Annotated in this window: 57 protein-coding genes (1 of these 57 only partly in view); 39 read left to right on the top strand and 18 right to left on the bottom strand. The window is 70.6% G+C overall.

Annotation, left to right across the window (positions count from 1 at the left end):
* Both AC31A1_RS04525 and AC31A1_RS04520 read right to left on the bottom strand, forming a co-directional pair.
* Positions 1-333: the start of a hypothetical protein gene (locus AC31A1_RS04525; RefSeq protein ID WP_489651949.1), read on the bottom strand. Its footprint begins 918 nt before the window's first position; the window shows 333 of its 1,251 coding nt (coding positions 1-333); its start codon is at positions 331-333; its stop codon lies off the left edge, out of view.
* Positions 333-1,721 (bottom strand): hypothetical protein, encoded by a 1,389-nt coding sequence (locus tag AC31A1_RS04520; protein WP_489651948.1) that lies wholly within the window; start codon positions 1,719-1,721, stop codon positions 333-335. Before AC31A1_RS04520 ends, AC31A1_RS04525 begins: the two co-directional genes overlap by 1 nt.
* A 127-nt stretch (positions 1,722-1,848) precedes the next feature.
* Between AC31A1_RS04520 and AC31A1_RS04515 the strand changes: the two genes are divergently transcribed.
* The 3 genes from AC31A1_RS04515 to mftR all read left to right on the top strand — a co-directional run bounded on the left by AC31A1_RS04515 (position 1,849) and on the right by mftR (position 4,329).
* Positions 1,849-2,271 carry a hypothetical protein gene (locus AC31A1_RS04515; RefSeq protein WP_489651947.1) on the top strand — a complete coding sequence of 141 codons (423 nt, stop codon included), beginning with the start codon at positions 1,849-1,851 and terminating at the stop codon, positions 2,269-2,271.
* 73 nt (positions 2,272-2,344) lie between these two features.
* A complete protein-coding gene (locus AC31A1_RS04510; RefSeq protein ID WP_489651946.1) occupies positions 2,345-3,700 on the top strand; it encodes a hypothetical protein in 1,356 nt (451 codons plus the stop codon).
* An 8-nt stretch (positions 3,701-3,708) separates the two neighbouring features.
* The gene (mftR, locus tag AC31A1_RS04505; protein WP_489651945.1) at positions 3,709-4,329 is read left to right on the top strand and encodes a mycofactocin system transcriptional regulator MftR; all 621 of its coding nucleotides are present in this window, start codon (positions 3,709-3,711) and stop codon (positions 4,327-4,329) included.
* A 6-nt stretch (positions 4,330-4,335) separates the two neighbouring features.
* Here the strand turns inward: mftR and mftG are convergent, their stop codons facing one another.
* Positions 4,336-5,880, bottom strand: a complete 1,545-nt coding sequence (gene mftG / locus AC31A1_RS04500) for a mycofactocin dehydrogenase MftG (protein WP_489651944.1) — start codon at positions 5,878-5,880, stop codon at positions 4,336-4,338.
* A 135-nt stretch (positions 5,881-6,015) separates the two neighbouring features.
* On the opposite strand from mftG, the gene mftA reads away from it, so the two are divergent.
* The 9 genes from mftA (at position 6,016) to AC31A1_RS04455 (ending at position 13,670) form a co-directional block, all read left to right on the top strand.
* Positions 6,016-6,153 (top strand): mycofactocin precursor MftA, encoded by a 138-nt coding sequence (mftA, locus tag AC31A1_RS04495; protein ID WP_365302456.1) that lies wholly within the window; start codon positions 6,016-6,018, stop codon positions 6,151-6,153.
* 9 nt (positions 6,154-6,162) lie between these two features.
* The gene (gene mftB, locus AC31A1_RS04490) at positions 6,163-6,438 is read left to right on the top strand and encodes a mycofactocin biosynthesis chaperone MftB (RefSeq protein ID WP_406118755.1); all 276 of its coding nucleotides are present in this window, start codon (positions 6,163-6,165) and stop codon (positions 6,436-6,438) included.
* Positions 6,435-7,649: a mycofactocin radical SAM maturase gene (gene mftC, locus AC31A1_RS04485; RefSeq protein WP_489651943.1), complete on the top strand. Its 1,215-nt coding sequence runs from the start codon at positions 6,435-6,437 to the stop codon at positions 7,647-7,649. The genes mftB and mftC overlap by 4 nt, the downstream gene beginning before the upstream one ends.
* A 30-nt stretch (positions 7,650-7,679) precedes the next feature.
* Entirely contained in the window at positions 7,680-8,870 is a 1,191-nt protein-coding gene (gene mftD, locus AC31A1_RS04480) for a pre-mycofactocin synthase MftD (protein ID WP_489651942.1), read from the top strand.
* Positions 8,871-8,875: 5 nt separating this feature from the next.
* The gene (gene mftE / locus AC31A1_RS04475) at positions 8,876-9,637 is read left to right on the top strand and encodes a mycofactocin biosynthesis peptidyl-dipeptidase MftE (RefSeq protein ID WP_489651941.1); all 762 of its coding nucleotides are present in this window, start codon (positions 8,876-8,878) and stop codon (positions 9,635-9,637) included.
* Positions 9,634-11,019: a mycofactocin biosynthesis glycosyltransferase MftF gene (gene mftF / locus AC31A1_RS04470; protein WP_489651940.1), complete on the top strand. Its 1,386-nt coding sequence runs from the start codon at positions 9,634-9,636 to the stop codon at positions 11,017-11,019. The genes mftE and mftF overlap by 4 nt, the downstream gene beginning before the upstream one ends.
* 120 nt (positions 11,020-11,139) lie before the next feature.
* Entirely contained in the window at positions 11,140-12,321 is a 1,182-nt protein-coding gene (locus tag AC31A1_RS04465; RefSeq protein WP_489651939.1) for an acyl-CoA dehydrogenase family protein, read from the top strand.
* Positions 12,322-12,361: 40 nt separating this feature from the next.
* The gene (locus AC31A1_RS04460) at positions 12,362-12,880 is read left to right on the top strand and encodes a flavin reductase family protein (RefSeq protein WP_489651938.1); all 519 of its coding nucleotides are present in this window, start codon (positions 12,362-12,364) and stop codon (positions 12,878-12,880) included.
* A gap of 49 nt (positions 12,881-12,929) precedes the next feature.
* Complete coding sequence (locus AC31A1_RS04455; protein ID WP_489651937.1) at positions 12,930-13,670, top strand: hypothetical protein; 741 nt, start codon at positions 12,930-12,932, stop codon at positions 13,668-13,670.
* Positions 13,671-13,867: 197 nt separating this feature from the next.
* Here the strand turns inward: AC31A1_RS04455 and AC31A1_RS04450 are convergent, their stop codons facing one another.
* Positions 13,868-14,296, bottom strand: a complete 429-nt coding sequence (locus tag AC31A1_RS04450; RefSeq protein ID WP_489651936.1) for a nitroreductase family deazaflavin-dependent oxidoreductase — start codon at positions 14,294-14,296, stop codon at positions 13,868-13,870.
* A 121-nt stretch (positions 14,297-14,417) separates the two neighbouring features.
* Here AC31A1_RS04450 and AC31A1_RS04445 point away from each other — a divergent pair, with 121 nt between their 5' ends.
* The gene (locus tag AC31A1_RS04445) at positions 14,418-15,083 is read left to right on the top strand and encodes a TetR/AcrR family transcriptional regulator (protein WP_489651950.1); all 666 of its coding nucleotides are present in this window, start codon (positions 14,418-14,420) and stop codon (positions 15,081-15,083) included.
* A 63-nt stretch (positions 15,084-15,146) separates the two neighbouring features.
* Here the strand turns inward: AC31A1_RS04445 and AC31A1_RS04440 are convergent, their stop codons facing one another.
* Positions 15,147-15,836, bottom strand: a complete 690-nt coding sequence (locus tag AC31A1_RS04440; protein WP_489651935.1) for a hypothetical protein — start codon at positions 15,834-15,836, stop codon at positions 15,147-15,149.
* 119 nt (positions 15,837-15,955) lie between these two features.
* Between AC31A1_RS04440 and AC31A1_RS04435 the strand changes: the two genes are divergently transcribed.
* Entirely contained in the window at positions 15,956-16,474 is a 519-nt protein-coding gene (locus AC31A1_RS04435; RefSeq protein ID WP_489651934.1) for a proline dehydrogenase, read from the top strand.
* A gap of 53 nt (positions 16,475-16,527) precedes the next feature.
* On the opposite strand, the gene AC31A1_RS04430 is transcribed toward AC31A1_RS04435, so the two are convergent.
* Genes AC31A1_RS04430 through AC31A1_RS04420 form a run of 3 tightly spaced genes read right to left on the bottom strand, consistent with a single transcriptional unit; the run spans position 16,528 to position 19,248 of the window.
* Positions 16,528-17,286, bottom strand: a complete 759-nt coding sequence (locus tag AC31A1_RS04430; RefSeq protein WP_489651933.1) for an SDR family NAD(P)-dependent oxidoreductase — start codon at positions 17,284-17,286, stop codon at positions 16,528-16,530.
* Between the two features lie 49 nt (positions 17,287-17,335).
* Positions 17,336-18,100: an SDR family NAD(P)-dependent oxidoreductase gene (locus AC31A1_RS04425; protein ID WP_489651932.1), complete on the bottom strand. Its 765-nt coding sequence runs from the start codon at positions 18,098-18,100 to the stop codon at positions 17,336-17,338.
* Between the two features lie 23 nt (positions 18,101-18,123).
* A complete protein-coding gene (locus AC31A1_RS04420; protein ID WP_489651931.1) occupies positions 18,124-19,248 on the bottom strand; it encodes an acyl-CoA dehydrogenase family protein in 1,125 nt (374 codons plus the stop codon).
* Positions 19,249-19,377: 129 nt separating this feature from the next.
* On the opposite strand from AC31A1_RS04420, the gene AC31A1_RS04415 reads away from it, so the two are divergent.
* On the top strand, positions 19,378-20,550 hold the full coding sequence (locus AC31A1_RS04415) for a thiolase family protein (RefSeq protein ID WP_489651930.1): 1,173 nt from the start codon (positions 19,378-19,380) through the stop codon (positions 20,548-20,550).
* Between the two features lie 15 nt (positions 20,551-20,565).
* Here AC31A1_RS04415 and AC31A1_RS04410 read toward each other — a convergent pair whose 3' ends face one another.
* Complete coding sequence (locus AC31A1_RS04410; RefSeq protein WP_489651929.1) at positions 20,566-22,044, bottom strand: aldehyde dehydrogenase family protein; 1,479 nt, start codon at positions 22,042-22,044, stop codon at positions 20,566-20,568.
* A gap of 187 nt (positions 22,045-22,231) precedes the next feature.
* Between AC31A1_RS04410 and AC31A1_RS04405 the strand changes: the two genes are divergently transcribed.
* Positions 22,232-23,491: an amidohydrolase family protein gene (locus tag AC31A1_RS04405; protein WP_489651928.1), complete on the top strand. Its 1,260-nt coding sequence runs from the start codon at positions 22,232-22,234 to the stop codon at positions 23,489-23,491.
* Positions 23,492-23,568: 77 nt separating this feature from the next.
* Here the strand turns inward: AC31A1_RS04405 and AC31A1_RS04400 are convergent, their stop codons facing one another.
* Positions 23,569-24,573 carry an LLM class flavin-dependent oxidoreductase gene (locus AC31A1_RS04400; RefSeq protein ID WP_489651927.1) on the bottom strand — a complete coding sequence of 335 codons (1,005 nt, stop codon included), beginning with the start codon at positions 24,571-24,573 and terminating at the stop codon, positions 23,569-23,571.
* A gap of 64 nt (positions 24,574-24,637) precedes the next feature.
* Entirely contained in the window at positions 24,638-25,411 is a 774-nt protein-coding gene (locus tag AC31A1_RS04395) for an enoyl-CoA hydratase/isomerase family protein (RefSeq protein WP_489651926.1), read from the bottom strand.
* A gap of 129 nt (positions 25,412-25,540) precedes the next feature.
* Here AC31A1_RS04395 and AC31A1_RS04390 point away from each other — a divergent pair, with 129 nt between their 5' ends.
* Genes AC31A1_RS04390 through AC31A1_RS04380 form a run of 3 tightly spaced genes read left to right on the top strand, consistent with a single transcriptional unit; the run spans position 25,541 to position 28,424 of the window.
* The gene (locus AC31A1_RS04390) at positions 25,541-25,849 is read left to right on the top strand and encodes a hypothetical protein (protein WP_366496467.1); all 309 of its coding nucleotides are present in this window, start codon (positions 25,541-25,543) and stop codon (positions 25,847-25,849) included.
* 41 nt (positions 25,850-25,890) lie between these two features.
* A complete protein-coding gene (locus AC31A1_RS04385; RefSeq protein WP_489651925.1) occupies positions 25,891-27,402 on the top strand; it encodes a class I adenylate-forming enzyme family protein in 1,512 nt (503 codons plus the stop codon).
* Positions 27,399-28,424 (top strand): phosphotransferase family protein, encoded by a 1,026-nt coding sequence (locus tag AC31A1_RS04380; protein ID WP_489651924.1) that lies wholly within the window; start codon positions 27,399-27,401, stop codon positions 28,422-28,424. Before AC31A1_RS04385 ends, AC31A1_RS04380 begins: the two co-directional genes overlap by 4 nt.
* Here the strand turns inward: AC31A1_RS04380 and AC31A1_RS04375 are convergent.
* Positions 28,421-29,197, bottom strand: a complete 777-nt coding sequence (locus AC31A1_RS04375; RefSeq protein ID WP_489651923.1) for an SDR family NAD(P)-dependent oxidoreductase — start codon at positions 29,195-29,197, stop codon at positions 28,421-28,423. The two genes, AC31A1_RS04380 and AC31A1_RS04375, sit on opposite strands and share 4 nt — an antisense overlap.
* Entirely contained in the window at positions 29,194-30,513 is a 1,320-nt protein-coding gene (locus AC31A1_RS04370) for an acyl-CoA dehydrogenase family protein (RefSeq protein WP_489651922.1), read from the bottom strand. The genes AC31A1_RS04375 and AC31A1_RS04370 overlap by 4 nt, the downstream gene beginning before the upstream one ends.
* A 113-nt stretch (positions 30,514-30,626) precedes the next feature.
* Here AC31A1_RS04370 and AC31A1_RS04365 point away from each other — a divergent pair, with 113 nt between their 5' ends.
* The 9 genes from AC31A1_RS04365 (at position 30,627) to AC31A1_RS04325 (ending at position 40,714) form a co-directional block, all read left to right on the top strand.
* Complete coding sequence (locus AC31A1_RS04365) at positions 30,627-31,859, top strand: CaiB/BaiF CoA transferase family protein (protein ID WP_489651921.1); 1,233 nt, start codon at positions 30,627-30,629, stop codon at positions 31,857-31,859.
* A 76-nt stretch (positions 31,860-31,935) separates the two neighbouring features.
* On the top strand, positions 31,936-33,135 hold the full coding sequence (locus tag AC31A1_RS04360) for a cytochrome P450 (RefSeq protein WP_489651920.1): 1,200 nt from the start codon (positions 31,936-31,938) through the stop codon (positions 33,133-33,135).
* A gap of 8 nt (positions 33,136-33,143) precedes the next feature.
* On the top strand, positions 33,144-33,617 hold the full coding sequence (locus AC31A1_RS04355; RefSeq protein WP_489651919.1) for a VOC family protein: 474 nt from the start codon (positions 33,144-33,146) through the stop codon (positions 33,615-33,617).
* Positions 33,608-34,711 (top strand): acyl-CoA dehydrogenase family protein, encoded by a 1,104-nt coding sequence (locus tag AC31A1_RS04350; protein ID WP_489651918.1) that lies wholly within the window; start codon positions 33,608-33,610, stop codon positions 34,709-34,711. Before AC31A1_RS04355 ends, AC31A1_RS04350 begins: the two co-directional genes overlap by 10 nt.
* A gap of 29 nt (positions 34,712-34,740) precedes the next feature.
* On the top strand, positions 34,741-36,237 hold the full coding sequence (locus tag AC31A1_RS04345) for a class I adenylate-forming enzyme family protein (RefSeq protein WP_489651917.1): 1,497 nt from the start codon (positions 34,741-34,743) through the stop codon (positions 36,235-36,237).
* A 44-nt stretch (positions 36,238-36,281) separates the two neighbouring features.
* Positions 36,282-37,532 carry an FAS1-like dehydratase domain-containing protein gene (locus tag AC31A1_RS04340; protein ID WP_489651916.1) on the top strand — a complete coding sequence of 417 codons (1,251 nt, stop codon included), beginning with the start codon at positions 36,282-36,284 and terminating at the stop codon, positions 37,530-37,532.
* Positions 37,533-37,564: 32 nt separating this feature from the next.
* Complete coding sequence (locus AC31A1_RS04335; RefSeq protein ID WP_489651915.1) at positions 37,565-38,329, top strand: crotonase/enoyl-CoA hydratase family protein; 765 nt, start codon at positions 37,565-37,567, stop codon at positions 38,327-38,329.
* Between the two features lie 53 nt (positions 38,330-38,382).
* Entirely contained in the window at positions 38,383-39,531 is a 1,149-nt protein-coding gene (locus AC31A1_RS04330) for a CaiB/BaiF CoA transferase family protein (protein ID WP_489651914.1), read from the top strand.
* A 37-nt stretch (positions 39,532-39,568) separates the two neighbouring features.
* On the top strand, positions 39,569-40,714 hold the full coding sequence (locus tag AC31A1_RS04325; RefSeq protein WP_489651913.1) for a thiolase family protein: 1,146 nt from the start codon (positions 39,569-39,571) through the stop codon (positions 40,712-40,714).
* 4 nt (positions 40,715-40,718) lie between these two features.
* Here AC31A1_RS04325 and AC31A1_RS04320 read toward each other — a convergent pair whose 3' ends face one another.
* Positions 40,719-41,960: a cytochrome P450 gene (locus AC31A1_RS04320; protein ID WP_489651912.1), complete on the bottom strand. Its 1,242-nt coding sequence runs from the start codon at positions 41,958-41,960 to the stop codon at positions 40,719-40,721.
* 136 nt (positions 41,961-42,096) lie between these two features.
* Complete coding sequence (locus tag AC31A1_RS04315) at positions 42,097-43,296, bottom strand: acyl-CoA dehydrogenase family protein (RefSeq protein WP_489651911.1); 1,200 nt, start codon at positions 43,294-43,296, stop codon at positions 42,097-42,099.
* 191 nt (positions 43,297-43,487) lie between these two features.
* Here AC31A1_RS04315 and AC31A1_RS04310 point away from each other — a divergent pair, with 191 nt between their 5' ends.
* From AC31A1_RS04310 to AC31A1_RS04290, 5 genes are all read left to right on the top strand, one after another.
* The gene (locus AC31A1_RS04310; RefSeq protein ID WP_489651910.1) at positions 43,488-44,960 is read left to right on the top strand and encodes a FadR/GntR family transcriptional regulator; all 1,473 of its coding nucleotides are present in this window, start codon (positions 43,488-43,490) and stop codon (positions 44,958-44,960) included.
* A 145-nt stretch (positions 44,961-45,105) separates the two neighbouring features.
* Positions 45,106-46,254 carry an acyl-CoA dehydrogenase family protein gene (locus tag AC31A1_RS04305; protein WP_489651909.1) on the top strand — a complete coding sequence of 383 codons (1,149 nt, stop codon included), beginning with the start codon at positions 45,106-45,108 and terminating at the stop codon, positions 46,252-46,254.
* A gap of 50 nt (positions 46,255-46,304) precedes the next feature.
* Entirely contained in the window at positions 46,305-47,072 is a 768-nt protein-coding gene (locus tag AC31A1_RS04300; protein ID WP_489651908.1) for an SDR family NAD(P)-dependent oxidoreductase, read from the top strand.
* A complete protein-coding gene (locus AC31A1_RS04295) occupies positions 47,069-48,259 on the top strand; it encodes an acyl-CoA dehydrogenase family protein (RefSeq protein WP_489651907.1) in 1,191 nt (396 codons plus the stop codon). The genes AC31A1_RS04300 and AC31A1_RS04295 overlap by 4 nt, the downstream gene beginning before the upstream one ends.
* Positions 48,256-49,233 carry an NADPH:quinone oxidoreductase family protein gene (locus AC31A1_RS04290; protein ID WP_489651906.1) on the top strand — a complete coding sequence of 326 codons (978 nt, stop codon included), beginning with the start codon at positions 48,256-48,258 and terminating at the stop codon, positions 49,231-49,233. The genes AC31A1_RS04295 and AC31A1_RS04290 overlap by 4 nt, the downstream gene beginning before the upstream one ends.
* A 9-nt stretch (positions 49,234-49,242) precedes the next feature.
* Here AC31A1_RS04290 and AC31A1_RS04285 read toward each other — a convergent pair whose 3' ends face one another.
* Entirely contained in the window at positions 49,243-50,106 is an 864-nt protein-coding gene (locus AC31A1_RS04285; protein WP_489651905.1) for a mycofactocin-coupled SDR family oxidoreductase, read from the bottom strand.
* A 180-nt stretch (positions 50,107-50,286) separates the two neighbouring features.
* Here AC31A1_RS04285 and AC31A1_RS04280 point away from each other — a divergent pair, with 180 nt between their 5' ends.
* Genes AC31A1_RS04280 through AC31A1_RS04265 form a run of 4 tightly spaced genes read left to right on the top strand, consistent with a single transcriptional unit; the run spans position 50,287 to position 52,676 of the window.
* A complete protein-coding gene (locus tag AC31A1_RS04280; RefSeq protein WP_489651904.1) occupies positions 50,287-51,432 on the top strand; it encodes an amidohydrolase family protein in 1,146 nt (381 codons plus the stop codon).
* Positions 51,429-51,638, top strand: a complete 210-nt coding sequence (locus AC31A1_RS04275) for a hypothetical protein (RefSeq protein WP_489651903.1) — start codon at positions 51,429-51,431, stop codon at positions 51,636-51,638. Before AC31A1_RS04280 ends, AC31A1_RS04275 begins: the two co-directional genes overlap by 4 nt.
* 16 nt (positions 51,639-51,654) lie before the next feature.
* Positions 51,655-52,467, top strand: coding sequence for a mycofactocin-coupled SDR family oxidoreductase (locus AC31A1_RS04270; RefSeq protein WP_489651902.1), 813 nt, complete (start codon positions 51,655-51,657; stop codon positions 52,465-52,467).
* A 17-nt stretch (positions 52,468-52,484) separates the two neighbouring features.
* A complete protein-coding gene (locus tag AC31A1_RS04265) occupies positions 52,485-52,676 on the top strand; it encodes a ferredoxin (protein ID WP_365302527.1) in 192 nt (63 codons plus the stop codon).
* 53 nt (positions 52,677-52,729) lie between these two features.
* Here AC31A1_RS04265 and AC31A1_RS04260 read toward each other — a convergent pair whose 3' ends face one another.
* Positions 52,730-53,602: a VOC family protein gene (locus AC31A1_RS04260; RefSeq protein WP_489651901.1), complete on the bottom strand. Its 873-nt coding sequence runs from the start codon at positions 53,600-53,602 to the stop codon at positions 52,730-52,732.
* 168 nt (positions 53,603-53,770) lie between these two features.
* Here AC31A1_RS04260 and AC31A1_RS04255 point away from each other — a divergent pair, with 168 nt between their 5' ends.
* Both AC31A1_RS04255 and AC31A1_RS04250 read left to right on the top strand, forming a co-directional pair.
* Complete coding sequence (locus AC31A1_RS04255; protein WP_489651900.1) at positions 53,771-54,631, top strand: alpha/beta fold hydrolase; 861 nt, start codon at positions 53,771-53,773, stop codon at positions 54,629-54,631.
* Positions 54,632-54,655: 24 nt separating this feature from the next.
* Positions 54,656-55,288 (top strand): TetR/AcrR family transcriptional regulator, encoded by a 633-nt coding sequence (locus AC31A1_RS04250; RefSeq protein ID WP_489651899.1) that lies wholly within the window; start codon positions 54,656-54,658, stop codon positions 55,286-55,288.
* A gap of 400 nt (positions 55,289-55,688) precedes the next feature.
* Here AC31A1_RS04250 and AC31A1_RS04245 read toward each other — a convergent pair.
* The coding region (locus AC31A1_RS04245; protein WP_489651898.1) for an FAD-binding protein at positions 55,689-55,959 on the bottom strand (271 nt) is incomplete at its 5' end.

The raw sequence follows: 55,959 nt of genomic DNA, 5'->3' as shown, positions 1-55,959 counted from the left end.
GTGCCCGAAGCCGAGCCGGGCGGCGCGGCCCGCGAGCGGAGTCACGTCCGCGGGTACCCGCACGTCGGCCAACTCGCCTGCCGCACAGGCGTGTACGGCACCGGCGACGTGCTCGCCGTAGACCGCCCACAGCCATTGCTGGGCACGCGCCGTGTCATGTATCTCCGCTAGGGGCAGACCCGGGCTCCCGAGGACAGACGAGGTCAGTACCGCTCCGGCGACGTCGAGAACCGCACGGGTGAAGTCGGGAGCATGAACAGGACTGACGGTGCCTATTCGGATCGTGTCGTCATCGCCGCGCACGACGTGGACGTCGACAGAGCCCCGCGCCATCACGCACTCCTCGACTCGGCCGCCTCGGCCACGGCAGCAGATGGTGCCGTCGATACCGTCAACGTCCGTAGCGCGGACCGGACTCGGGCGCGGTGGTCCATCATCACCGAGCGGGCGACCCCGTCGAGGACCGCCCAGGCCGACGCGGCATCCGCGAGCGGCGCTTCGCGGACGTCCCGCCCGTGCAGCCGCACCCAGAGCCGCCGCATGTAGGCGGTCCAGGGCGTACGGAGATCCTGGGCGAGGGCGTCCAGTACCCCGCCGTCCGGATCAGGGCGGGGCGAGACGGTCATCCGACGGGCGCGTAGGACCGAAGCCTCCCTGCGCCAACGGCTGTTGACGGCTCGGTGCGCGGCTGTTCGGCCCGGCGCGGGCTCCCTGATGCCCAACGGGTCGAGTCCGACCGCGAGGTGACCGCCGAGGAGGACAGCGACGCGCAGGGTCTCGTCGTACAGGCCGAGGGGAGCGCAACTGCGGCCGACCTCCTGCCCGACGAGTTCCGGCACCGTGAGCAACTCCTCGCGCCGAGCCGACGACTGGAGCACGACGAAGAGCCGCTCGAAGAGCGTGCGGTCCAGCGGGGCGGGCAACGTGGCCGTCGAGGCACCCCGGCCGACCCGCGGCCGCGGCGGCAACTCCCGTTCCGTCAGGCCGAGATGGGCCGGAAGGTCGTCCCGCCCCCAGACCCCGCTCGCGTGCGCCCACAGTGCCCGGCCGAGCAGCTCACCGAGTCCCGCCTCGACCATGGACATGTACGCCGGTGAGTTCCTCGGCCCCTCCACCCCACCGCAGGCCTCCAGAACCTCACCCGCCAGCGCGACCGCAGTGGCCGTGTCGGCGGCCGGGGCCGGCTGGCGACCCTCCCATGCGACGCCCAACTCCACGTCCAGCCGGGCGTGTTGAGCGGCATCCGCCAGATATCGCTTCAACGCGTCGACCGTACGGCCGCCGTCCGCAGCCGCGACGTCCTCGACGACGGACCTGGCCACCGCGCCCGCGTCGGCGCCGGGTTCGCCATGTTCGGCGGCCAGTTCGAAGCAGCGCTGGAAGTACAGATCCTGGGGATTGCCCGCCACGACGCCCAGCGTCCGGCGGGTCCGTTTGAGCAGGGTGAACCACTGTGCGGTAGCGACGAGGCGGCTACCGGACTCCCGTATCAGCGCGTCGAGGCGCGCGGCCGGCTCCGGTGCGAGGAAGTCCGCCGCGAGTTCGGGGTGCAGGGCCGGCCTGACGATCAACGGCAGGACGATCAGCTTGACCGTGCGGGTCAGCGGGGCGCCACCGGGGCCGCTCAGCGATTCCAGCCCCGGCCCGAGGGCGCGCCACGCGCCGTCGATGACCATGGCGCGCGGTCGGCGCGCGCCGGTCGGCTGGCTGGGAAGCGGCATGTCAGGAGGGTACGTCGTCCGAGATCGGGCGGGCGAACCTGGGATCGGTAGGCGACCGGGGCCGCCTAGCGTCCACAGGGACAGCGGGAACCACGGGAATCCACCCCGACCAGAAGGAGCAGCCGTCATGGGAATCTTCGGGCGCCGCAAGAGCCGCGAGGAACGGGCCGCCGAGATCGCGGGCCAGGTGGCCAGCGGCAAGGGCTTCTACGGACGTACGACTCGCGCGTTCCTCGGTAACGAGGACTACGCCAGGGTCCAGCAGTCGATCGGCGCGTACAACTCGGGCCTCGGAGTACAGCAGTTGCTCGCAGCGGGAGCGCCGACCACGACCGCAGTCGTCGTGTCGATCGCCGACACCGGCCAACTCGTCAACCACGACCCGGTGGTCGACCTGGTCGTCCAGCCGACCGGGAGCACCGGCCGGATCACCCTGCGGACCATCGTCTCCAAGCTGCGGATACCCCGCGCCGACGATCAGGTGCTGCTGGTGGCCGACCCGGCCAACCCCGGCGGCTACCTCTACGCGGGCGACGGCGTGACCCCGTGAGCAGGGGCACCGTGAGCAGGGACACCGTGCCTGGAGGAGGTAAGGGGAATTGCGCAGTCATACGAGTGTGTTCGTGGGCAATCTGGTGTTCATCGCGGTCTGCCTTTCCGCGGCGCCGTTCTTCCTCCTCGTCGGGTGCTCCGCCTGGAGCGACCATCCCGGCTGGGACTGGCCGGCGTTCATGTTCGCGCTCGGGCTGGCCGGCACGGTCATGATCCCCGTCCTGGCGATCACCGTAACGCGCCAGGAATATCCCCGGATCACGCGCAGGCATCGCGTGCGGGGCGGGAACCTCCGGTGTCCTGACGACACCTTCGTGATGTGGGCGCCCCGAGCCGAACAGGGCTCGGCGCAGGCGCAGTTGGTGCAGGCGGACGTACTGGAGGCGTCACTGGCCCGGTACCACCCCGACGGCGAGTCGACCTTCACGACCCACTACGGCAACTACACGCCCGACGAGTTCACGCCGCTGATCAGGCTCAGGCTGAGGGTGCACGACGCCGAGGAGACCGACGGGACCGGCGGGTTCGAAGTGACGGGGGAGTGGCGAGTGCCGTCCCTGTGCCTCTCGGCGATCACAGCGGGACGCCTGGTAGTCCTCGTCGACGCCCCGGCCGCTCCGGGGGCGCGGCGGACGGTCACGCCCCACTGGCCGCGCAGCAACCTGCTCTCGGGCACGAGGACCTACCGGGTGATCGACCTCGAAGGCCGAACGTCCGAGGTGACACGGCGAGTCGGCCGCCAGCTCCAGCAGATGCGGATCTCGCGGGAGGCGGGAGGCGTCGTCATGACCGGCGACACGGTCGACCTCCGGCGCCTGGACCCGCACACGGCCGCACGCTACGCCGCCCTGGCCGACCGGGACCGCGCCGTCCCCGAGGAACAGGCCCCGGTGAGCGAACCGGGCGAGGAAGCGCGCCGGCTCGCCGACCAACTCCCCGGCGAGAAGGCCGCGTTCGGCTCGGTCGGCCGACGCTGGTCGCGCCGGGGCGGTGTGCTGGTGCGCGGCCGCTTCCTGGAGATGCGCGCGCGGACCACCTTCCAGGACCACGGCCCCGTCCTCGACACGGTCCTGCGCATCCAACCGGCCGACGGCACACCCCCGTTCGACGCCGCCCGGCGACTGACGGTACCGATGGACTACCTCACGGTCCTCCACCGCACCAAGGAGGTCGTCCTCATCGCCGGCCCCAACGGCGTCTCCTACGACGTCGACTGGGCCCGAAGCAGCCTCCTCGCGGGTATCACCCCGGCCACGGTCATCGCCCCCGACGGCCAGGAACTCCCGCTGACGGGACGCCCCGACACGGTCTGGGCCCTGATGAACCTGCTGGCCTCCCACGGCCTCTCGAACCCGAGCCCCGTCCTCGATCTGCGCAAGCCCCGGATGAGAGCGGCGGCGGGCATCCTGATGGACGCTTGTGCATGATGTGCGCTGTGGACGGTGAGAACGGACAGCGACAGACCAGAACGGGCCGACCGCCCGCGACCTCGCGGGCCGCCCTGGAGCAGGTGGGCTTCGAGCTGTTCGCACGGCAGGGGTTCGACCGGACGACCGTCGATGACATCGCCGCCGCGGCAGGCATCGGCCGCCGTACCTTCTTCCGCTACTTCGCCTCCAAGAACGACCTGGTGTGGGGCGACTTCGAGGCCGAACTGGTCAAGCTCGACGGCCTGTTGGCGGCGACCGACGCGGCCGTCCCGATGATGGACGCGCTGCGTGGCGCGGTCGTCGAGTTCAATCGCTTCGACCCGGCGGCGGTGCCCTGGCACCGGCAGCGCATGGCGCTCATCCTGCGGGTCCCGACGCTCCAGGCCGACTCGACCGTGCGCTACGCCTCGTGGCGGACACTGGTCACCGAGTTCGCCGCACGGCGCACGGGCAGGGTGTCCTCGGACCTGCTGCCCCGGTTGATCGGCCACACCGTCCTCGCCGCGTGCATCGCCGCGTACGAACACTGGCTGGCGGACGAACAGGCGGTCCTGGGCGACCTGTTGGACCAGAGCTTGCGCCGGCTCGCGGCCGGCTTCGACGGGCCGGCCCCGGCCCTTCCCTGAACAGGGTCACGGCAGGTCACGTCGCATGGCGTCGGCGACGAGCTCGCCGACGAGGACGGCGGTGGCCGCCGGGCCGCGCAACGGCGGAGTCGGCAGGATCGACGTGTCCGCGACGCGCAGCCCGACGACGCCGTGCACGCGCCCGTAGTGGTCGACGGCCGCCCCCGGATCGCCGGCGGGGCCCATAGGTGCCGTGCCGCAGGTGTGGTGCGAGGTGCCGAGGTGCGCCTCGACCCACCGGTCGAGCAACCGGTCGTCCGCCAGCACCTCCGGTCCCGGCTCAACGAGCCCGCGGGACACCTCCTCGAACGGGTCGGTGGCGGTCAACGCGGCCGTGGCGCGGGCGACTTCGCGCAGGCGTCGCCGGTCCTCGGCGGTCTCCAGATAGCCGTAGTCGATCCTCGGGGGAGTGGCCGGGTCCACGGAACACGTGCGCAGCCGGCCGCTGAGCCGGGGCGACTGGACGGACGCCAGAAACGCGAGCGGTGCGTCGGGCACGGTCACCGTTCCGCCGATCAGGCCCGCCATGGGGACGAGCGACTGGAGGATCTCCAGATCGCCGGGGTGGTCGCCGTCCGACGAGGACAGGTGGAGGCAGCCGCCCAGCCAGGAGTCCGCGGGCTCGGGCATCGGCCGCCGGGGCCGCCACTCCAGCACCAGCTGCGGATGGTCGCCGAACCGGGCTCCGACGGCGGGGGAATTGGCGGCCACCGGAATGCCCAGGCGCCTCAACTCGTCGCCCGGTCCGATGCCCGACAGATGCAGCAGCTGGGGGGAGCGGAACGCCCCGGCGCACAGCACGACTTCACCGCACTCCAGAGTCGTACGACACCCGTCACGCTCGACGACCACGCCGGTCGCCCGGCCTCGCTCGATGACGACTCCGATCACCGAACTGCCGCCCTCCACAATGAGGTTGGGGCGATCGAGTGCGTCCAGCAGATAGCTGACGCCGGTGTTGACGCGTATCCCGTCCACGGAGTTGGACGGCACGGGCCCGAACCCGGGGGCGCCCTGGGCGTTCTTGTCGGGCTCCTCGGGATATCCCAACTCCCTTGCGGCCGAACGGAATGCCACGGCGACAGGGTGCCGTAGACCCGTCCGACGGATCCGCACCGGGCCCTCGTCCCCGTGCACCTCGTCGGCGCCGTGGTCGAGATCGGACTCCAGCGAGCGCAGCAGAGGAAGCACCCGGTCGTACGACCAGGCGGCGCCCCCTACGGCCGACCAGCGCTCGAAGTCCTCGCGCCGGGCGCGCACGAAGTAGCCACCGTTGACGGTGGTCGACCCACCGAGAAAGCGCCCCCGCACGACCGTGTACGGCCGACGCGGCGTGAGGCGGACCGCGTACGGCTGGACGGCGGGATGCCCGGGACGCGCGCCCGGGACCATCCGCGCGTCCAGCAACTCCCTTGTGAAATCCTCCTGTTGACGCGGCGCGGGACCTGCCTCCAGTACCAGTACGGTGCGGTCGGAGTCCTCGCTGAGCCGTGCGGCAAGCGGCGCGCCACTGCCTCCCGCCCCCACGACGACGACATCCGGGCGGCTCAACCGGAGCCCGGAACCGGCGTGGACCGATCGGTCGAAAGAATCATGGTTTCCCCCTCTTCACTTTCGGCACCGAGTGCCATTACTGTCGACCGCGCAGTCGCCCGGATGCCCAGCCGGATGCCCAGGGAGAGTCGCATGAACGAGCTCCAGTCCCCACCGACCGTCCCGGCCAACGAGAACCAGGCCGAAGAACCCGTCACGGAACAGCAGTTGATCGAGGCCGACGACCTCATCGAGGAGATCTCCATCGACGGTATGTGCGGTGTCTACTAGGCCGCCCGCGTGACCGCGCCGGCCCTCGACCGCGCCCTCGGTCTGCACCCCCAGGTCTCGGTGCGGCCGGAACCGTTCGGTGCGCTCCTCTACCACTTCGGGACCCGCAGACTGACGTTCCTCAAGGACCGCAGGCTGCTGGCCGTCGTCGAGTCCCTCGCGGACGCTCCCACGGCCCGGGACGCCTGCCTGGCGGCCGGCGTCGAGGAGGCCGAACTGCCGCGCTACGGCAAGGCGTTGGCCGCACTCGCCGAGTCGTCGATGCTCGTCGGAAGGACCTCATGACCGCCACAGCCGGCACCACACGGCTGGTCGACCTCTTCGAGTCCGGACTCGACGCGCCGATCTGCCTCACCTGGGAACTGACCTACGCCTGCAACCTGGCCTGCACCCACTGCCTCTCCAGCTCCGGCCGCCGCGACCCGCGCGAGCTGACCACCGCCGAAGCCAAGGCGGTCATCGACGAGTTGGAGGCCATGCAGGTCTTCTACGTCAACATCGGCGGCGGAGAGCCCACTGTCCGCGCCGACTTCTGGGAACTCCTCGACTACGCCACCGCCCACCACGTCGGCGTGAAGTTCTCCACCAACGGGGTCCGCATCACGCCCGAGGCGGCTCGCCGGCTCGCGGCCAACGACTACGTGGACGTCCAGATCTCCCTCGACGGCGCGACCGCCGACGTCAACGACGCGGTACGCGGCGCCGGTTCGTACGCGACGGCGCTGAGGGCGATGGAGAACCTCGCCGCCGCCGGCATGCGCACCTTCAAGCTCTCCGTGGTCTGCACCCGCCACAACATCCCCCAACTGGACGAGTTCAAGGACCTCGCCGACCGCTACGGCGCTCAACTCCGTCTGACCCGGCTGCGCCCGTCGGGCCGCGGAGCCGACGTCTGGGACGACCTCCACCCGACCGCGGCACAGCAACGCGAGCTGTACGACTGGCTGTTGGCCCACGGCGACAACGTCCTGACCGGAGACTCCTTCTTCCACCTCTCCGCCTACGGCGAACCGCTCCCCGGCCTCAACCTGTGCGGTGCCGGACGTGTCGTCTGCCTGATCGACCCGGTCGGCGACGTCTACGCCTGCCCCTTCGCCATCCACGACGAGTTCCTCGCCGGCACCGTCCGCGCACCCGGCGGCTTCACCGAGGTGTGGCGCGGCTCGGAGCTGTTCGCTCGACTGCGCACCCCGCAGCACGGCGGAGCCTGCGCGTCCTGCGCGTTCTACGACACCTGCAAGGGCGGCTGCATGGCCGCCAAGTTCTTCACCGGACTGCCCCTGGACGGCCCCGACCCCGAGTGCGTGCGGGGGTACGGCGAACAGCAACTCGCCCGGCGCGCCAAGGACGGTGCGGACCTTCCCAAACCGTCCGCCGACCACTCCCGGCGACGCCCGGTGGACCTCGTCCTCACCCGGCGCCGGGACCTGGAACGGCCCCCGGTCGGCGACTGCGCCGAGGACCCTTTGGCCGGACTGCGCCTCGGCCGGCCGTAGCGGAAGAGTTCAGACGAAGGGACGCGGCACATGGGCAGGAACCCCTGGTTCGAGACGGTCGCCGAAGCACAGCGCCGGGCGAGGAAACGCCTGCCGAGCACGGTGTACGGAGCGCTCGTCGCGGGCTCGGAGCGCGGCCGTACGATCGACGACAACACGGCGGCGTTCGCCCAACTGGGCTTCGCGCCCAGGGTCGTCGGCCATCACGCGGAACGCGATCTGTCCACGACCGTGCTCGGAGTACCCACATCCCTCCCCGTGCTCATCTCGCCGACCGGTGTGCAGGCCGTGGACCCCGAGGGCGAGGTCGCCGTCGCCCGGGCGGCGGCGAGCAGGGGTGTCGTCATGGGCCTGAGTTCCTTTGCGAGCAAGCCGGTTGAGGAAGTCGCCGCCGCTCAGCCGGACTTCTTCTACCAGCTGTACTGGAGCGGCACGCGGGCGACGATGACGCAGCGCATGGACCGGGCCAGAGAGGCCGGTGCCAAGGCGCTCATCGTCACCCTCGACTGGTCCTTCTCCCACGGCCGGGACTGGGGGAGCCCGGCCATCCCGGACAAGCTCGACCTGAGGACCATGCTGAGATTCGCGCCCGACGTGCTGCCCCACCCCGGCTGGCTGCTCCGGTTCGCCAAGTCCCGCCGCATGCCCGACCTTTCGGTCCCCAACCTGCGGCCCCCGGGCGGCGAGGCACCCACCTTCTTCGGCGCGTACGGCGAGTGGATGCAGACCACACCCCCGACCTGGGAGGACGTGGCGTGGCTGCGCAAGGAGTGGGGAGGGCCCTTCCTGCTCAAGGGAGTCACCCGTGTCGACGACGCCAAGCGGGCCGTCGACGCCGGAGTGTCCGCCCTGTCCGTCTCCAACCACGGCGGCAACAACCTCGACACCACCCCCGCCACCATCCGGGTACTCCCGGCGATAGCGGACGCGGTCGGCGCCCAGATCGAAGTGCTCCTCGACGGCGGTGTGCGGCGGGGCGGAGACGTGGCCAAGGCCCTCGCGCTGGGCGCCCGCGCCGTCCTGATCGGGCGCGCCTACCTCTGGGGCCTGGCGGCGAACGGGCAGGCCGGCGTCGAGAACGTCCTGGACATCCTCCGCGGCGGTCTCGACTCGGCGGTGCTGGGCCTCGGGCACTCCTCCGTCCACGAGTTGACGCCCGACGACCTGGTCATCCCCCCGGGCTTCCCCCTCGTCCTGGGCCGCGACGCCCCGGCTGCCTGAGTACGGTGCGAAACGACCCGGCGACCGAACTCGCCCACACCGCCTGGCCGGACGTTCCGTCCGACGCGCTGGTCCTGCTGCCCATCGGGTCCACCGAACAGCACGGCCCGCACCTGCCGCTCGACACGGACAGCGTCATCGCCGGCGCCGTCGCGCGGCGAGCGGCAACCGCCCTCCCCGGGACGCTCGTCGCACCGACCCTTCCCTACGGCGCCAGCGGCGAGCACGCGGGTTTCCCCGGCACCGTCTCGATCGGCCACGAAGCGCTGTGCGCCGTGCTGGTGGAGGCCGTGCGCTCGCTGTCGCTGTGGGCCGGACGGATCGTCCTGGTCAACGGCCACGGCGGCAACACCGCCACCCTCGACACCGCCGTACGCCTGCTGCGCACCGAAGGCCACGACGTGGCCTGGACCGGCTGCGCCGTCCCCGGAGGTGACGCGCACGCCGGGCGTACCGAGACCTCGGTGATGCTCCATCTCGCCCCGGACCAGGTGCGGTTGGACGCGGCGGTCGCCGGTGACACCCGGCCGCTGGCAGCCCTCCTCCAGGAACTGATGGCCCACGGGGTCCGCGCCGTCTCCTCCTCCGGCGTCCTCGGCGACCCGACCGGCGCCTCGACGGCGGAGGGACGCAGGGCGACGGACGCGATGGTGTCGGCCGCGGTCCGCCGGATCACCGCCTGGACCGTGGACGGCCGGGGCCGGCTCGCCGAGCCCGAACACCCGCTCACGTCACGGCAGTTGGATCAGCAGGTGATACGGCGATGACGCTGCCCGCCGGCTTCCTGGTCGAACTCGACCGGCACACCCGGATCGTCGACAGCGGCCGGGCCCTCGTCGGCGGCTTCCCGACCCGACTGATCCGGCTGACCCCGCGGGCCCAACGGCTCCTCACCGGGCGGACGTTGCGGGTGCGGGACGCGGCGAGCTCGCTTCTCGCGGACCGGCTGCTGGACCTCGGCATCGCCAATCCGGTCGTCGCCGCGCTGCCCCCGCCCACCGACCCCCGCTGCACGGTCGTCGTGCCGGTCCGTGACCGGCCACGCCAACTCGCCCGCCTGCTCGACAGCGTTGGCGGCAGCCACCCCGTGATCGTGGTCGACGACGCGTCACGGCGCCCGAAGGCAGTCGCCGCCGTCGCGGCGGAACACGGAGCCACGCTGGTCGCCCTGACCACGAACATCGGACCGGCCGGCGCCCGCAACGCCGGACTCCGGCTCGTCACGACCCCCTTCGTGGTGTTCGCCGACTCCGACATCGTGCTCTCCCCCGACACCGTGCCCACCCTCCTCCGGCACTTCGCCGACCCGGCCGTCGCCATGGCCGTACCCCGCATCACCGGACTGCCCTCACCCGCTCCGACCTGGGTCGAACGGTACGAGAACGCCCGCTCCTCCCTCGACCTGGGTACGCATCCGGCCGGAGTGCGACCCGGCAGCCCCGTCTCGTGGGCGTCCTCGGCCTGCGTCGTCGCACGGGTGGACGCCCTGAAGGAGGGCTTCGACGAGCGGATGCGGGTCGGCGAGGACGTCGACCTGTGCTGGCGGCTGATCGGACAGGGCCGGCGGCTGCGCTACGAGCCGACCGCCGAGGCGGCACACGAACACCGCGCGCGGCTCGGCGACTGGCTGCTGCGCAAGGCCGTCTACGGCACCGGCGCGCAGCCCCTCGCCGAACGCCACCCGCGGTTCATCGCCCCGGTCGTGTTCGCCCCCTGGAGCGTGGCACTCCTCACCGCGCTGCTCGCGCAGCGCAGGTGGTCGGTGCCCGTCGCGGGGGCTGTCCTCGTGGGCGTCACCCTGAGGATCGGCCGGAAAATGGACGGCATCCAGCACCCGCACCGGCTGGCCGTGCGGCTCACGGCCCATGGGGCGCTGTCCACTCTGGCCCAGGCCTCGGCCCTGTTCAACCGGCACTGGTGGCCGCTCACAGTCCTGGGCTGCGTGGCGTCCCGCCGCGTGCGCAGGGCGGCGACGGTGGCCGCGCTGGCCGACATCGCCCTTGAGTACCGGCGCGACCGGGTCCCTCTCGACCCGGTCCGCTACGGCGTCGCGCGCCGCCTCGACGACCTCGCCTACGGGGCCGGCGTATGGCTGTCCGCCCTCAAGGGCCGTTCCATCGCGGCCCTGCTGCCTCGTATCACCCGCTGATTCCCGGGTCCCGGTCAGCGGAAAGCGCCCAGCGGGTGGTCGGCCCGGAAATGACACTGGGATCATTCCGCCGCGCGTGTGCGGCACTTGCTCGGTAGCACTCAGCAGGAGGTGTCCGGCGTGACGCATGAAGTGGTCAACCGTGTCGAGGATCTCGGGTCCGAACTGGCCGCACTCGCCGAAGAGAACGAGAAACTGGGCAAGTTGAGCGACCGGACCGTCGAACTGCTCCGCGCGGCAGGCGTGATCCGACTCCTGCAGCCCAAGGAGTTCGGCGGCCACAGCGCCCACCCCCGGGACTTCGCGGAAGCGGTGATGGCCGTCGCACGGCACGACGGGGCCGCCGGCTGGGTGTGCGGTGTCGTCGGCGTACACCCTTGGGAACTGGCCCAGTTGGACCCCCGGCTCGCGCACGAGGTGTGGGACGAGAACCCGGACACCTGGATCGCCTCGCCGTACATGCCGAACGGCATCGCCGACCCCGTGGACGGCGGATACGTCCTCAGCGGACGCTGGCCCTTCTCCTCCGGAAGCGACCACTGCGACTGGGACTTCCTCGGCGCGCTCGTCGGCGACGGCAAGGGCAGGCCGGCCGGCCCGATCTCCGTGCTCCATGTCGTACTGCCGCGCTCGGACTACGAGATCATCGACGGCACCTGGGACGTGATCGGCCTGGCGGGCACCGGCAGCAAGGACGTCGTCGTCGACAAGGCGTTCATCCCCGCCTACCGCACGATCAGGCAGGAGGCGGTCCAGGAGGGCAGCGCCGCCGAGGCGGTCGGACTCACCGACACCCTCTACAAGTTGCCCTTCAGTTCCATGTTCCCCCTCGGGATCACCGCCGCGGTCATCGGCATCTGCGAGGGCGCGCTGGCCCTCCATCTGTCCCAGCAGCGCGATCGGGTCGCTGTGACGGGGGTCCAGGTACGCGACGACCCCTATGTGCTGTACGCCGCCGGAGAGGCCGCCGCGGAGATCGCCGCCTCACGGGTCCAACTGATCGACGGCATCAGCCGGTTGTACGACCAGGTCGAGGCCGGAAAGCCCGTGTCCATCGAGGACCGGTCGAACGTCCGCCGGAACCAGGTCCGTTGCGCGTGGCGTGCCGTCAGCGCCCTGGACGAGATCTTCGCGCGGTCCGGCGGCAACGCGATCCGACGCGACAACCCGATGCAGCGGTTCTGGCGGGACGCACACGTGGGACTCCAGCACATGATCCACGTCCCCGGATCCGCGTACCACGCCAACGCGCTGGCCCAGATGGGACTTGAGCTGCCCGAGGCGATGCGCGTCCTGATCTGACGGCTCGTCAAGAACGAACGTGGGAGAACAAGGAGGGGCCGTGACGGACGCGGTCGAAGGACGCGCTTTCCGCGAGGTGCTGGGGCACTTCCCCACGAGCGTGGTCGCCATCACCACGACGGACGCCGACCGGCGACCCCGGGGGATGATCGTCGGAACCTTCATGTCCGTCTCCCTGGAACCGCCGCTGGTGTCCTTCCTGGTGGACGGTTCCTCCAACACCCTGCGGACGATCCGGACGGCCGGGCGATTCTGCGCCAACGCGCTCGCGGGCAATCAGGAACGCCTTTCCCGGCAGATGGCCGGCGGCCCGAATCGCTTCGAGGGCGCCGACTGGCAGGAATCCCCGCTCGGCAATCCCGTCCTGGACGGAATTGTCGCGTGGGTCGACTGCACGGTCGAGAAAATCGTCGAACTCGGCGACCACCAACTCGTCGTCGGCCGCGTCCGCACACTCCGCGTCGAGTCGATGAAGACCCCACTGCTCTTCTTCCGCGGTGGTTACGGCGACTATCTGTCGAGCGCGACACTGCTGCTGGACAGGCTCGTCGGCTGGTAGCAGGGAACCAAGTGAGCCGCGCGATCGCGAGATCAAAGGAGATCCGTTGATGCGACAAGACCTGCACTTCAGATTGGAACGCATCTCCGCGTGGTGCGGATTTGTGCTGTTGCTGGGGTTCGCCGTGGCTTTCTCCGTCGGCCATCTCATCACGCCGATGGACCCGACGGAGAATGCCCAAGGCGTTGTCGAATTCCTCACCGACCATCGGACCGGGATCCTCGCCTGCGCCGCGATCATGGTCCTCGTGGTCCCGTTCGAGTACCCGTTCGTCGTCGTGACCAGCATGCAGATGCGCCGTATCGAGGGCGGGTGGGGTCTGCTGTCCATGGTCCAGCTCCTCACCGGCGTCGTCGCACCGATCGGCTTCTTCTTTCCCATCGCGATACTCGCGGCAGCGGCCTATCGACCGGAGAGCCACTCGCCCGACGTGCTCTATGCGATGTCGGACATCTACTGGCTGATGCTGGTGGGCAACGCCTGCATATTCGTCCTCCAGGTCTGGTCGATCGGGTACGCGGCACTCGTCGACAACCGTGCAAAACCGGTGTTCCCCCGCTGGTTCGGCTATCTCAATCTGGTGCTCGGAGTTCTGCTCATCCCGGGCGCCTTCGTCTTCCTCACGAAGACCGGCCCGTTCGCCTGGAACGGACTGCTCGCGAACATGCTTCCCACGGCGGTGTACTTCATCTGGAAGATCGCCACGCCGATCGTGCTGTTGCGCGCCGTGAAATCCGAAGAGGAGGAGGCGGCGGAGAAAGCGGCACCTTCCGAATTCGCGAGCACCTAGGGCCTGTCCGGCGGATCAGGTCGCAGGAGATCAACGGTATCTGATCAGCGCCGGTGAGCGGGGCGTGGTGCGTGCAGCTGCAAGGCGGAGGAGGGCGTCAACGCGGAGCGTTGGCAACCGACGACAACGCGGCAGATGGGCGTGCCAGGCCCCGCGTCTGCGGCATGATCCGCCGGACAGGCCCTAGCGGTCCGCCGTCAGTGGAGCCCGCGGGAGGCGACGATGCGGAACGTGGGATGGTCGGCGGGGTCGGGGAGTTGGCGGAAGGTCTCGGCCACCGTGGGGAAGCGGCCGAACCGTTCGAGGTAGACGGCGATCAGCGGCGGACGCTCGTCGGCCGGCACCTCGACCGCCTCGAACTCCTCGGCCCTGCCCCCGCGTTGCAGTCGTCCGCTCTTCGCGGCGCGCAGGTTGCGGGACCACTCGGTGTTGCCGCGGGGCGCGATGAGGTAACGCTCCCCGTCGTGATCGAGGACGGCCACCGGCACACTCCGCCAGCGCCCGCTGGTACGACCGCGGACGCTCAGCGTGCTCAGTACCGACCGCGCGAAGAGCTTGGCCATGCGGTTGCCGATGACCCGTGCTCCCCAGGGCGGGCGGAGGTAAGGACCGCTCGACGTTGTCATGGAACCTCCTCGGGAAGGTGCTGATACGGAACGTGCTGATACGATTTCTAGGGTGACCCTAAATATAGGGTCACCCTAGACGCTTTGTCTCCCCGAGACGGAGGTTCGGACAGAGGTGACGATGGGGCTTCGCGAGTCGAAGAAGGAGCAGACGCGGACACTGATCGCGGACACCGCCTGGCGGCTGTTCGCCGACCGGGGGTTCGACGCCGTGCGGGTCGCCGAGATCGCCCACGAGGCGTGCGTCTCCGAGGCCACCGTCTTCAACTACTTCCCGCGCAAGGAGGACCTGCTCTACTTCCGGCTCGAAGACTTCGGGGAACGCCTGGTCGCGGCCGTCGACTCCCGACTCCCGGGCGAGCCGGTCCTGGACGCCGTACGGAACTTCCTCACCGAACCGGCCGGGCTCCTCGCCCAGGTCGAGGCCGGGGAGGACGAGGCCGTCGTGCGACTGCGGACGGTCAATCGCATGGTCGCGGACAGTCCCGCGCTCCGCGCCCGCGAACAGCAGGCGATCGCCGACGCGACAGCCGCACTGGCCGCACGGCTCACCGCCGAGGAGAGCACGGGTCCCCGAGGGGCCCTCACCGCGTACGTGGCCGCGAACGCCCTGATGGGTGTCCATCGCGCTCTCATCGACCTCGTACGGCGACGTGTCCTGGCCGACGAGGCGATCGACCGACTCGCCGCCGACGTCCGTGCGTGCGGAGCGGAGGGCTTCGCTCTGCTCGCGCACGGCTTCGCCGACTACGGTGTACGGCCTGCCAGTTACGGCGATGATTCCTGAACCGGGCATGTGAGCAGGGGAGTTGCGGCAAGCCGGCGACCCGTTCCGGTAACTGCCGGCCGCTTATGGACAGGACTCCCCGAACTTCACCGCAGAGAACTCCACCGGCTGCCCACTCAGCTTCGTCCCGGCGGGCGGCTTCTCCGAGCACACCTGCCAGTTCGACTCCAGGAGGATGTAACGCCCTTTGCCGGAGGCGTCCTTGACCGTGATCGACGTGCCGGAGCGGAGCGTGTCGCGGGCGGTGTTCACCGACTTCCCCTTGAAGTCCGGCATCGTTCCGCCGGCCGCAGTGGGCGCGGACTGGTCCTTCGCCGGGCAGGTCTCGTCCGACTTCACCGCACCGAAGTCGAGTCGGGTGTCCGTGGACGCGCTCGTGCCGGCCTTCACGTTCTGGGAGCAGACCTTCCAGTCCCGGTCGAGGATCTGATGACGGTCACGGCCGAGCGAGTCGTGGGACTTGAGGCTGTAGAAGCCCTGCTTCTGGGCTGCGTCCTGCGCGGACTGAAGCCCCATGCCGATGAAGTCGGGGACGGTCTTGGTCTTGCCACCGGTCTTGGCGTTGCTGCCCGTGGCGGTGGCGGTTGAACTGCCGCCTGCGCCCGTGGTGTTGTGGCAGGCGGTGCCGAGACCGCCGATGACGAGTATGCCTGCGGTGACTCCACCGACGAGCTTCCGGTCGCGCTTCTTCTTCGGACGTGATCCGGCGGCCCATGACGGCTGACCTGGTGGCGTAAATACGGAGTTGGACACGGTACGCCCCTGATGTGTGGATGAAGGGACACTGTGTCAGACACGGAGGCCCGGCCGCACGCTGCGTGACGAACCGTGACAGGTTTCCGGACGGTGTCCGGCAACGGCAGACTGGGCGGATGGACGCAGGACTCGCCGCGCTGCTGGGGGCCGCCGTCGGCTCTGTCGCCACTCTCGGTGCCGCGATCGTGAGCGGCCGGACACAGACGCGGGCGCAGAATGAGCAGTGGCGGCGTCAGCATCGTCGCGATGCCTACGCCCGTTACCTCGGCGCGCTCCATGACCGCGACATCGCCATGGACGCCGTACTCGACGCACTGCGTTCGGACGAACCCGAACTGCCCGATGTCGATGAGAAGATACGTCGCTTCATCGCCCTTGCCCGCGAGGTCCATCGCGCCGCCGAGGTCGTGATCCTCGAAGGGCCGGCCTCCCTCGTGAAAGTCACCGAACGGGTCGCCGACGCCTCCAGTGGCCTCTCGGAGGTCATGCGGCGGATGGCCGACGACGCTCGCGCCCGGGATGTCACCCGCAAAGCCGAGGACATGGCGCTTGCCGTCGAGCGGGAGCGCATCCTCTATCAGGAAGTGAGGGCCTTCCGGGTCGCGGCCCGTGGCGTCATCGGCAACACCGCCTGATTCCCGGCTACTTGAGGTGCTGACGCCGGTCGGCGCGAACGCGTCCTGAGGCGCTAGACCGAGAGCGCGAACCCGCCCGTCACCCGCAACGTCTCACCCGTGATGAACGAGGCCTTCGACGAGACCAGATACAGCAGCGCCTCGACGATGTCCCGTTCCTCGCCCTCCCGTTGGAGGATCTGCTCGCCCAGCACCCGCTTCGCCTCGGCCTCGGACAGTTCGGCCCGGACCGTGTCGGTGAAGATCAGGCCGGGGGCGATCGCGTTGACGCGGATGCCGTCGGCGGCGAACTCGCGCGCGAAGGACACGGTCAGTCCGCGTACGGCGAGTTTGGAGACGCCGTAGATGCTGCGGTTCGCGTAGGCCGCCGACGAGGAGATGTTGACGATGGCGGCACCGGCACGGCCTTGCATGGCTTTCTGTGCCGCGAGGGAGCAGATGACGACGCCCATCACGTTCACGTCGAGGACGCGCCGCACGTTGGCGAGGCCGAGTTCGGTGAACGGCCGGTTGTAAGCGGCGTGCAGGCCCGCGTTGTTGACCAGGATGTCCAGGCCGCCGTGCCGTTCGGCGACCTCGCCGACGACCGCCTCGACCGCGGTCTCGTCGGCGACGTCACAGGCCACCCCCGTCACCCTGCCGCCCGCGGTGGTGAGTTCGGCGGCGGCGGACTCCGCCGCGGCTCCGTCGATGTCCGCGAGCACGACGTGCGCACCCCGCGCCGACAGAGCCGCGCCGAACGCCTTGCCGAACCCGCGCCCGCCCCCGGTGATGAACGCGACCTTGCCGTGGTGCTCGTCCTGTTCCGGCATTACGGATGCTCCCGTCGTCGTCCTGGTGCCAACCGGCGCCCCGCACCGGTCACTTGGGGCCGAACCGCTGTCCCGCGTCGAGCCGCAGGCACTGGCCGTTCAGCATCGGGTTGTCGACGATGGCGAGCGCGAGCTTCGCGTACTCCTCGGGGCGGCCCAGGCGTTTGGGGAACGCCGCGTCCTTGACCAGGACCGCCCGCGCCTCGTCCGGGATCTTCTCGACGGCGCCCGTGTCGAACAGACTGGGCGCGATGGCCAGGACGCGGATGCCGAGCGAGCCGAGATCGCGCGCCATGGTGAGACACATCCCGGCGATGGCGGCCTTGGCGGCCCCGTACGCGACCTGCCCGACCTGCGCCTCGAAGGCGGCGATCGACGACGTGTTGATGATGACGCCACGCTCGCCGTCCGGGTCCTCGGGCGCGTTGCGGCTCATGTGCGCGGCGGCGAGCCGGCTGACGTTGAAGGTCGCGACGGTGTTGAGGTCGAGGACCCGGCGGAAGGTGTCGAGGTCGTGCGGCCCGCTCCTGCCGAGCGTCCGCTTCGCCGTACCGCCGCCCGCCGTCGTGATCGAGACGTGCAGTCCGCCGAGCGATTCGACGGCGCCGGCCAGCGCGCTTTCCGTCGCCTCGAAGTCGGTGACGTCGACCGGCTGGAAACGCCCGCCCAACGCCGCCGCGACCTCGGCACCGGCCGACGCGGGACGGTCGAGTACGACGACGTCGGCGCCGCGCGCCGCGAGCAACTCGGCGCTCGCCCGGCCCATTCCGGAGGCACCGCCGAACACCACGGCCTTCTTGCCCTTGATCTCCATCGGTCGATTCCCTTTCGCTCGGCTCAGGCGGACGCGGAAGACCGCAGGAGGAGGGTGCAGAGCCGGTCGCGGTGGACGGCCGTGTCCCCGTGGAGCACCCGGTCGGCCCTGGCCCGGCGCAGATAGAGGTGGAGGTCGTGCTCCCAGGTGAAACCGATGCCGCCGTGCAACTGCAGTGCCCCGGCGGCGACTTCACCGGTACCGGCGGTGGCGTAGGAGGCGGCGGCACAGGCCGCGCGGGCGGCGTCGTCGGTGCCGGCATCGGCGGCCATCGCCGCGTAGTACGTCGCGGCACGGGTGCCGTGCACGAGCAGTGCCATGTCGGCGCAGGCGTGCTTGACGGCCTGGAAACCGCCGATCGGCCGCCCGAACTGCACCCGGCTCGTGGTGTGTTCCACGGTCAGTCCCAGCATCCGCTCCATCACGCCGAGCGCGTCGGCGCACCGCAGGACGGACGCCTCGTCGAGCAGGGCCTGGATGTCGGCCGGCCCGCCGTCGAGACGGGCGTCGAGCGGAACGCGTACGGCGTCCAGGCGGACCTCGTGGAACGCGCGGGTCGGATCCAGGACGCGCTGACGCCGGACGGTGACTCCGGGGGCCGCGCGGTCGACGAGGAAGGACGCCGGTTCGCCCTCGTGGCGTGCGGTGACCAGCAGCCAGCGAGCGCCGCCGGCATCCTGCACCACGGTCTTGACGCCGTCCAGGACGGCCTCGTCCCCGTCCGTACGGGCGGTCGCGTGGATCCCGTCGAGGGTCCAGGGTGCGTGCGGTTCGGCGAAGGCCCAGGTGGCCCAGCCGTCTCCGGCGGCGAGCGCGGGCAGCACCTCGCCGCGCAGCCGCGCGGAACCGCCGTAGGCGATCGCCCGGCCGACGACCGCCGTCGGCAGGAACGGGCCCCGGCCGAGCGCGCGGCCGATTTCCTCGGCGACCAGGGCGAGTTCGACCAGTCCCTGGCCGGACCCGCCGTACTCCTCGGGCAGGGCGAGACCGGGCCAGCCGAGGTCGGAGGTCAGCCGCCAGAGTTCGGGGTCGACGTCCTGGGTGCCGTCCATCGAGGCTCGTACGAGGGCGATCGGGGCCCGGTCGGACAGCAGGTCGCGCGAGGCCTCGCGCAGCATGGCCTGCTCCTCGCTGAGCTCGAAGTTCACCAGCCACCACCCGGTCGCAGCGGATCAGTACCTCGAAGAAGGTATCCTCTTTTGCGTCACAGGTCGAGATCCAGTACTGATTCAAGGCGTTCTTAGGTCCGTATCGCCAAGTTGAGTATCATCAATTGCATGACTGATGCCGTTCTGCTCGCCGCCTGCCGCACTGCGATCGGTACCGCCCGCAGGGGAACGCTGCGTGACACCAGCGCCTTCGACCTCGCCACCGTCGTCGTACGCGAGGCGGTGCGACGCTCCGGGGTGCCGCTCGGCCTGATCGACGACGTCGTCCTCGGCGAGACCCTGGCCGGCGGCGGGGACATCGCCCGGTACGCGGCACTCGAAGCGGGGCTGCCCCATGTGCCGGGCCTGGCGCACAACCGGCACTGCGCCTCGGGACTGTCGAGCGTGGCGACCGCCGCCGCGGGCGTACGCGCCGGAATGGACCGCGTGGTCGTCGCGGGCGGAACGCAGTCCTCGTCGACCGCGCCGCGGGCCCGGCGCCGGATTCCGGGCACCGACGACTGGCAGGACCCCTGGATGTCGCCCTCGCACGTTCCGACCCGTGAGGCGCCCAACGACGACATGGCCACCCTCGTCGGCTGGAACGCGGCCCGGCTGACCGGCATCTCCCGTCAGGAGATGGACAGTTGGGCGCTGCGCTCGCACCAGCGGGCCGTGCGGGCGATCGACGGGGGACGGTTCGCCGACGAGATCGTCCCGGTCGAGGTCATCGACCGGGACGGGACGAAATCCGTGTTCGACACCGACGAACACCCTCGGCGCGACACCAGCATCGAGAAGCTCGCGGCACTGAAGGTGCTGCACCCCGAGATCGACGGCTACTCCATCACGGCGGGCAACTCCAGCGGGGTGAACGACGGTTCGGCCGCGGTCGTCGTCGCCTCCGCCGAGGTCGCCGCCGAGCACGGGCTCGCCCCGCTCGCCACCGTACGGTCGTGGGCCAGCGTCGGCGTCGACCCCGTCGAGACGGGACTGGCCCCGATCGCCGCCATCCGCAAGGCACTTGACCGCGCCGGGCTGCGGATCGAGGACGTCGACCTGTTCGAGGTCAACGAGGCGTTCGCCGCCGTGGCCGTCGCCACCACCCGCGAACTGGACCTCGACCCCGAGCGGGTCAACCCCTTCGGCAGCGGCTGCAGCCTCGGCCACCCGATCGCCGCCACCGGCGCGCGCATGATCGTCACGCTCGCGCACGAGCTGCGGCGGCGCGGGGGAGGGACGGCGGTCGCGGCCATGTGCGCGGGTGGCGGCATGGGATCGGCGATGGTGCTCACCGTGTGACACGCGGGACTTGCCTCAGCGCGCGGCCCAACTGACCGTCTTCGTCTGCAGATACTCGTCGAGCCCGAACTCGCCCCACTCCCGGCCGAGTCCGCTCTGCTTGTAACCCCCGAAGGCGGCCCGGGGGTTGACTCCGGCGCTGCCGCCGTTGATCGTGACCCCGCCGGTGCGGAGCCGGGACGCCATCTCGTACGCGGCCGCGGTGTCGGCGCTCCACACGGCGCCACCCAGGCCGTAGGGACTGTCGTTGGCGATGAGCACCGCCTCCTCGTCGGTGCGGAACGGGATGACGACGCCGACCGGCCCGAAGAACTCCGTGCGGGCGACGGTCATCGCGTTGTCCACGGCGGCGAGGAGCGTGGGTTCCAGGAAGTAGCCCTTGTCGAGACCGGCCGGGCGCCTGCCGCCGCGGACGATACGGGCGCCCTCCTCCTCGCCGACCCGGATCAGCTTCTCGACCTTGTCGCGTTGGGCCGCGCTGATCAGCGGTCCCATCGTGGTGGCCGGGTCGGCGGGGTCGCCGACCCTGACCCCGGCGAGGGCCGCGCCCAGCTGGTCGACCAGCTCGTCGTGGAGGGACTCGTGCACGAGCGTGCGGGTCAGCAGTGAACAGCCCTGCCCCGCATGGGTGGTCATCCCCGCCAGCGCGGAACGGACCGCGCCGTCGAGATCGCCGTCGGCACGGACGATGTTGGCCGACTTGCCGCCGAGTTCCAGGACGACCTTCTTCATGGAGGCCGCGGCCTGGGCGTACACCATGCGGCCCACCGTGTCCGACCCGGTGAAGCTGACGAGGTCCACCATCGGGTGGGTGGTCAGCTCCCGGCCGGCCTCGACATCGCCGGTGACGATGTTCAGCACGCCCGGCGGCAATCCGGCGGCGTCGGCGAAGTCGCCGAGCAGCAGCGAGTCGAGAGGGGTCTGCGGCGCCGCCTTGAGTACGGCGGTGCAGCCCGCGGCGAGCGCGGGGATCACCTTCATCATGCTGAGGAAGAAGGGGAAGTTGTACGCCGAGATCAGCGCGCACACCCCGAACGCCTCGCGGCGCAGCACCCCTTGGGAGATACCGATGCCCGGCGCGATCGTCGGATCCATCGGGCGCTCCCACGCGAAGGCCGGGATCACCCGCTCGGCCATGTCCCGCAGATGCGCCACCGGCACCCGGGTCTGGAGCGTCTCCGCCAGCGCCCGCACCGAACCCGCCTCGGCCATGTTGACGGCGATCAGCTCCGGTAGTCGCCGCTCCAACTCCTCGGCCAGGCGCAGCAGAACGGCGCCTCGCTCGGCGGGCCTCATCCGCGGCCACGGCCCCTCGTCGAAGGCCCGCCGCGCAGCCTCGACGGCACGCCGCACATCCGCGGGCGAGGAGTCGGGAACCTCGGCGAGGATCTCCTCCGTCGCCGGATTGCGTACGACGATCCGCGCGTCCGAGGTGCCGTCGGTGTGCCGCCCGTCGATGTAGAGCCGCGAAGAGAACGAGTACGTCGTCGTCATGTGCCGTCTCCTCATCCGTGTGTCCCGTGTTGAGTGTACTGAATTAAGGAGGCCGGGTCAGGAGTGCGCGTCTTTTATTGACTCGACCGGTCGGTACAGCTAACTTCGCAGATATCTGGGGGTCGGCCTTCTGGCTACGGACGACGGAGTTCGAAGAGAGGTACCGCCTGTGTTCAAGGAATTTGTCGTGTCCGGCGATTCGCACATCATCGAGCCGGTCGATCTGTTCAAGACCCGCCTGCCCAAGCAGCTGCGTGAACGCGCCCTCTGGGAAGAGGAGTTCACCCTCGACGAGCCGATCGTGCCGGGCGGGCACACGGAGTTCAAGAAGCTCCACACCATCGGGTTCGACGGCTGGACCATCTCCAAGTACCGCCAGACCGGCGGGGAGACCCCGGACGGCGATCCCGACCACATCATCCGGGATATGGACTTCGACGGCGTCGACGCCTCGGTCATGTTCCCCAACCTCTCGCTGTTCGTCCTGTTCACCGACGACCACGAGCTGTCGATGGCCCACGCGCGCGTGTGGAACGACTACCTCGTCGAGCGCTATCTCCCCTACAAGGACCGGCTGCGCCCCACGGCCGCGATCCCGATCACGGACGTTCCCGCGGCCGTGGCAGAGATCGAGCGGATCGCGAGGCTGGGCCTCGGCGCGATCCTGCTGCCGGAGATCCCGCCCCTGCCGTACTACGCGCGCGAGTACGACCCCATCTGGGCCGCCGCCCAGGCGCACGACCTGCCGGTCTTCATCCACGTGGCCACCGGCGGGGTGAAGGTCAAGGAGGAGATCTCCGGGACGGCGCAGACCGTCCGGGGGCTGATGACGTCCATGAACATGGGCAAGGGCAACCTGACCGACGACATGGTGGCGGGCCGGACCATGGGCTTCGCGGCCGGCGCCGGTGTGGCGGGTCCGCAGGGCATCATCGCCAGCCTGGTCGGCGGCGGGGTGTGCGAGCGCTTCCCCGACCTGCACTTCAACCTGATCGAGTACACGGCCGGCTGGCTGGTCTCCTTCATGGGCTACATGGACAAGGCGTGGAAGACGGGCACCGGCCAGGACCCCGACTGGTGGCTGGGCTTCTGGGACGACAACCGTCCGGCGACCGAACAGCCCTCCATGGGGCGGTTGTTCGCGATCAACGACAAGTGGCCCTACCCGCTCAAGCCCACCGAGTACGTGCGGCGCCAGATCCACGTGCAGTTCGCGGATGACCCCACGGCGGTCAAGGCCCGTCACATCACCGGTCTGTCGACGGTGATGTGGGGCAACGACTATCCGCACGCGGAGGGGACCTTCCGCAGCAGTGCGGAGTGCATCGCGGAGAACTTCGAGGGCGTCAACGACGAGGACCGTGCGGCCATCCTGGGCGGCACCCTGGCCGACGTCGTGCACTTCGACAAGAGCCGGAAGCTCGCCCCGGTCACCGAGAACGCCTGACCCGCAAAGCGGCGTTTCAGGGTACTGAAACGCGATGGCAGCGGCGGGCGGCCCGAGGGTGCCGCCCGCCGCTTCTCTCACGGCGTGGGCAGTTCGCCGATGAGGGCGAGGGAGGCACGGGCGTACGCGGCCCGGCGCCTGTGGCTCACCAGGAAGCTGGGCGGTGCGAAATAGCCGACGTCACGAGGCAGCGAACCGGCCCGACGGGCGAGCATGGCCTTCGCGTCGGCCGTCGTCCCGCACACGGCGATCCCCGTCAGCATCTCGTCGGTGACGGCGGCGGCCATCGCGTCGGTGTCCCCGGCCCGGAACGCCTTGCGCAGCTGCTCCACCGGGCCCTCCCAGCCGTGGTGGGCCACGAACGGGTCGTACGTCTTCACCGTGAGGTAGAAGGCGATCATGCGCCGGGCGTCGGCCACGGCACGCTCGGGGGCGGTGTCGTCGACCGCCGTGATGACCCAGCCGTGCTCCAGGGGCGGCTCGCTCCGGTCGGCGTCCGCCGCGCCGCGCTCGACGGAGGGGCGTACGACGTCGTTCCACCAGGAGTCGGTGAACAGCCCGTGTCCGATGACGCCGTCGGCGACCCGGCCCGCCGTGGCGGCCATGCGGGTGTTGAACGCGGCGAGCAGGACGGGGATGTCGAGCCGGCCGAGCACGGGGGCGCGGACGTCGGCGTCGATCGAGTGGAACTCGCCCGAGTAGTGGACCTTCTCGCCGTTCTCCGCGTGCAGCCAGGCGCGGACGGCGCCGACGGTCTCCGCGATCCGGGCCACGGGCCGGTCGGCGGGCACGTCGAGCCAGTCGCGGTTGATGCGGAACGCGGCGCTGCCAAGACCGAGGAAGAGCCGCCCCGGTGCCTGGGCGTGCAGCTGGCGCAGCGCGGTGGCGTGGGCGTACGGGGTGCGGGCGAAGGCGTAGGCGATGGCGGGCCCCGCCAGGGCGTGCTCGGAGTTCGCGACGATCTCGGCGACGGTGAGGTAGGCGTCGTGGTCGACGAACTCGCCGGCGCAGAAGGCGCCCGCACCGGCTTCCTCCGCCTCACGTGCCACCTCGCGGCCCGGCCAGGGCATGCCAAAGCGCATCGGAGCCAGCCCTCCATGGGAACGTCATAAAAAAGGATACTGTTTTATGGAGCGTAGGGGAGTGTCAGCGCAGTGTCCACCGCCCGCGGGGCACCGCCGCGCGGTCCACCTCCGCCTTTCCGATCGGATTGCCGATCTGGGTGTACGACAGTCCGGTGCGCAGCGCCTGGGTGCGGGTCGCGTCCAGGGACTCCCAGATCGCGCGGACCGTGCCCTGGATCGCGGCCGGCGGTCTGGCGGCGATGACGCGCGCGATCTCGTCCGCGCGGTCCCAGAGCTGTTCGCCCGGCAACACCTCGCTGACCAGGCCGATCTGGAGAGCGCGTGCGGCCGACAGGCGTTCGTCCAGACCGAGCAGCGCGATGCGCAGGGCCTCGCCGAGCGGGATGCGGCGGGCCAGCCCGATCGGTTCGAGGGCAGCGGTGAGTCCATAGCTGACGTGCGGATCGAAGAAGGTCGCATCCTCCGAACAGATCAGGATGTCGGCCTCGTTGAGCCAGTAGAACGCGCCGCCGGCGGCCATCCCGTGCACCGCGCAGACCAGCGGTTTCCACACCTGGTTCAGCTTCGGCGACAGGAACTCCCCGGGGTCGGTCTGCGACCACACATTGGGATGCCGGTCGATCCCCTCCTTCACGTCCATGCCGGTGCTGAACGCGCGCTCGCCCGATCCGCGCAACACGACGACGTGCACGTCGTCGTCGGCCTTCACCCTGTCCCAGAGCGCGGAGAAGTCGTCGAGCATCTGCTGGTTGAAGCTGTTCATGGCCTGCGGCCGGTTCAGCGTGACCGTGGCGACATGGTCGGTCACCTCGAACAGGACGGTCTTGAGATCCATCCGGCGACTCCGTTCGTCAGCTCGGTAGGTCGGCTCGGTTCGTCATCTCGACGCGATCGAGGTAAGTAGTATACTTTTTTCTGGTCTTCGGGCGCCCGGAACGGAACAAGATCCGCGGAGGAAGCTGCGATGAGGCCACGAGTGGGACAGATGCTCGCCAGTACGGTTGACACGACGGCGGTGATCGTCGTGCGCTGCCCCGACAGCGAGCTGGACGTCACCTGCGGCGGTGCCGCGATGATCGAGGGAACAGCGCCGGGGGCCGTCACCGGCACGGCCGACCCGGACCTGATGGGCGGCTCACTGCTCGGCAAGCGCTACGCCGACGAGGACCTCGGCCTCGAACTGCTCTGCACGAAACAGGGACAGGGCACGCTCGCGGTGAACGGCGTTCCCCTGCCGGTGAAGAGCGCCAAGCCGCTCCCGGCCTCGGACTGAGAAACGGGAAGACTGAGAAACGGGAAGCGGGAAGTGCGCCGATGAACGTCTCGATGATCCTGGACATGGCCGCCGAGGGCTTCGGCGACCGGGTCGTGATCGGCCGCGCACAGGACGGGCTCACCCCCGTCCGGCTGCGTGAACTGGCCGCCGGCGGGGCCCGGTCGGTCCGCGCCGCCGATGCCGACGCGATCGTGTACCTGGCGACGAACGGCCCGGCCTTCGCCGTCGCCCAGTTCGCCGCGGCCCACGCCGGGGTGCCACTGGTCCCGGTCAACTACCGCCTGGGCGAAGAGCAGTTGGATGCCCTCCTCGCGAACCACCCGCGCGCGCTGGCCATCGCCGCTCCCGGCCAGGACGCGGCACCGCGCCGGGCCGGACTGACGGTCCGCAGCCCGGCCGAATGGCTCACGGAGGCAGCCGCGAACACCGACGGCGACATCGAGCCGCGACAGCCCGACGCTCCCGCCGTACTGATCTACACCAGCGGGACCACCTCGGCCCCGAAGGGCGTGGTCCTGCGTCACCACAACCTCGTGTCGTACGTGCTCGGCACGGTGGAGTTCGCCGCGGCGGACCCGGCCGAGGCGGCGCTGATGAGTGTGCCGCCGTACCACATAGCCGCCGTCTCCCATGTGCTGACGAACCTCTACGCCGGCCGGCGCACCCTCACCCTCGACCAGTTCACCCCGGAGGGCTGGCTCGCCCTCGTCCGGGAGCAGCGGATCACCCACGCGATGGTCGTGCCGACCATGCTCGCCCGGATCATGGACACGGCGGGGCTGGACCGTTCGGTGCCCTCCATGCGTTCGCTGGCCTACGGTGGCGCCAGGATGCCGGTGCGGGTGATCGAGACGGCACTGCGCACCTGGCCGCAGGTGGACTTCGTCAACGCCTATGGCCTGACGGAGACTTCGTCCACCGTCTCGGTGCTGGGCCCGGCCGAACACCGGGCGGCGGTCGCGAGCGACGACCCCGCGGTGCGGGCCCGGCTCGGTTCGGCGGGACTGCCGGTGCCGGGGATCGAGATCGAAGTCCGCGACGTGGCCGGGGAGTCGCTGGGCGCGGGGGAGACCGGGCAGATCTGGGTGCGCGGCGAGCAGGTCTCGGGGGAGTACGCCGGGCAGGGCTCCGCGGTCGACGAGCGGGGCTTCTTCCACACCCGCGACCGGGGCCGCCTCGACGCGGACGGCTACCTCCACATCGAGGGCAGAACCGACGACACGATCATCCGCGGCGCGGAGAACATCGCGCCCGCCGAGATCGAGGATGTTCTTCTGCGGCACCCGGACGTGCTCGACGCCGTCGTCGTCGGCGTCCCCGATGAGGAGTGGGGCCAGCGCATCGAGGCCGTCGTGGTCCCGCGTGACGGCGCGACGGCCGACGCGGGGGCTCTGCGCGCGGCCGTACGCGGCACGCTGCGTGGTTCGAAGACCCCGGACCGCATCACGTACTGGACCGAACTCCCGCGCACGGTGACCGGCAAGCTGGTGCGCCGCGACATCGTGGCGGCACTGACCGCACCCGGGAACGGGACGAAGGGGCAGCCATGAGCGTCGCCACCAACAGCCCTGCCCTGATAAGGGAGTTGACGGATCGCACGGCCGCCGTGGTCGGCGGCTGGATACCCGGTGCCACGGTGGACGGCGTCGAACCGCTCACCGGCGGCACGTCGAGCCTGACGTACGTCGCGGCCCTGGTGGGTGTCCCGGCGGGCTACGAACGCGTCGTCCTCAAGGTGGCCCCGCCCGGCCTGGCCCCGGTCCGCAACCGGGACGTGCTGCGGCAGGCGCGGCTCATGGCGGCCCTGGCCGGACAGCCCGGCGTCCGGGTGCCGAAGGTGCTGTTCTGCGACGCGGGCGCACCCCCGGAGATCCAGCCCTTCGTGGCCATGGAACTGGTGCCGGGGGAGTGCGTCGAGCCGGTGCTGGTGCCGCGCGGCACGCTGACCCCGGGGGAAGTGCGGGGGCGTGCCCTGGACGCGGCGCGCATGCTGGCCGCTCTGCACCGGGTGGATCCGGCGCGTACGGCGCTCGCGGCGGAGCCGGTGGTGACGCTCGCCGGAGAGATCGACCGCTGGACGCGGGCGTTCGGCACCGTCTCCGACGACCTGCGCACCGGCCACGAGGTGGTCGCGGAACGGTTGCGCGCGACCGTGCCCGCCGCGATGACGCCGGTGTTCACCCATGGCGACTACCGGCTCGGAAACACGTTGTGCGCGGACAGCTCGGTCACGTCGGTCATCGACTGGGAGATCTGGTCGCGCGGCGACCCTCGGGTCGACATGACCTGGCTGACCTTCTTCACCGACGAGGCCCGTCACCCCGCCTCTCTGTCGGACGAGCCCACCGGCATGCCCGGCGGGGCCGAACTGGTCGACGCCTACGAGGAGTCGCGGGGCGAACCGCTTCGGGACCTGCCGTGGTTCGAGGCACTCACCAAGTACAAGGAGTCGGCCGCGACAGCGCTGTTGATCAAGCGGGGCAGAAGGACCGGGCAGGTGAACGCCATGCACCGGCGGATGCTGCCCGCGCTGCCCGAACTGCTGGACCAGGCACTGGAGTTGCTCGGCTAGTACAGCCCGCCGTCGACCCGTATCAGCGCCCCCGTCGTGTAACTGGACGCGTCGCTCGCCAGGTACAGCGCGGTACCGACGACCTCCTCCGGCTGCCCGGGACGCCCGATCGCGCTGCGCGTCGTCTGCCGTTTCTCCTCCGCCCAGGCCTTGGAGATGTCCGTGAGGAACGGCCCGGCCGAGATCGTGTTGACCCGTACGGCCGGGCCGTACTCCAGGGCGAAGACCGTGGTGAGGGCGTTGAGGGCGGCCTTGGCTCCGGCGTACGGGCCGAAGCGTGGCTGGGGCATCAGGGCGCCGGAGGAGGAGACGTTGATGATCGAGCCGCCGCCCGCGTCGGCCATCCGCTGCCCGATCAGCGACGCGAGCCGGAACGGCCCCTTGAAGTTGACGCCGATCACCTTGTCGAAGAGCTCCTCGCTCGTGTCGGCGGAGGAAGGGGCGAGCGGCGACATGCCGGCGTTGTTGACCAGGACGTCGACCCTGCCGAACTCCGTGTAGGCCGCGTCGGCGAGGCGTGCCAGGTCGTCCCAGTGGCCGACGTGGGCGGCGACCGGCAGGGCACGCCGGCCCAGGTCGCGGACCTCGGCCGCCGCGGTCTCGCACGCGTCGAGCTTGCGGCTGGCGATCACGACGTCGGCGCCCGCGCCGGCGAAGGCGCGCACCATCGCGAGACCCAGGCCGCGGCTGCCGCCCGTGACGAGCGCGACCTTTCCGGAGAGGTCGAACAGGTCGGCCGGGGCAAGGGACTTGGTGTCGCGCCCGTCGCTCATGCGTCCGCCCGGCCGGAGAGGCTCTCGTCGTCGAGGATGTGCGCGTACCGCTTGCGGGCGGCCTCCAGCCTGGGCGGGATGTGCTCGCTGGGGAACAGTCCCTCGGCCGGCCGGCGGTTCTTCAGCAACTGCTTGGCGATCGTGGTGCGGTGGACCTCGGTGGGGCCGTCGGCGAGGGCCAGGTTCGGTGCGGCCATCCACCATTTCGCCAGCGGGAGTTCGTTGGTGGTGCCGAGGGAGCCGTGCAGGTGCAGGGCGCGCTGGATGATGTCGTGCAGCACCTTCGCCGTCTGGACCTTGCACATCGCGATCTGGGTGCGGGCCGCGCCGTGCGGCTGGGTGTCGATGATCCAGGCCGTGTGCAGCACCAGCAGCCGGAACTGCTGCAACTCCACCCAGGAGTCCGCGATGAACTGCTGCACGGCCTGCTTCTCGGCGAGAAGAGTGCCCTGAGTCCGGCGGGACAGCGCACGCTCGCACATCATGTCGAAGGCGCGGGTGCACTTGCCGACGGTGCGCATCGCGTGGTGCACACGGCCCCCGCCCAGCCGGGCCTGCGCGACCTTGAAGCCCTCGCCGGGGCCGCCGAGCATGGCGTCGAGCGGGACCCGCACCCGGTCGTAACGGATGTAGGCGTGGATTCCCTCGTCGAGGGAGTCGCGTTCGTCCATCGTGCCGACGTTGCGCTTGATCTCGATGCCGGGTGTCTCGGCCGGGACGACGAACATCGACATCCGGGCGTGCGGCGCGGCCTCCGGGTCGGTGACGGCCATGACGATGAGGAAGGCCGCGTACCGGGCGTTGGAGGAGAACCACTTCTCCCCGTCGATCACCCACTCGTCCCCCTCGCGCCGGGCCTGGCACGCGAACTCCTTGGGATCGGCCCCCGCCTGCGGTTCCGTCATCGAGAAGGTGGAGACGATGTCCCCGTCGAGCAGGGGTTGCAGATAGCGCGCCTTCTGCTCGTCGGTGCCGAACATGGCCAGGATCTCGGCGTTGCCGGTGTCCGGGGCGGCGGTGCCGAAGACCGTCGGGGCCCAGTAGGAGCGGCCGAGGATCTCGTTGAGGTACGCGAGCTTCACCTGGCCGTAGCCCGCGCCGCCGAGTCCGGCGCCGAGATGGCAGGCCCACAGACCCTGCGCGCGGACCTGGTCCTGGAGCGGGCGCAGGATCGCGCGCGCCTTCTCGTTGCGCGTGTCGTAGGGGTCACCGCCGTGCGGGAAGAGGAGGTCGAGCGGCTCGACCTCCTCCCGCACGAAGGCCGCCGCCCAGTCCAGCTTGGCCTGGAACTCGGGTTCGATCGAGAAGTCCAGCATCGGCCCTCCGGAAGGTGCGGGTCGGTCGGTGACGGCAAAACAGTATACTTTTTAGCGAGGTTCGGTCCATACTCGGAGCGCGTGACGGCAGATTGAGTATGAGGAGTTGGTCGATGCGCAGGCCGATGGAGGGCGTTCGCGTTCTCGAAGTAGCCCAGTTCACCTTCGTCCCGGCGGCGGGCGCCGTGCTCGCGGACTGGGGCGCCGATGTGATCAAGATCGAGCACGCCGAACGCGGCGACGGACAGAGGGGGTTGGTCCGGGTCCTCGGCTACGACGCCACCAGCGAGGGGTCGTCGTTCTTCCCGATCGTGGAGGGACCCAACCGGGGCAAACGCAGCGTCGGCCTCGCCCTGGAGAAGCCGTCGGCCCGCAAGGCGTTCGAGGAACTGGTCCGCCGCAGCGATGTGTTCCTGACCAACTTCCTGCCCGAGGCGCGCACGAAACTGCGCATCGACGTCGAGGACATCCGGGCGATCAACCCGGACATCATCTACGTACGGGGCAGCGGCTTCGGCCCGCGAGGCGACGAGGCCACCAAGGGCGGCTACGACAGCACCGCCTTCTGGGCGCGCGGCGGCAGCGCCGCCGGTGTCACACCGGCGGGCGCGGACCGGATGACCCGGATGCCCGCCGGCGCCTACGGCGACTCGATGGGCGGCATGACGATCGCCGGCGGCATCGCCGCCGCCCTCTACTCCCGGGCGACGACCGGCGAACCGTCCGTGGTCGACGTGTCGTTGCTCGGCGTCGGCGCGTGGGCGACCCAGTTCACGGTCAACATGGCACTGATGAACGGCGGACCGCTGCCGGTGAACATCCAGCCCCGGCACGGATCGCGTACCAACCCGCTCATCGGCGCCTACCTCACCTCCGACGGACGCTGGATCGAACTGTCGATGCTCCAACCCGGCCGCTACTGGGCCGAGTTCTGCGAACTCGCCGGCCGCGGAGAACTCGGCACCGACGAACGCTTCGACAGCACCGAGAAGTTGATGGCCAACGCGGCACAGGCGGCTGACATCGTCGCCGAACTCATCGCCTCCCGCACCTTTTCGGAGTGGGTCCGGATCCTCTCCCGCGGGGAGGGCCAGTGGTCGGCCGTGCAGAACGCCTGGGAGGTCGGCCAGGACCCCTCGCTGCGCGCCAACGGACTCATCGCCCCGGTCGTGGACGCCGACGGTGTGGGCCGTGAACTCGTCGCGAGCCCCGTCCAGTTCGACGAGGCCCCGGCCGACATCACGCGGGCACCGCAGTTCGCGGAGCACACCGACGAGGTGCTGCGCTCGCTCGGTCTCTCCGACGAGGAGCTGATCGCGCTGAAGATCGACGGCGCGGCGACATGACCGCGGCAGGAGACCTGGCCGCCGTAAGAGATCCGGCCGCCGTGCGCAGCCCGAACACCGTACGAGAGGAGCCGTGATGAGCGCGACACTCGAACCCGACGGGACCCACCAGGGCATCCCGGCGTACCACTTCGACAACCGGCTCGGCGGCCCGGTCCTGAGCCATCAGGAACGCTGGGACGAGATCGCCCGCACCCACTCCGGATTCCGGAGCACCACCGCGCGCGGGTACTGGGTCGTCACCGAAGGCGCGGCCGTGCAGCAGGCGTTGCAGGACTGGCGGACCTTCTCCAACCAGTCCGTGACGGCGCTCGACCCCGACCCCAGGTTCCTGTGGATCCCGGAAATGCTCGACCCGCCCCAGCACACCGCGTGGCGGCGCCTGTTGGGCAGCGCCTTCTCGCCCAAGACCGTCGCCGCCGGCGAACAGGAGATCCGGGAGGTCGCCTCCGGACTGATCGACGGACTGAAGGACAGCGGCTCCGCCGACGTCCTCGACTCGTTCGCCCGCCGCTTCCCGACCCTGATCTTCATGCGTCTGATGGGACTGCCCGAGGAGGACCTCCCGCAGTTCCTCGACTGGATCCACGACCTGCTGCACCTGTCCCACGGTGAGGACCCGCACGGCGAGCGGCAGTTGAGCGCGATGAACGCCGTGTCGGACTACTTCGAGCAGCAGATCGCGCTGCGCCGCGAGGCACCCCGCGACGACCTGCTGTCCCGCGCCATGGCCTGGACGATCGACGACGAGCCGATCAGCGACCGGGACATGCACGCGTTCTGCGTCCTGCTGTTCCAGGCCGGCTTCGACACGGTGCCGATCTCCATCGGCTGGGCCCTGTACCACTTCGCCACGCATCCGGAACAGCGCAGGGCGATCGTCGACGATCCGTCGCTGATCCCGACGGCGGTCGAGGAGATCCTCCGCGTCTACTCGTTCGTCGTCCCCGCCCGCAAGGCGACACAGGACGTCGAGATCGGCGGCTGCCCGGTCAGGGCGGGGGAGATGGTGATGCTGCCGCTCGCGGTCAGCAACCGCGACCCCGAGCGCTTCGACCGGCCTCTCGAAGTGGACCTGCGGCGCAAGTCCACCAACCACATCGCGTTCGGTTCCGGCCCGCACCGCTGCCTCGGCTCCCACCTCGCCCGCCTCGAACTCAACGTGGCCGTCGAGGAATGGCACCGGCGCATCCCCGACTACGGGATCACCCCCGGCCAGGACCTCGAACAGCACGGCAACATGTACGGCATCAAGCAGCTCCGGCTGGAGTGGTGAGCGACGCCATGCCCTCACCTCTCAACGCAACAGACCTGTACCACACGGGAATCGTGGTCCCGGACGTCGAGGCGGGGAAGGCCTGGTTCACCGGGATCGCGGGTCACCGCTGGACCGAGACCCAGGCCTACGACCTCACCGTGCGCCTGGCCGACGGCGAGCGCGTGCTCCCGCTGCGCTTCGCGTACTCGCTGGACGCCCCGCACCTCGAACTCGTGCAGGAGATCCCGGGGACGCCGTGGACGCCGGCCGGGCACATCGCGACCCATCACCTCGGCTACTTCTGCGACGACCTGCCGACGACGTCCAAACGGCTGGAGGAGGCGGGCTTCCCGCTGGAGGCCTGCGCGGTGGTCGACGGCTCCATGGCGATCTTCGCCTACCACCTCGACCCGTCGGGCGTCCGCATCGAGATCGTCGACCGCACCCGCATGCCGGACTTCGGCGCCTATCTCCGCTCCAAGGCACCGACGTGGCACTGACGTTCACCGAGGAGCAGGAAGAACTCCGTACGACACTACGGCGCTTCCTCGCCGACAAGGCCCCGAGCGCGGCGGTGCGCCGCGCGATGGACTCCGAAGAGGGCCACGACCCCCGGCTGTGGCGGCAGATGGCCGACCAACTCGGGCTGCACGGACTGGTGTTGCCGGAGGCCTACGGCGGATTCGGCGGCGGGCCGGTCGAGTTGGGGATCGTACTGGAGGAGCTGGGCCGGGTGCTGCTGCCGTCGCCGTACTTCGCGACCGTGGCACTTGCCGGACAGGCCCTCGCGGCCTCGAACGACGAGGCGGCGAAGGCCCGTTGGCTGCGCGCGATCGCCGACGGTTCGACGACCGCCACGCTGGCCCTCGCGGAGGAGAGCGGCTCGTGGCGGCTGGAGGACATCGAGACGTCCGCAGAGAACGGGACGGTGTCGGGCACCAAGATGTTCGTCGTCGACGGCCACACCGCGGACCTGATGCTCGTCGTCGCCCGCACCGGTGTGGGACCCGGGCTGTTCGCCGTCGACGGGGACGCGCCCGGCGTGACCCGGACGCGGCTGGAGACCCTGGACCCGACCAGGCGGCTGGCGCGCGTCGACCTCGACGGCGCGCCCGCGCGGCGGATCGGCCCGGACGGCGACGCCTCGACGTATCTGCGTACCGTGCTCGACCTCGTGGCCGTGGCGCTCGCCGCGGAACAGGTCGGCGGAGCGCGGGCCTGTCTCGACGCGGCCGTGGCGTACGCGAAGGTCCGCGTGCAGTTCGGGCGGCCCATCGGCTCCTTCCAGGCCGTCAAGCACAAGTGCGCGGACCTGCTCGTCCAGGTCGAGGCCGCCCGGTCGGCGGCCTACCACGCGGCGGCCGTGGCCGCCGAGGGCTCGTCCGGACTGCCGGTGTCCGCTGCCCTCGCCGCGGCCTGCTGCGCGGACGCCTTCACCCACGCGGCCAAGGAGAACATCCAGATCCACGGCGGGATCGGCTACACGTGGGAGCACGACGCGCACCTGTATCTGAAGCGCGCCAAGTCGTCGGAGCAGTTGTTCGGAGGGCCGGCCGCGCACCGGACCCGGTTGGCCGACCTGGTCGGAATCTGAGACCGACGTCCTGTCGAAAGGCTGATCACGTGGGAATTCGCGACCGCCTGTCCCGCCTGCTGGCGGAAGCGCCCGCGGCTGCCGAGGCGATCGAGTACGACCGGAGCTGGTGGACCTGGGGGCAGGTCCAGCGGACCGCGCAGGGACTCCGCGAGGCACTCGACGCGATGGGCCTGCACACCGGCGCCCGCGTCGGGGTCGTCCTGGAGAACCGGCCCGAGCACGTCGCCGCGGTCGCCGCGGTGATCGCCTCCGGGCGCTGCCTGGTCATGCTCAGCCCGCTCCAGCCCGCGTCCCGGCTGGCCGCCGACATCGCCCGCTGCGAGCCACCGGTCGTGGTGTCCGGCGCCGAGGTCCTCGCCCGGGAGGGCGTCCTCGACGCCGTGACCGCGTACGGCGCGGCCCTTGAGCTGGGCACCGACGGGACCCTACGGCCCGCGGGCGGCACGGCACCCGCCGAGGCCGCGACGCGCCCGGGGGTCGCCGTGGAGATGCTCACCTCCGGCACCACCGGCCCACCGAAACGCGTCCACCTGCGCATCGGACAGCTCGACCAGGCGCTCGTCTCCGGCGGCCAGACACCGAAGCCGAGCAGGCTCCTGTCGGAGTCGGCATCACTAGTGGCCACGCCTCTCGTGCACATCGGCGGCCTGTGGCGGGCTCTGGCCTGCCTCGCCACCGGCCGCCGCATGCTCCTGATGCCGAGGTTCGCCGTCGACCCCTGGGTGAGCGCGGTCGAACGCCACCGGCTCCGCGCGGCGAGCCTGGTCCCGGCCGCGATACGCGCCGTACTCGACGCGAACGTCCCAAAGGAACGCCTCGCCACCCTCCAGGTGGTCACCTCCGGCACGGCACCCTGCCCGCCGGAACTCGCCGACGCCTTCTTCCGCACGTACGGCATCCCCGTCCTGATGACCTACGGCGCAACGGAGTTCGCCGGAGCCGTCGCCGGCTGGACCCTGCCCCTGCACGACCGCTGGTGGCAGCGCAAGGCCGGCAGCGCCGGACGCGCCTTCGCCGGCGTCGAGTTGAGGGTGACCGGCGAGGACGGCACCGAGCTGCCGGCCGGCCGGAGCGGACGGCTCGAAGTCCGCACCGAGCAGAGCACGCACGGCGGCCGGACCTGGGTGCGGACCAGCGACTTGGCCCGGATCGACGCCGACCGGTTCGTGTGGATCGAGGGCCGTGCCGACGACGCCATCATCCGCGGCGGCTTCAAAGTCCAGCCGGAGACGGTCAAACGCGTCCTGGAGACCCACCCGGCCGTACGCGAGGCGGCGGTTGCCGGACTGCCCGACCCGCGGCTCGGTGAAGTACCGGTCGCGGCCGTCGAGTCGGAACCGGGGCGGCCCGCACCGGACGCGGCCGAACTCACCGCACTGTGCCGCACCCACCTCACCCCGTACGAGGTGCCCGCCCACATCGTCGTCCTCGACGCGCTGCCCCGCACCCCGTCCAGCAAGGTGAGCCGCGTCGAACTGCTCGACCTCGTACGGGCCCGGCTCGCCGAACACAGCAAAGCCTGAGCGTCCCAAGGAGGAACCGCAGTGTCCAGCAAGGAGGTTGAGCGATGAGTGGTACCGAGGAGAAGGCGGCCGAGCGGTTCGGCGTGCTGACGGACGAGGCGGTCGAACGCTCCCGGCGCCGCCTGGGCGTACCCCAGCCGCAACGCAATCCACCGCACAACTACGAGGTGACGTGGGACGGTTCGCGCCACTTCGCCTACGGCTACGGCGACGCCAACCCCCTGTACTGCGACCCCGAATACGCGGCGAAGACCCGCTGGGGCTCCCTCGTCGCACCGCCGACCTTCCTCTACACGATGGGGGAGGACGCGGCCCCGGCCCCGGACCCGGAGACCAAGGCCCTGCTCAAGGGGGACCCCTTCGCGGGGCTCGGTTCCTACCAGGCCGTGATGGAGTTCGAGTGGTGGCGGCCCCTTCAACTGGGCGACCGTTGCCGGGTGTTGCAGACCCAGGTAGGGGTCCGGCTCAAGCGGAGCAACTTCGGCGGGCGTACCGCACACGTCGTCCGCGACTACCTCTACGCCAACGGGCGCGGCGAGATGCACGCCCTGCGACGCGGCACCTGGATCAACGCCGAACGGCACACGTCGAAGAAGCGGGCCAAGGAGGCGCTCGAACAGCAGCCGTACCCGCCCGAGCGACTCGCCGAGATCGACGCGGCATACGCGGCCGAGCGCAGGCGGGGCGCCGAACCCCGTCACTGGGAGGACGTCGAGGTCGGCGAGGAACTGCAACCCCGGGTGAAGGGGCCGCTGACCACCACGGACGTGGTCGTCTGGCACCTCGGCTGGGGCATGCAGCTCACCCCGCCCGGGGCGTTCGGGATCGCCGCGGCCGTACGACGCAAAGCTCCCGGTCTGTACCCGCCCAACCGGCTGGGCGTCCCTGACACCGTCCAACGCCTGCACTGGGAACCCGAACGCGCCCGGGAACTGGGCCTGCCGGGCCCCTACGACTACGGCGGCATGCGCGAGACCTGGCTCTGCCATCTCCTCACCGACTGGATCGGCGACGACGGCTGGCTATGGAAACTCCGCTGCGAGCACCGCAGGTTCAACTACCTCGGCGACACCACCTGGGTACGCGGCACGGTCGTCGACAAACAGCTGGTGGACGGGCGGGGCGAGGTGCACATCGAGGTGCGCTGCGAGAACCAGCGCGGTGAAGTCACCACGCCAGGTACGGCAGTTGTGCTCCTGCCGAGTCGGGGGCGCGCCGTCGACCTTCCCGTGCCGCCCGCCCCGGACCTGGACGGCATGGTCGCCCACGAGCTGGCGCGGTTCGCGGTCAAGTGACCGGCAATCGAGAACGAGCATCAGGAGGCAGGATGTCGGACGAAGTGCTGGTGGAGCGCCGGGGCGCGATCCAGGTCATCACGATCAACCGTCCTGCGGTGAAGAACGCGCTCGACGCCGGCGTGGCCGCCGGTGTCGCCGCCGCCGTGGACGAGCTGGACGAGTCGGAGGAGCTGCGGGTCGGTGTGCTCACCGGGGCGGGCGGCACGTTCTCGGCGGGGATGGACCTCAAGGCCTGGCTGCGCGGCGAGAGTCCCGCGATCGAGGGCCGCGGGCTGTGCGGGATCACCGTCACCCCGCCCCGCAAGCCACTGGTCGCCGCGGTCGAGGGCTGGGCGCTGGCCGGCGGCTTCGAGCTGCTGCTCGCCTGCGATCTCGTCGTCGCGTCCCGCTCGGCGCGGGTCGGGGTACCGGAGGTGACGCGGTCCCTGGTCGCCCGGGCCGGTGCGGCGCTGCGACTGCCGCAGCGGATCCCGTACGCGATCGCGCTGGAGCTGCTGCTGACCGGCGAGCCCATCACCGCCGGACGCGCGGCCGAGGTCGGACTGGTCAACCGGCTCACCGACGAGGGCGGCGCGCTCGCCGGCGCGCTGGAACTCGCCGAGGCCATCGCGGCGAACGGCCCCCTCGCCGTCGCCGCGACCAAGCAGATCGCGCAGTCCGCCGCCGAGTGGACGCTGGAGGAGGGCTGGATCCGGCAGGCCGAGATCGCCTCGCCGGTGTTCTCGTCCGAGGACGCGCGGGAAGGGGCCGCGGCCTTCGCCGAGAAACGGCCGCCGGTCTGGAAGGGACGCTGACAGCGTCGTAGGCCGAACATGTCTCCTCAACTGAGGCTGTCAGGGAGGGTGTTGTGAGCACAGGACCGCTGTCCGGCTGCCGAGTGGTCGAGCTCGGCGGCATCGGACCGGGCCCGTTCGCGGGCATGCTGCTCGCCGATCTCGGCGCGGAGGTCGTCCGGGTGGACCGGCCAGAGCGGGCGGACGAACCCGACGCGGGCGGTCCCGCGGACGTACTCAACCGCGGGAAGCGTTCGGTCGTACTCGACCTGAAACACCCGGCCGGACCCGCCGCTCTCCTCCGACTCGCCCAGCGCGCCGACGTGTTGATCGAGGGATTCCGCCCGGGCGTCACCGAACGCCTGGGCATCGGACCGCACGAGTGCCTCGCCCGCAACCCCCGGCTGGTCTACGGCCGGATGACCGGCTGGGGCCAGACCGGACCCCTCGCGGCGGCCGCCGGACACGACCTCACCTACATCGCCCTCACCGGCGCACTCGGCGCGATCGGAGACACCGGCGGACCCCCGCAGATACCGCTCAACCTCGTCGGCGACTTCGGGGGCGGCGGCTGCTACCTCGTGATCGGCGTGCTGGCCGCCCTGCACGCCGTAGGGCGCACGGGAGTCGGCCAGGTCGTCGACGCGGCCATCGTCGACGGGACGGCCCATCTCCTCGCGAGCACCTTCGGCAAACTCGGGCGCGGCGCGTGGGCCGACGAGCGGGGTATCAACCAACTCGACGGCGGCTGGCCGTTCTACGCCGTCTACGGGACCAAGGACGGCCGGCATGTGGCGGTCGGCGCGCTGGAGGCCAAGTTCTACCGGTGCCTGATCGAGCTGCTCAAGCTCGACGTCGATCCCGACCTCCAGCACGACCGCGCGACCTGGCCGGAGCTGCGCCGCCGCCTGGCGGAACGCTTCGCGGAGCACACCCGCGACGAATGGGCGGCCCTGTTCGAGGGCACCGACGCCTGCGTCGCCCCCGTCCTAGGCCTCACCGAGGCGGCGGCACACCCCCAACTGGCCGCGCGCGGCAGCCTGTTCGACCGGGACGGCGTCGTCCAGCCCGCCGCGGCACCCCGCTTCTCGGCGACACCGTCGAGCCCCGGCCCGGCCGCACCACCCGTAGGCGCCGACACCCGCGCCGTGTTCCGGGACTGGGAGATCGCCGACGTCGACGAACTCGTCGACAGCGGCGCCGCCGTCCAGTTCCCCCACTGACGCCGTCCAGTTCCCCACCGACCGAGAGGACCCTTCCATGCCCGAGGCCGTCATCGTCGACGCCGTCCGCACGCCCATCGGCAAGCGCAACGGCTCCCTTGCCGCCGTGCACGCGGCCGATCTGTCGGCACATGTGCTCACCGCGCTGGTGGAACGCACCGGTGTGGACCCCGGCACCGTGGACGACGTGATGTGGGGATGCGTGACCCAGATCGGCGACCAGTCCAGCAACATCGCCCGGTTCGCCGCGCTGGCCGCGGGCTGGCCCGAGGAGGTGCCCGGCGTGACCATCAACCGGGCCTGCGGGTCCAGCCAACAGGCCGTCGACTCCGCCGCCCACGCCGTCATGGCCGGGCAGTACGACCTCGTGGTCGCCGGGGGCGTGGAGACCATGACCAGGGTCCCGCTCGGCTCGCACCGGACCACCGGCCAGCCGTACGGCCCCGCCGTCCTGGCCCGTTACGACGGGTTCCAGTTCAGCCAGGGTGTCGGCGCCGAGCTGATCTCCGAGCGCTGGGGCCTCAGCCGCACCCGCCTGGACGAGTTCGCGTCCGAGTCGCACGCCAAGGCCGCCGCGGCGATCGACTCGGGCATCTTCGACGACCACATCGTGCCCATCGAAGTCGACGGCACCAAGTTCACCGTCGACGAGGGCCTGCGGCGCGGCACCTCGGTCGAGACCCTCGCCAGGCTCAAGCCGTCGTTCAAGGACGACGGCGTGATCCACGCCGGGAACGCCTCCCAGATATCCGACGGCGCCGCCGCCCTCCTGATCACAACTCCCGAACGGGCAAGGGAGTTGGGCCTCAAGCCGATCGCCCGCTACCACTCGGGCGCGGTGAGCGGCGCGGACCCGGTCATGATGCTGACCGGCCCGATCCCGGCGACCGAGAAGGTGCTGCGCCGGTCCGGTCTGTCCATCGACGACATCGGAGCGTTCGAGGTCAACGAGGCGTTCGCCCCCGTGCCGTTGGCGTGGCTGGCCGAGACCGGAGCCGACCCCGAGCGGCTCAACCCGCTGGGCGGGGCGATCGCGGTCGGCCACCCGCTCGGCGGCTCCGGCGCCATCCTGATGACCCGGCTGCTCGCCCGGATGCGGCAACGGAACCTGCGCTACGGGCTCCAGACGATGTGCGAGGGCGGCGGCACCGCCAACGCCACGATCATCGAGCTGCTCCCGTGACAGCTCACCAGGCGACCGGCAACTCGTAGATGCCGTAAGCCTGGGAGTCCTCCTTGAACTTCAACTCCGAGACGTCCACGGCGAGTCGGAGGGTCGGGATCCGGCGGAACAACGTGCTGAAGACGACGTGGAGTTCGATGCGGGCCAGCTGCTGTCCCACGCACTGGTGCGGGCCCCAGCCGAACGCATGGTGGTGGGAGGCGGTGCGGGTGAGGTCGAGCTTCTCGGGGTCGGGGAACGCCTGCGGGTCCCAGTTCGCGGCGGGCAGTGACGCGATGACGCCCTCGCCCGCGCGGATGGTCTCGCCGTCGATCTCGATGTCGTCGAGCACGGCCCGGCGTGCCAGCAGGTGCGGGATGGTGAGGTAGCGCAGCAGTTCCTCGACCGTGCTCGTCACGTACTTCGGATCGTCCGAGTGCTCGCGCAGGCCCGCGAGCTGGTCGGGGTTCTCCAGGAGCAGCGCGGTGCCCAGCGTGATCATGTTGGCGCTGGTGTCGTGCCCGGCGACGAGCAGGATGTGCCCCAGGGGCGCGGCCTCCTCCATGGACAGCTCGCCCGCCTTGATGCGCGCGCCGAGGTCGGAGAGGACGTCCTCGCCGGGGTTGTCCATCTTGGCCTCGATGAGCCCGGCGATGTAGCGGCGCACGGTCGCCGTGCTCTCCGCCGCCTTCTCCGGCGTCTTGAAGCGCGCGTTGGTGACTCCCGCGTGCTCCTGGAAGAAGTCGTGGTCCTCGTACGGCACCCCGAGGAGCGCGCAGATCATCAGCGACGGCAGCGGGAGGGACAGCGCCTCGTTCAGCTCCGCCGGGTTGGGACCCGCGAGCATCCTGTCGATGAGGTCGTCGGTGATGCGCTGGATCTCCGGGCGGATCTTCTCCATCCGGTGCCGGGTGAACGAACTCGTCAACATCCGCCGCCACCGGGTGTGTTCGGCACCGTCGGTGTTGTTGATCGACGGCTGGATATGGGCCGCGTGCGCCTTCATCGCCTCGGTCGTGTGCGGATATCCGGGCGCCCCGATATCCGCGCTCAGCCGGGGATCGGTCAGCAGCTGCCGCTGGGCCGCGTGGGTCGTGACGACCCACGGGGTCGTGCCGTCCCAGGTCTTCGCCCGGACCAGGGCCCTGCCCGTGTCGTGCAGCTTGAGGAGACCCGGCGGCGGAGCGAACGGGCACTCGCCCGATCGGGGCGACGGGTACTCGGGCAGATCCTCGGCGACGTCGGTTCCGGCCACGTTCTCGGTCATCGTTCTGGTGTCCTCTCGTCGGCCCATACCTCACTGAACGATACGTCGACCGATCGGTACAATCAATCTTCAGGTGGCCTGCCCCGCGTTCGTGGTACGCATATCGACCGTACGGTCTATTTGAGGGCGGCGCAGGTCAGCGGGGCTCTCGCGGCATACCCAGCCCCCGCTCGGCGACCTGCGTGCGCAGCACCTCGTTCGCCCCGCCGGCGATCGTGTACGCCCGCGAGTACAGATGCGCGTCCTGCCACCAGCCCTCCGCCACGGCATCCTCGTCGCCCTCGACCAGCAGTCCGTCCGTGCCCTGGAGGCTCAGGCCGAAGTCGACCAGGTCGTGGTTGAGCTCGCTGAAGAAGATCTTGCCGAGGAGGGCGTCGGCGGGCTGTTCCGTGTCGTGCAGCATCCGTGACTGGGCGAGGCCGATCAGCGCGGCGTTCACCTGGACCCGCGTGGCCAGTTCGCCGATCGCCTGCCGGGTCGCGGAGTCGTCCAGCGCGGGCCCGCCGTCCACCGTCGTGCGAGAGACGAGGCGCACCAGGTCGTCGAGCACGGCTATCAGTTCGACTCCGCGCGCGGCCACGCCGGAACGCTCGTGGCCGAGGCTGCTCATGGCCACCCGCCAGCCGTCGTTCACGCGGCCGATCACGTTCGCGGCCGGGATGCGGACCCCGTCCAGGAAGACCTCGTTGAAGTCGGTCGTCCCGGTGATCTCCCGCAACGGCCGGATGTCGACGCCCGGGCTGCGCAGGTCGAGGGCGAACGCCGTGATGCCCTTGTGCTTCGGGGCCTCGCGGTCGGTGCGCGCGAGCAGATAGCCCATGTCGGCGTGCTGGCCGTTGGTCGTCCACACCTTCTGGCCGTCCACGACGAACACCGCGTCGTCGCCCTCGCCCTCCAGGACCGCCCGCGTCCGGAGCGCCGCCAGGTCGCTGCCCGCCTCGGGCTCACTGAACAGCTGGCACCACACGTCCTGGCAGGAGCGGATACGCGGCAGGAAACGCGCCCGCTGGTCGGCGGTGCCGAACTCCAGCAGCGCGGCCGAGGCCAGTGAGGCGGCGCCGATCGGCTGCCAGGTGCGGGCCCGGGCGATCTCCTCGGCCACGACCGACGGCTCCAGAGGGTGCGCGTCGGGCCGGCCGCCGTACTCGGCCGGCCAGCCGATCCCGAGGAAGCCCGCCTCGAACAGCTTGGCGGTCCACTCCCGGATCGCCGGCATCAGTTCCGGCTCCGGTGCGCGCACCCCGGCACGGGTCTTGGTGCCCGGAGCGTGCTCCGCGACGAAGGCGCGCACCTTCCTGCGGAACGCTTCGAGCTCGGGCGTGGATTCCAGGCGCATCGCTGTCGGCTCCCTGTTCTCATGCCGTGCTGCGAAATGAGGTTACTTTAACCATGCCGTTCACCCGGTTGCTAGGGTCGTAAGGTCGAAAAAGTGGCCTCATCTTGGTTGCAGGTGCGCGAACCGCACGTCTCCTGCCCAGGTGGCGAATAGACTGGGGATCCGCAATATCCGCCCCAGAGGAGTTGGCCATGGCGACTGCCGTCGACCGCGAGCCCGCCGACGGCGAGACCGGCCTCCCGGTCGGCAAGCTGGCCGCACAGACCGCCCGCCGTATCGAGGCGACCGTGATCCGCCAGGGCTGGCCGGTGGGCGAGTCGTTGGGGTCCGAGGTGGATCTGCGGGAGCGGCTCGGGGTGAGCCGCGCGGTGCTGCGCGAGGCGGTACGGCTCGTCGAGCACCACCAGGTGGCCCGGATGCGGCGCGGCCCGAACGGCGGTCTGATCGTCTGCGCGCCGGACGCCGGACCGGCCACCCGCGCCATGGTGATCTACCTCGAATACGTCGGCACGAGCGTCACGGACCTCCTCCAGGCGCGCCTCCTGCTGGAGCCGATCGCCGCCGGACTGGCCGCCGACCGCATCACCGAGGAGGGCATCGACACCCTCCGGACCACACTCGACGCGGAACTCGACCACTGGGACGAACCCGGCGTCCACTCGCAGGACCCCCTCCACCCCGTGCTCGGCCGGCTGTCCGGGAACCCGGTGCTGCACCTGTTCGTCGATGTGCTCACCCGGCTCACCGCCCGCTACGCGCACACCTCCCGCCGTATCTCCAAGGCCGAGATGCACGCGGCGAAGGACACCTCGCACCGTGCGCACAAAGCCGTCGTCGACGCGGTGATCGCCGACGACGGGGCCCGCGCCCAGACCGAGTTGACCGCGCATCTGGAGTCGGTGGCCGGCTGGATCGAGAAGCACCGGGTGCGGCGCGGGCAGCGGATCGCGGGCAGCGTGGTCGAGCCCGAACTGGTCGAGGGCCCGCGGGCCAAGCTCGCCGAAGTGGTCGCGGCCAGGATCCACGACGACATCGCCGCGCGCGGCTGGCAGACCGGCATGGTGCTCGGCTCCGAGGCCGATCTGCTCGCCCGCTACTCGATCAGCCGGGCCGTACTGCGGGAAGCCGTACGGCTGTTGGAGTACCACGCGGTCGCCAGGATGCGTCGCGGCCCCGGCGGCGGCCTGATCGTCACCGAGCCCGAGCCGCAGGCCAGCATCGACACCATGGCGCTGTTCCTTGAGTACCAGGGCGTCACCGCCGACGACCTGCGGATCGTCCGCAACGCCATCGAACTCGGCATCGTCGCCCGGGTCACCGCCAGAGTCGCGGAGGGCGACAAAGAGGTGACCGAACGGCTGGGCAGGGCCGTGCGCTGGAGCACGGAGGGCCCCGCCGACGACCCGCGCAAGGCCGACCTCTTCCACACCGAACTGGCCGCGCTCTCCGACAACCCGGTGCTCGCGCTGTTCCTGTCGATCATCACCGAGCTGTTCCGCCGCCACGCCTCCGGCCACGACCGGCCGCTGCCCGGCGACACGGCGGCGGGTGAAGTGCAGCACGTCCACCAGCGGATTCTCGACGCCATCGTCGAGGGCGACGCCGGAGTGGCCCGGCACCGGATGCGCCGCCACCTGGACGCGCTGATCCCTTGGTGGCACTGATCCCCTGACACTTCTCCGCTGAGCGACCGCTGACGCCCCATGCTGCCTCCGGGCTCATGGGGCGTTCTGCCGCACCAGGGTGCACCAGGCTGTGTCGGGCGAGGCTAATTAGGTATACTGAATAGGTCGAGCCGAAGGAGATCCGATGCGCCGGACCCTGTTCGAAGAGACCCACGAGGACTTTCGTCTGCTGGTCCGTGACTTCCTCGCCCGCGAGGTGGTCCCGTCGTACGAGGACTGGCGGCGAGCCGGACTCGTCCCCCGCGACCTGTTCACCGCACTGGGCAAGCTCGGCATCATCGGCACGGCCATCCCGGAGGAGTACGGCGGGGGCGGCCAGGACGACTACCGCTACAACGCGGTGATCCAGGAGGAGTGCGCCCGCGCCCGCGTCACCCTCGGCGGCCTCCGTACCCATCTCGACATCGTCGTCCCGTACTTCACGGGCCTGGCCAATGCCGGGCAACGGGCGCGCTGGCTCCCGGGGTTGGCCTCCGGCGAGCTGTACACCGCGATCGCGATGAGCGAGCCCGCCACCGGCTCCGACCTCGCCGGCGTCACCACCCGGGCGGTCCGCGACGGCGACCACTTCGTGCTGAACGGCGCCAAGACCTTCATCACCGGCGGCCACCACGCCGACCTGGTGATCGTGGTCGCCCGCACCGCGGTCGACCCCGACGACCGGCGCGCCGGTCTCTCCCTCCTCGTGGTGGAGAAGGGGATGCCCGGCTTCACCGTCGGGCGCAAGCTGGAGAAGATCGGCCTGGCCGTCCAGGACACCGTGGAACTCGCCTTCGACGACGTCCGCGTGCCCGCCGCCAACCTCCTCGGCGAGGAGGGCGCCGCCTTCACCCTCCTGGGCCGCAACCTCGCCCAGGAACGCCTCGCCATCGCGGTCGGCGCGGTCGCCCAGGCCCGTACCGCCATCGACCTGACCGTGGCCTACGTCCGCGACCGGACCGTGTTCGGGAGACCACTGGCCCAGTTCCAGAACACGAAGTTCGAACTCGCCGCCCTGGACGCCGAGTTGACGGCTGCCCAAGCTCTCCTCGATGCGGCGGTCAGCGCGCTCGTCGCGGGCGGACTGGACCCCGTGGACGCGGCACGGACCAAGCTGGTCTGCACCGAGACACAGGGGCGCGTCGTCGACCGCTGTCTCCAACTGCACGGCGGCTACGGCTACATCCTCGAATCCCCGATCGCCCGCCTGTACGCCGACGCCCGCGTGACCCGCATCTACGGCGGCACCAGCGAGGTCATGAAGCTCATCATCAGCAAGTCCCTGGGCCTTTGAGACCCTGCAGAACTGGCCTCCAAAACCCCGCAGTCTATGAGGAGTTGGGTGTGAACATCGACGGTTCAGCGGCACTCGTCACCGGCGGCGCCTCCGGGCTCGGCCTGGCCACCGCGCGGCGCGTCATCGAACGCGGCGGACGTGTCGTCCTCGCCGACATCTCCGAGGAACAGGGCGTCAAGGCCGTCGCCGACCTCGGCGAGGCCGCACGCTTCGTCCGCACCGACGTCACCGACGAGACCGCGGTGGCCGCCGCCCTCGACGCAGCCGAGCGACTCGGCACCCTGCGTGCCGTCGTGCACTGCGCCGGACGCGGCGGCGACCGCACCAGGATCATCGACCGCGACCGCAAGCCCGGCCAACTCGACACCTTCGCCGAGGTCGTACGCGTCAACCTGATCGGCAGCTACAACGTGCTGCGCCTCTCCGCCGCCCGCCTCGCCGGCAACGAGGTCGTCGACGGCGACCGCGGCGCCGTAGTGCTCACCGCGTCGGTCGCCGCGTTCGACGGCCAGATCGGGCAGACCTCTTACACCGCCGCCAAGGCCGGAGTCCACGGCATCACCCTCGTCGCCGCCCGCGACCTGGCCAGCTGGCAGATCCGCGTGAACACCATCGCCCCCGGCATCATGGACACCCCGATGCTAGGCCGCCTCCGCGCCGACATCCGCGACGGCCTCGCCGCCTCCGTGCCGCACCCCAAACGCCTCGGCGACCCGGACGACTTCGCCCGCCTCGCCGTGGAGATGCTGGAGAACCCCTACCTCAACGGCCAGACCGTCCGCCTCGACGGCGCCATCCGCATGGCCCCGCGATGACGGTGGACGAGACCGACGAGACCGACGAACAGTTCCGCGCCCGCCTGCGGGCCTTCCTGACGGAGCAGCATCCCGGCCGCCGCCCCAAGGACCCCGCCGAGCGGGTCGCCTGGCAGAAGAAATGGCTGGCCGCGCTGTACGACGCCGGTTACGCCGGCCCGAGCTGGCCGCGCGCGTACGGAGGCATGGACCTGTCCTTCGCCCGCCAGGTCGTCTACCAGGAGGAGTACGCCCGCGCCCACGTCCCCGGACCTCTGGGGACCGGACTGGGCATCGCCGCCCCCACCCTCATCAAGTACGGCACGCCCGAGCAGAAGGAGCACCACCTGCGCCCCATGCTGCGCGGCGACATGGTGTGGGCCCAGGGCTACTCCGAACCGGAGGCGGGATCGGACCTCCCCGCGCTGCGCACGACGGCACGGCGCGAGGGCGCGGAGTACGTCGTCAACGGGCAGAAGGTGTGGAACAGTTCGGCCGACATCGCCGACATCGTCTTCACCCTCGTCCGCACCGGACCGCCCGACTCCCGCCAGGACGGCATCAGTTACCTCCTGATCGACGCCCACGCCCCCGGGGTGACCGTGCGGCCACTGCGCGACCTGACCGGCGATGCGCACTTCTGCGAGATCTTCTTCGACGACGTACGCGTACCGGTCGCGAACCGCATCGGCGAGGAGAACGGCGGCTGGCCGCTGGTGCGGACGAGCCTTGGGCATGAACGCGCGGCCGGGGCGATGAACCAAGCGGCCCTGTACCGGCGGGTGTTGGACGAGTTGATCGAACTCGCCCACGAGCGCGGCGCGACGGCCGACCCGATCGTCCGCGACCGGCTCGCGGACTTCGAGATCCGGGTGCGGGTCATGCGGCTCACCGGCATGCGGACCATCGCCGACATCATGGCCAAGGGCGAACCAGGGCCTGCCTCTTCGACGTCACGCCTGTTCATCGTGGCCTTCGAGCAGGAGCTGCACGAGTTCGCCCTCGACCTGCTGGGACCGTACGGAATCCTCGGCCGACGCGACCCGCATGCCGTCCAACGCGGGCGCTGGGTATGGGGGTTCCTGCGCACCCGGGCCTCGTCGATCGGCGCGGGCACCGCCGAGATCCAGCGCAACACGATCGCCGAGCAGGTGTTGGGCCTGCCCCGTGACCCGGCGATGCCGACGACCGTGGAAAGGGCGCGATGAGAGCCGCACGCTGCACGGAGTACGGGCCGCCCGGCGGCCTCTCGGTCGTCGAACTCGACGACCTCAGGCCTGGCCCTGGCGAGGTACTGGTCAGGGTGCACGCGGCCGCGGTGAACTTCCCGGACGTACTGATCGTGGCGGACCGCTACCAGGTGCCCGCGCCTCTGCCCTTCACGCCGGGCAGTGAATTCGCCGGTGTGGTCGCGGAGTTGGGGCCCGGCGTGGCCGGCCCGCCGGTCGGCTCACCTGTCGCCGGGGCGGTGCTCACCGGCGCCTTCGCCGAACAGGTCGTGGTGCCCGTCGCGAGCCTGCGCCAGGTGCCCGAGGGGCTCGACATGGTGCACGCCGCCGCGTTCCACGTCACGTACGCCACCGCCTACCACTCCCTCGTCACCGTCGGACAGGGCAGCGCGGGGGAGTGGGTGGCGGTGCTCGGCGCGGCCGGCGGAGTCGGCTCGGCGGCGGTCGACATCGCGACCCGGCTCGGTATGCGGGTGGTTGCCGCCGCGTCGAGCCAGGAGCGGCTGACGGTCGCCCGCAAGCTCGGCGCCGAGGCGGGCGTCGACTACGTCCACGAGGATCTCAAGCTCCGCACACGGGAGTTGACCGGCGGCGAGGGCGCCCACCTCGTGATCGACCCGGTCGGCGGCGACCACGCGGAGGCCGCCCTGCGGGCGCTGCGCCGGGGCGGCCGGTTCGTCACGGTCGGGTACGCCGACGGGAAGATCCCGCGCATCCCGCTGAACCTGGTGCTGCTGAAGGACCTGGTGGTGCGGGGCTTCGAGATCCGTACGGTGCGGCAGTACGCCCCGGACGCGGTGGCCGCCGCCGACCGTGCCCTCGCCGCGATGGTCCGGGACGGGATGCGTCCGCTGGTCTCCCGCGTCCACGCCCTCGCCGAGGTCGCGAGCGCCCTGACCGACGTCGCCGGGCGCAGGACCACCGGCAAGGTGGTCCTGGACCTCACCTCGTAGCAAAGGCCCTCAGAACGCGGGGAGTTGGGGGCGCTTGCGGACGTAGCCGCCGGCGTCCACCCGCATCTGCATGCCGGTGACATAGCGGGACTCGTCGGAGACCAGGAAGAGCACGGTGTCGGCGACGTCCTCCGGCTCGACGTAGGGAATGTCCATGCCGGTCGTCGCGGGGAACGAGAGCAGCGCGTCCTCGCGGGTCGGGTTGTCGAGGTCCGGGCGGAACGAGCGGTACATGATGTCGCTGTTGAGCATGTCCGTGTTGACGTTGGTGGGGTGCAGCGCGTTGACCCGGATCTTCCGGGACAGCAGCACCGTCGCCAAGTCGTGGACGAACGCGGCCACTTGGCGCTTGGCGAAGGAGTAGCCGAGGCCGCCGGGGCCGTTGGACGGGTTGTCGACGGTCGCCGGGGTCAGGGCCGCGATGGACCCGGTCGCCACGATCGAGGCGCCGTCCGGCAGATGGGGCAGGGCGGCCTCGACGGCGTGCACGACACCGTTGAAGTCGACGGTGACGGCGTCGATGAAGGCCTGGACGCCCTGTCGGGGACCGAGCGGGGCGATACCGGCCTGCGCGACCACGGCGTCGAGTCGCCCGAGTTCGGCCACCCCGTCGGCCACGGCCGCCTTGAGCGCCGCCGGATCGCGTACGTCCGCCTTGCGGGCCACGATGCGCCGGCCGAGCTTCTCGACCTGGCGCACGGTCTCGTCCAGGTCGTCCCCGGTGGCCAGCGGGTACGCGTTGGTGGCGATGTCCTCGCACAGGTCGACGGCGATGATGTCGGCGCCCTCCGCGGCGAGCCGTAGCGCGTGGGCGCGGCCCTGGCCGCGCGCGGCCCCGGTGATGAAGACGACCTTGTCCTGTACTCGGCCCATCGTGGGTCTCCTTCCGCCGGAAATAAAAGAGTAGCCTGAATGCTGTCCGATGGGACTGTTCGTGATCCATGATCGGCGTCGAGTCCGCTGACCGTCGGCCGGTTTCCGTTCAGTGAGACCCGAACAGTGCACACAATTCGGCCGGTGCTAGAGAGTCCGTGAGATCGAGGGAGCACATCGATGCCATTGCAGCCATGGATGAAGTTGCTGTCGACCGACGACCACCTGATCGAGCCGCCGCGCCTGTGGTCGGACCGGCTGCCGGCGAAGTACCGGGACGCCGGACCGCGGATCGTGGAGCAGGCGCGCGGAGAGGGCCAGGCCCCGGCCGAGGTGTGGAACTACGAGGGCCGCATCTACCCCTACATCGGCCTGAACGCCGTCGCGGGCAAGACACCTGAGGAGTTCGGCCTCGAACCGACCCGCTACGACGAGATGATCCCGGGCTGTTACGACCCGAAGGCCCGGCTGCGCGACATGGATCTGGACGGCGTGTGGGGCGCGCTGTGCTTCCCGTCGTTCCCGCGCTTCGCCGGCACGATCTTCCTGGACGGCCAGGACCGGCACCTCGCCCTGCTCTGCGTCCAGGCGTGGAACGACTTCGTGATCGACGAGTGGTGCGCCACCGCCCCCGGCAGGCTCATCCCGCTGGTCATCCTGCCCTTGTGGGACGTCGACGCCTGCGCGGCCGAGATCAGGCGTACGGCGGCCAAGGGCGCCAAGGCGATCTCGTTCCCGGAGAACCCGGTCCCGCTGGGCCTGCCGTCGTTCCACACCGACCACTGGGACCCGGTGTTCACGGCGGCCGAGGAGACCGACATGCCTCTGTGCCTGCACTTCGGCACCTCGGGCGCGGCGCCCAAGACGGCCCCGGAGGCGCCCTTCGCGGTGACGATCACCCTGTTCGCCACGAACTCGATGTACGCGGCTGCCGACCTGCTGTTCTCCCCGGTCCTCCACAACCATCCGCGGTTGAAGATCGGCCTGTCCGAGGGCGGGATCGGCTGGATACCGTATCTGCTGGAGCGCGCCGACGGCACCTGGGAGCGGCACCGCTTCTACCAGAACGTCAACCAGACCGTGCGGCCGTCCGACCTGTTCCACAAGCACTTCCACGGCTGCTTCATCGACGACCGCTTCGGTGTGGAGGTACGGCACCACATCGGCGTCGACAAGATCACCTGGGAGTGCGACTACCCGCACTCGGACTCCTACTGGCCCAAGAGCCGCGCCTACGCGGCCGAGGTCCTCGCCGACGTACCGGACGACGAGGTGCACAAGATCGTGGAGCTGAACACCCGCCGCCTCTACAACCTTCCCGCATGAGCAGGCGCCCGGAGTCCGAGCGCTCCGACTGGACCGACCTCGACCTGCTGACCCGCGACGAGGCGTACGGCCGCCTCCAGGAGGAGATCGGTCTCACCGTCCGCCGGCTCGCTGAACTCGGCGCGGACGACGCGGCCGAGCGTGAACTCCTCGACACCCGGCTGGGCGCCCTGCGCGAGGCCGCCGAGGACCTGAATGTCCGCTGAAGGAAGAGGAGTTGGCGTGGGCCGTATGGAAGGCAAGGCGGCGCTCATCACGGGGGCCGCCCGAGGCCAGGGCCGTTCCCACGCCGTGCGGCTGGCGGAGGAGGGAGCCGATGTCGTCGTCACCGACGTGTGCCACGACATCAGCGACGAGCTGCCTTACGCGCTGGCGTCGAAGGAACAGCTGGAAGAGACAGCGGAGTTGGTGCGGGCGACAGGCCGCCGATGCGTCGCCGTGCAGGCCGATGTGCGTTCGGTCGCCGAGATGCGGGTCGCCGTCGATGCGGCCCGCGAGGAGTTCGGGCGGCTCGACACGCTCGTGGCGAACGCGGGCGTGATGAGCATCGGCGCCGCCTGGGAACTGTCCGAGGAGGCGTGGGACGTCGTCATGGACGTCAACCTCAAGGGCCCCTGGAACACGGTGCGCGCCGCGATCCCCTGGATGATCGAGGCCGGACAGGGCGGCTCCGTCATCATCACCAGTTCGGCCGCCGGCATCCGCGGCCATGTGCCGTACGCCCACTATGTGGCCAGCAAGCACGGCGTCGTCGGTCTGATGAAGGCGCTCTCGAACGAACTCGCCCCGCACGGCATCCGGGTGAACACCGTGCACCCCACCGGCGTCAGTGACACGGGCATCACCGTCGGCGTCCCGATCGAGGAACTCGCCGCGCGGGAACCGCTGTTCGCGTTGGCCGCGATGAACCCCCTCGCCCCGTACGTCGAACCGCGCGACGTGTCGAACGCCGTGCTGTTCCTGGCCTCGGACGAGGCGCGGTACGTCACGGGTCTCCAGTTCACCGTCGACGCCGGATCGACGAACAAGCCGTAGAACGAACGGAGCCAAGGATGAAGGTCAGGATCGACTCGTCGCTGTGCTCCGGGCACGCGAGGTGCGCGGCGGCGGCGCCGGAGGTCTTCCGGCTCGACGACGACGGCTACGCGCTGCCCTTCGACGGCGAGGTGCCGCCGGAACTCGAACAGGCGGCCAGGGACGGGGAGTTGGCCTGCCCGGAGCGGGCCATCACCGTCGAGCGGTGACACGGAGGAGCCCCACAGCCGTCACCGTGGGGCTCTTGTCGTCCGTGCCCGGGTCAGCCGGCGGGCTGCGGCGGCGGGGTGAAGTGGTGGCCCCAGAACGCGCCGTCGGTGATCTCGTAGACCGGCACCGGCTCCGGCACCTGTAGCCCGTTCCAGCCGAACTCCACGGCGTAGTTCTCCGGCGACCACACATAGAACGACACCATGTGGTCGTTGGTGTGCTTGCCCAGCGAGTGCATCATCGGCACGTCGAGCTTCGCGGCCCGGTCCAGGGCGCGGCCCACATCGTCCAGTGTCTTCCCCTCGACCATGAAGTGCAGCAGCCGCCCGGGACCCGGCGCCGGGGTGACGCCCAGGGTGTGGTGGCGGGGGTTGCAGCCCATGAACCACGTCGTGCCGCCCGGCGACCGCATCGTGTTGCGCTCGATGAAGCCGAGGGTGTTGACGTAGAAGTCGAAGGTGCCCCGCGCGTCCTCGGCGGAGACGATCGCGTGCCCGAAGCCCATGTCGCCGGTCAGGAAGCCCGAGACCAGCGGCGTGTGCACCGGGACGTGGTCGAGGATCGCGCCGTAGAACAGCTCGACCGGGTTGCCGCCCGGGTCGTTGAACTTGACGAAGCCGGTGACCCTGCGTTCCGCGGCCTCGTCCTCGGTGCCGGCGGTCACCTTGATGCCGGTCTTCTCGACGTCGGCGACGAGCCTCGCCAGCTCCCGTTCGTCGATCACCTCGAAGCCCAGGGCGGTCATCCCGCTCTGCGAACCGGGGGAGACCACGATGCGGGCCGGACAGTCGTCCATCCGGTAGTACAGGGACTCCGGGTCGCCGCCCTCAACAGGCATCAGGCCGAGGAAATCCGCCCCGAACACCTTCCATTTGTCGATGTCGCTGGACTCCAGCCGTACATACCCGAGTGAGCGCACACCCATCAGGTTCTCCCATCACCGTCGTCAGGTCCTGGCAGCCCGACGCTAATCAGCCCGGCCGACCAGGGGCCGTGCACGTCCCACTGATCGGGAGGAGTACGGCGCCCGGCCGGGACTCGGTGGCACGGTGACTGTCGCCTGTCATCCCGCGACCGGAGGCCACGCACCGTCATGACACTCACCGCTGAGGACACGCTGCGCGAACTGCGCACCGCCGAGGGCACGTTGCGCTACCACGAGGCGGGCGACGGGCCGCCCCTGCTCCTGTTGCACGGCTCCGGTCCCGGCGTGACCGGCTGGCGCAACTACCGGGGAAACCTCCCCGTGTTCGCGAAGCACTTCCGCTGCCTCGCCCTGGAATTCCCCGGGTTCGGGGTCAGTGACCCCACCGACGAGAACCCCATGATGGCGGCCCCGAAGGCCGTCCTGCGCTTCCTCGACGGCCTCGGCCTCGACCGCGTCGACGTCATCGGGAACTCCATGGGCGGCTTCGTCGCCGCCGGACTCGCCGTCGCCCACAAGGACCTGTTCCGCAAGGTCGTCACCATCGGCGGCGTGGGCCGCAACATCCTCTCGCCGGGCCCCAGCGAAGGCCTCAACCTGCTCGTCGAGTTCGCCGAGAACCCGACCCGCGAGAACCTCGTCCAGTGGCTGCGGTCGATGGTCCACGACCCGGCCCTCCTCACCGAGGAACTCATCGAGGAACGCTGGCGGACCGCCACCGAGCCCGCGACCCTGGAGGCATCCCGCCGCATCTACGGCCGGCAGGCCATGGCCGCCATGCAGGCCGCGCAGGCACACTCCGACCAGCCCATCTGGGCCGCCCTCCACAAGATCACCGCGCCGACTCTGCTGACCTGGGGCCGCGACGACCGGGTCACACCGCTGGAGAGCGCGCTGATCCCGATGCGTACGATTCCGAAAGCGGAACTGCATGTGCTGCCCGACTGCGGCCACTGGGCCATGATCGAGCAGAAGGAGGCATGGGAGAGCGCGGTCCTGGCCTTCCTGACCCGCCCCGAGGCATCCTGAGCGTCGGCGGGAGCACCGGACGACATGGGGGACGACGTGGCGAGACCCGCTGAGGGACGGCAACCGGCGGCCCCGATGTCGAGCAGCCAGATCGCCCGCCGGGTCCGCATCCTCCGCGCCGCCTCCGAACTCGGCGCCCGCGAGGGGCTCGCCAGCGTGCAGATGCACGACGTGGCCAAGGAGGCCGGCGTCGCCATCGCCACCCTGTACCGCTACTTCCCGTCCAAGCCGTACCTGTTCATGGCCGTCCTGGAGTGGCACATCGAGCAGTACCTCGGCGGCCAGGAGAACGGCCGGGAGAGCCTCTCCGTCGCCGCCGAGGACACGGACGCCGCCGCCGAGGTCGCCGAACTGCTCATCACGCTCAGCGTGAAGCTGCTGGACAGCCCCCTGCTCGCCTCGGCGGTGGCGCTGTCCTCGTTCACCGAGTACGCGACCGCCGTCCCGGCCCGCATCGACATCGTCGACAGCGCCCTGGGGCATGCCATCCTGCGCCTCCTCGGCGCCGACGAGGCCTCGGAGACCGACCGCAGCAGGGCACGACTGCTCATCTACGGCTGGTGGGGCCTGTTCGTGGCCATGCTCACCGAGGAGATCTCCGCCGAGGAGGCGGAGACCAACATGCGCCTGGCCGCACGGCTGCTCCTCACGCCGTAGTCGCGGCGGCTGCACATGTGATGCATTTTCAACGGCAAGAAGGTGACCGGCTCCGCGAAGGTGAGCGGTGCGGGCGTCACGCTGTCCGGCTTCCGACAAGGCGAAGGCGGTATTCGGCGCCGGGAAACTGTCATGAGGACGTCCCCTTCGCGCCCGACTCGGTGTTCTGTGGCTCCACGAGGGGACGCCGAAATACCGGGTCTTCAAAAGCTTCTCGGATGTCACGCTCGCGGAATGGCCGCATTTCTTCGGCTTCGCGATGCCACTTCTGGTGTTGTCGTGGCGTGGCCGCTTCTGGCCTCGCGCTTTTCCGTGACGACCCTGGCGGAAAGGGCTGTGAGCCGAAAACGTCCCGACGTGGTGGTGTTCGGGGAGCCGTTCCGTCGCTGGCTCTGACGGGTCAGTCCGTGCCGCTCGCGATGTCCAGCACCGCCAGATAGGAGAAGGCGACACTCGAACCGATCGGCGTCCCCGCGCCCGGGTACACGCGTCCCGACATCGCGGCCGCCGTGTTCCCGGACGCGTACAGGCCGTCGATCGGGGTGCCGTCCGGACGCAGCACGCGCGCGTGCTCGTCGATCCTCAGGCCGCCCTTGGTGCCGATGTCGGACGGCAGGATCGTCGCGACGTAGTACGGCGGGGTGTCGAGCGGCAGCAGCAGCGGGTTGGGC

This window comes from Streptomyces sp. P5F9, assembly GCF_057961495.1.
The sequence above is the reverse complement of the archived record's forward strand: the minus strand, read 5'-3'. Positions and strand labels throughout refer to the sequence as shown.

Bases quoted from the DNA above. Each gene is read 5' to 3' on its own strand.
- AC31A1_RS04520 (WP_489651948.1), bottom strand. From the start codon at position 1,721: ATGCCGCTTCCCAGCCAGCCGACCGGCGCGCGCCGACCGCGCGCCATG.
- AC31A1_RS04515 (WP_489651947.1), top strand. From the start codon at position 1,849: ATGGGAATCTTCGGGCGCCGCAAGAGCCGCGAGGAACGGGCCGCCGAG.
- mftA (WP_365302456.1), top strand. From the start codon at position 6,016: ATGAACGAGCTCCAGTCCCCACCGACCGTCCCGGCCAACGAGAACCAG.
- mftC (WP_489651943.1), top strand. From the start codon at position 6,435: ATGACCGCCACAGCCGGCACCACACGGCTGGTCGACCTCTTCGAGTCC.
- mftD (WP_489651942.1), top strand. From the start codon at position 7,680: ATGGGCAGGAACCCCTGGTTCGAGACGGTCGCCGAAGCACAGCGCCGG.
- mftF (WP_489651940.1), top strand. From the start codon at position 9,634: ATGACGCTGCCCGCCGGCTTCCTGGTCGAACTCGACCGGCACACCCGG.
- AC31A1_RS04455 (WP_489651937.1), top strand. From the start codon at position 12,930: ATGCGACAAGACCTGCACTTCAGATTGGAACGCATCTCCGCGTGGTGC.
- AC31A1_RS04450 (WP_489651936.1), bottom strand. From the start codon at position 14,296: ATGACAACGTCGAGCGGTCCTTACCTCCGCCCGCCCTGGGGAGCACGG.
- AC31A1_RS04445 (WP_489651950.1), top strand. From the start codon at position 14,418: ATGGGGCTTCGCGAGTCGAAGAAGGAGCAGACGCGGACACTGATCGCG.
- AC31A1_RS04435 (WP_489651934.1), top strand. From the start codon at position 15,956: ATGGACGCAGGACTCGCCGCGCTGCTGGGGGCCGCCGTCGGCTCTGTC.
- AC31A1_RS04430 (WP_489651933.1), bottom strand. From the start codon at position 17,286: ATGCCGGAACAGGACGAGCACCACGGCAAGGTCGCGTTCATCACCGGG.
- AC31A1_RS04425 (WP_489651932.1), bottom strand. From the start codon at position 18,100: ATGGAGATCAAGGGCAAGAAGGCCGTGGTGTTCGGCGGTGCCTCCGGA.
- AC31A1_RS04415 (WP_489651930.1), top strand. From the start codon at position 19,378: ATGACTGATGCCGTTCTGCTCGCCGCCTGCCGCACTGCGATCGGTACC.
- AC31A1_RS04410 (WP_489651929.1), bottom strand. From the start codon at position 22,044: ATGACGACGACGTACTCGTTCTCTTCGCGGCTCTACATCGACGGGCGG.
- AC31A1_RS04400 (WP_489651927.1), bottom strand. From the start codon at position 24,573: ATGCGCTTTGGCATGCCCTGGCCGGGCCGCGAGGTGGCACGTGAGGCG.
- AC31A1_RS04395 (WP_489651926.1), bottom strand. From the start codon at position 25,411: ATGGATCTCAAGACCGTCCTGTTCGAGGTGACCGACCATGTCGCCACG.
- AC31A1_RS04390 (WP_366496467.1), top strand. From the start codon at position 25,541: ATGAGGCCACGAGTGGGACAGATGCTCGCCAGTACGGTTGACACGACG.
- AC31A1_RS04385 (WP_489651925.1), top strand. From the start codon at position 25,891: ATGAACGTCTCGATGATCCTGGACATGGCCGCCGAGGGCTTCGGCGAC.
- AC31A1_RS04380 (WP_489651924.1), top strand. From the start codon at position 27,399: ATGAGCGTCGCCACCAACAGCCCTGCCCTGATAAGGGAGTTGACGGAT.
- AC31A1_RS04375 (WP_489651923.1), bottom strand. From the start codon at position 29,197: ATGAGCGACGGGCGCGACACCAAGTCCCTTGCCCCGGCCGACCTGTTC.
- AC31A1_RS04370 (WP_489651922.1), bottom strand. From the start codon at position 30,513: ATGCTGGACTTCTCGATCGAACCCGAGTTCCAGGCCAAGCTGGACTGG.
- AC31A1_RS04365 (WP_489651921.1), top strand. From the start codon at position 30,627: ATGCGCAGGCCGATGGAGGGCGTTCGCGTTCTCGAAGTAGCCCAGTTC.
- AC31A1_RS04360 (WP_489651920.1), top strand. From the start codon at position 31,936: ATGAGCGCGACACTCGAACCCGACGGGACCCACCAGGGCATCCCGGCG.
- AC31A1_RS04355 (WP_489651919.1), top strand. From the start codon at position 33,144: ATGCCCTCACCTCTCAACGCAACAGACCTGTACCACACGGGAATCGTG.
- AC31A1_RS04340 (WP_489651916.1), top strand. From the start codon at position 36,282: ATGAGTGGTACCGAGGAGAAGGCGGCCGAGCGGTTCGGCGTGCTGACG.
- AC31A1_RS04335 (WP_489651915.1), top strand. From the start codon at position 37,565: ATGTCGGACGAAGTGCTGGTGGAGCGCCGGGGCGCGATCCAGGTCATC.
- AC31A1_RS04325 (WP_489651913.1), top strand. From the start codon at position 39,569: ATGCCCGAGGCCGTCATCGTCGACGCCGTCCGCACGCCCATCGGCAAG.
- AC31A1_RS04320 (WP_489651912.1), bottom strand. From the start codon at position 41,960: ATGACCGAGAACGTGGCCGGAACCGACGTCGCCGAGGATCTGCCCGAG.
- AC31A1_RS04315 (WP_489651911.1), bottom strand. From the start codon at position 43,296: ATGCGCCTGGAATCCACGCCCGAGCTCGAAGCGTTCCGCAGGAAGGTG.
- AC31A1_RS04310 (WP_489651910.1), top strand. From the start codon at position 43,488: ATGGCGACTGCCGTCGACCGCGAGCCCGCCGACGGCGAGACCGGCCTC.
- AC31A1_RS04305 (WP_489651909.1), top strand. From the start codon at position 45,106: ATGCGCCGGACCCTGTTCGAAGAGACCCACGAGGACTTTCGTCTGCTG.
- AC31A1_RS04295 (WP_489651907.1), top strand. From the start codon at position 47,069: ATGACGGTGGACGAGACCGACGAGACCGACGAACAGTTCCGCGCCCGC.
- AC31A1_RS04290 (WP_489651906.1), top strand. From the start codon at position 48,256: ATGAGAGCCGCACGCTGCACGGAGTACGGGCCGCCCGGCGGCCTCTCG.
- AC31A1_RS04285 (WP_489651905.1), bottom strand. From the start codon at position 50,106: ATGGGCCGAGTACAGGACAAGGTCGTCTTCATCACCGGGGCCGCGCGC.
- AC31A1_RS04280 (WP_489651904.1), top strand. From the start codon at position 50,287: ATGCCATTGCAGCCATGGATGAAGTTGCTGTCGACCGACGACCACCTG.
- AC31A1_RS04275 (WP_489651903.1), top strand. From the start codon at position 51,429: ATGAGCAGGCGCCCGGAGTCCGAGCGCTCCGACTGGACCGACCTCGAC.
- AC31A1_RS04265 (WP_365302527.1), top strand. From the start codon at position 52,485: ATGAAGGTCAGGATCGACTCGTCGCTGTGCTCCGGGCACGCGAGGTGC.
- AC31A1_RS04260 (WP_489651901.1), bottom strand. From the start codon at position 53,602: ATGGGTGTGCGCTCACTCGGGTATGTACGGCTGGAGTCCAGCGACATC.
- AC31A1_RS04255 (WP_489651900.1), top strand. From the start codon at position 53,771: ATGACACTCACCGCTGAGGACACGCTGCGCGAACTGCGCACCGCCGAG.
- AC31A1_RS04250 (WP_489651899.1), top strand. From the start codon at position 54,656: ATGGGGGACGACGTGGCGAGACCCGCTGAGGGACGGCAACCGGCGGCC.